Annotated in this window: 57 protein-coding genes (2 of these 57 running past the window's edge); 33 read left to right on the forward strand and 24 right to left on the reverse strand. The window is 61.0% G+C overall.

Annotation, left to right across the window (positions count from 1 at the left end; genetic code table 11):
• The 3 genes from GLP43_RS04965 to GLP43_RS04975 form a co-directional block, all read left to right on the forward strand.
• Window positions 1-536: the final stretch of an MFS transporter gene (locus GLP43_RS04965; protein WP_237278425.1), read on the forward strand. 697 nt of this gene lie to the left of the window's left edge; only the last 536 of its 1,233 coding nucleotides appear in the window; its start codon lies beyond the left edge, outside the window; it ends in the stop codon at window positions 534-536.
• A gap of 59 nt (window positions 537-595) precedes the next feature.
• On the forward strand, window positions 596-1,468 hold the full coding sequence (locus GLP43_RS04970) for a 50S ribosomal protein L11 methyltransferase (RefSeq protein ID WP_237278426.1): 873 nt from the start codon (window positions 596-598) through the stop codon (window positions 1,466-1,468).
• A 109-nt stretch (window positions 1,469-1,577) separates the two neighbouring features.
• Entirely contained in the window at window positions 1,578-1,925 is a 348-nt protein-coding gene (locus tag GLP43_RS04975) for a hypothetical protein (RefSeq protein ID WP_237278427.1), read from the forward strand.
• 133 nt (window positions 1,926-2,058) lie between these two features.
• On the opposite strand, the gene GLP43_RS04980 is transcribed toward GLP43_RS04975, so the two are convergent.
• Entirely contained in the window at window positions 2,059-2,277 is a 219-nt protein-coding gene (locus tag GLP43_RS04980) for a DUF1127 domain-containing protein (RefSeq protein ID WP_237278428.1), read from the reverse strand.
• Between the two features lie 330 nt (window positions 2,278-2,607).
• On the opposite strand from GLP43_RS04980, the gene ruvC reads away from it, so the two are divergent.
• The 16 genes from ruvC (at window position 2,608) to folD (ending at window position 18,027) form a co-directional block, all read left to right on the forward strand.
• Window positions 2,608-3,114, forward strand: coding sequence for a crossover junction endodeoxyribonuclease RuvC (ruvC, locus tag GLP43_RS04985; protein ID WP_237278429.1), 507 nt, complete (start codon window positions 2,608-2,610; stop codon window positions 3,112-3,114).
• The gene (ruvA, locus tag GLP43_RS04990; protein WP_009826107.1) at window positions 3,111-3,779 is read left to right on the forward strand and encodes a Holliday junction branch migration protein RuvA; all 669 of its coding nucleotides are present in this window, start codon (window positions 3,111-3,113) and stop codon (window positions 3,777-3,779) included. The genes ruvC and ruvA overlap by 4 nt, the downstream gene beginning before the upstream one ends.
• Before the next feature lie 49 nt (window positions 3,780-3,828).
• Window positions 3,829-4,848: a Holliday junction branch migration DNA helicase RuvB gene (gene ruvB / locus GLP43_RS04995; RefSeq protein ID WP_009826108.1), complete on the forward strand. Its 1,020-nt coding sequence runs from the start codon at window positions 3,829-3,831 to the stop codon at window positions 4,846-4,848.
• 47 nt (window positions 4,849-4,895) lie between these two features.
• On the forward strand, window positions 4,896-5,519 hold the full coding sequence (locus tag GLP43_RS05000; protein ID WP_237278430.1) for a hypothetical protein: 624 nt from the start codon (window positions 4,896-4,898) through the stop codon (window positions 5,517-5,519).
• Entirely contained in the window at window positions 5,516-5,902 is a 387-nt protein-coding gene (gene ybgC, locus GLP43_RS05005) for a tol-pal system-associated acyl-CoA thioesterase (protein WP_237278431.1), read from the forward strand. Before GLP43_RS05000 ends, ybgC begins: the two co-directional genes overlap by 4 nt.
• 132 nt (window positions 5,903-6,034) lie before the next feature.
• On the forward strand, window positions 6,035-6,730 hold the full coding sequence (tolQ, locus tag GLP43_RS05010; protein ID WP_005851646.1) for a protein TolQ: 696 nt from the start codon (window positions 6,035-6,037) through the stop codon (window positions 6,728-6,730).
• Between the two features lie 3 nt (window positions 6,731-6,733).
• Window positions 6,734-7,213 carry a protein TolR gene (tolR, locus tag GLP43_RS05015; protein ID WP_005851648.1) on the forward strand — a complete coding sequence of 160 codons (480 nt, stop codon included), beginning with the start codon at window positions 6,734-6,736 and terminating at the stop codon, window positions 7,211-7,213.
• Between the two features lie 2 nt (window positions 7,214-7,215).
• Entirely contained in the window at window positions 7,216-8,400 is a 1,185-nt protein-coding gene (locus GLP43_RS05020; protein WP_237278432.1) for an energy transducer TonB, read from the forward strand.
• The gene (tolB, locus tag GLP43_RS05025; RefSeq protein ID WP_237278433.1) at window positions 8,397-9,719 is read left to right on the forward strand and encodes a Tol-Pal system beta propeller repeat protein TolB; all 1,323 of its coding nucleotides are present in this window, start codon (window positions 8,397-8,399) and stop codon (window positions 9,717-9,719) included. Before GLP43_RS05020 ends, tolB begins: the two co-directional genes overlap by 4 nt.
• 100 nt (window positions 9,720-9,819) lie before the next feature.
• A complete protein-coding gene (gene pal / locus GLP43_RS05030) occupies window positions 9,820-10,344 on the forward strand; it encodes a peptidoglycan-associated lipoprotein Pal (protein WP_237278434.1) in 525 nt (174 codons plus the stop codon).
• 28 nt (window positions 10,345-10,372) lie between these two features.
• Entirely contained in the window at window positions 10,373-11,224 is an 852-nt protein-coding gene (gene ybgF, locus GLP43_RS05035) for a tol-pal system protein YbgF (RefSeq protein WP_237278435.1), read from the forward strand.
• 4 nt (window positions 11,225-11,228) lie between these two features.
• The gene (gene tilS, locus GLP43_RS05040) at window positions 11,229-12,488 is read left to right on the forward strand and encodes a tRNA lysidine(34) synthetase TilS (RefSeq protein WP_443069474.1); all 1,260 of its coding nucleotides are present in this window, start codon (window positions 11,229-11,231) and stop codon (window positions 12,486-12,488) included.
• A 78-nt stretch (window positions 12,489-12,566) separates the two neighbouring features.
• Window positions 12,567-14,483, forward strand: coding sequence for an ATP-dependent zinc metalloprotease FtsH (ftsH, locus tag GLP43_RS05045; protein ID WP_237278437.1), 1,917 nt, complete (start codon window positions 12,567-12,569; stop codon window positions 14,481-14,483).
• 115 nt (window positions 14,484-14,598) lie between these two features.
• A complete protein-coding gene (locus GLP43_RS05050; RefSeq protein WP_237278438.1) occupies window positions 14,599-15,180 on the forward strand; it encodes an MOSC domain-containing protein in 582 nt (193 codons plus the stop codon).
• A gap of 173 nt (window positions 15,181-15,353) precedes the next feature.
• On the forward strand, window positions 15,354-17,030 hold the full coding sequence (locus GLP43_RS05055) for a formate--tetrahydrofolate ligase (protein ID WP_237278439.1): 1,677 nt from the start codon (window positions 15,354-15,356) through the stop codon (window positions 17,028-17,030).
• A 94-nt stretch (window positions 17,031-17,124) separates the two neighbouring features.
• Window positions 17,125-18,027 carry a bifunctional methylenetetrahydrofolate dehydrogenase/methenyltetrahydrofolate cyclohydrolase FolD gene (folD, locus tag GLP43_RS05060; RefSeq protein ID WP_237278440.1) on the forward strand — a complete coding sequence of 301 codons (903 nt, stop codon included), beginning with the start codon at window positions 17,125-17,127 and terminating at the stop codon, window positions 18,025-18,027.
• Here the strand turns inward: folD and GLP43_RS05065 are convergent.
• The 15 genes from GLP43_RS05065 to GLP43_RS05135 all read right to left on the reverse strand — a co-directional run bounded on the left by GLP43_RS05065 (window position 18,024) and on the right by GLP43_RS05135 (window position 34,057).
• Window positions 18,024-18,452 carry a PaaI family thioesterase gene (locus GLP43_RS05065; RefSeq protein ID WP_237278441.1) on the reverse strand — a complete coding sequence of 143 codons (429 nt, stop codon included), beginning with the start codon at window positions 18,450-18,452 and terminating at the stop codon, window positions 18,024-18,026. The two genes, folD and GLP43_RS05065, sit on opposite strands and share 4 nt — an antisense overlap.
• Before the next feature lie 41 nt (window positions 18,453-18,493).
• Window positions 18,494-19,159: a ligase-associated DNA damage response endonuclease PdeM gene (pdeM, locus tag GLP43_RS05070; RefSeq protein ID WP_237278442.1), complete on the reverse strand. Its 666-nt coding sequence runs from the start codon at window positions 19,157-19,159 to the stop codon at window positions 18,494-18,496.
• A gap of 258 nt (window positions 19,160-19,417) precedes the next feature.
• Window positions 19,418-21,862, reverse strand: coding sequence for a ligase-associated DNA damage response DEXH box helicase (locus GLP43_RS05075; protein ID WP_237279919.1), 2,445 nt, complete (start codon window positions 21,860-21,862; stop codon window positions 19,418-19,420).
• A 102-nt stretch (window positions 21,863-21,964) separates the two neighbouring features.
• Window positions 21,965-23,272 (reverse strand): ATPase, encoded by a 1,308-nt coding sequence (locus GLP43_RS05080; RefSeq protein WP_237278443.1) that lies wholly within the window; start codon window positions 23,270-23,272, stop codon window positions 21,965-21,967.
• Window positions 23,273-23,332: 60 nt separating this feature from the next.
• A complete protein-coding gene (locus tag GLP43_RS05085) occupies window positions 23,333-23,827 on the reverse strand; it encodes a prepilin peptidase (RefSeq protein WP_037965056.1) in 495 nt (164 codons plus the stop codon).
• Between the two features lie 3 nt (window positions 23,828-23,830).
• A complete protein-coding gene (locus tag GLP43_RS05090; protein WP_037943332.1) occupies window positions 23,831-24,685 on the reverse strand; it encodes a tetratricopeptide repeat protein in 855 nt (284 codons plus the stop codon).
• Between the two features lie 28 nt (window positions 24,686-24,713).
• Window positions 24,714-25,268 (reverse strand): tetratricopeptide repeat protein, encoded by a 555-nt coding sequence (locus tag GLP43_RS05095; RefSeq protein WP_237278444.1) that lies wholly within the window; start codon window positions 25,266-25,268, stop codon window positions 24,714-24,716.
• A 56-nt stretch (window positions 25,269-25,324) separates the two neighbouring features.
• Entirely contained in the window at window positions 25,325-26,281 is a 957-nt protein-coding gene (locus GLP43_RS05100; protein ID WP_373276849.1) for a type II secretion system F family protein, read from the reverse strand.
• Window positions 26,282-26,293: 12 nt separating this feature from the next.
• Window positions 26,294-27,256 carry a type II secretion system F family protein gene (locus tag GLP43_RS05105; RefSeq protein ID WP_237278445.1) on the reverse strand — a complete coding sequence of 321 codons (963 nt, stop codon included), beginning with the start codon at window positions 27,254-27,256 and terminating at the stop codon, window positions 26,294-26,296.
• 12 nt (window positions 27,257-27,268) lie between these two features.
• Window positions 27,269-28,714, reverse strand: a complete 1,446-nt coding sequence (locus GLP43_RS05110; RefSeq protein WP_237278446.1) for a CpaF family protein — start codon at window positions 28,712-28,714, stop codon at window positions 27,269-27,271.
• A gap of 39 nt (window positions 28,715-28,753) precedes the next feature.
• Window positions 28,754-29,992 (reverse strand): AAA family ATPase, encoded by a 1,239-nt coding sequence (locus tag GLP43_RS05115; RefSeq protein ID WP_237278447.1) that lies wholly within the window; start codon window positions 29,990-29,992, stop codon window positions 28,754-28,756.
• Between the two features lie 272 nt (window positions 29,993-30,264).
• Window positions 30,265-30,969, reverse strand: a complete 705-nt coding sequence (locus GLP43_RS05120; RefSeq protein ID WP_074635842.1) for an OmpA family protein — start codon at window positions 30,967-30,969, stop codon at window positions 30,265-30,267.
• On the reverse strand, window positions 30,956-32,395 hold the full coding sequence (locus GLP43_RS05125) for a type II and III secretion system protein family protein (RefSeq protein ID WP_237278448.1): 1,440 nt from the start codon (window positions 32,393-32,395) through the stop codon (window positions 30,956-30,958). Before GLP43_RS05125 ends, GLP43_RS05120 begins: the two co-directional genes overlap by 14 nt.
• 211 nt (window positions 32,396-32,606) lie before the next feature.
• On the reverse strand, window positions 32,607-33,470 hold the full coding sequence (cpaB, locus tag GLP43_RS05130) for a Flp pilus assembly protein CpaB (RefSeq protein ID WP_237278449.1): 864 nt from the start codon (window positions 33,468-33,470) through the stop codon (window positions 32,607-32,609).
• Window positions 33,471-33,865: 395 nt separating this feature from the next.
• Window positions 33,866-34,057 (reverse strand): Flp family type IVb pilin, encoded by a 192-nt coding sequence (locus GLP43_RS05135; RefSeq protein WP_037943339.1) that lies wholly within the window; start codon window positions 34,055-34,057, stop codon window positions 33,866-33,868.
• 363 nt (window positions 34,058-34,420) lie between these two features.
• Between GLP43_RS05135 and GLP43_RS05140 the strand changes: the two genes are divergently transcribed.
• Window positions 34,421-35,224: a lytic transglycosylase domain-containing protein gene (locus GLP43_RS05140; RefSeq protein ID WP_237278450.1), complete on the forward strand. Its 804-nt coding sequence runs from the start codon at window positions 34,421-34,423 to the stop codon at window positions 35,222-35,224.
• A 77-nt stretch (window positions 35,225-35,301) separates the two neighbouring features.
• On the opposite strand, the gene GLP43_RS05145 is transcribed toward GLP43_RS05140, so the two are convergent.
• The 6 genes from GLP43_RS05145 to tldD form a co-directional block, all read right to left on the reverse strand.
• Complete coding sequence (locus GLP43_RS05145; RefSeq protein ID WP_237278451.1) at window positions 35,302-35,928, reverse strand: 3-oxoacid CoA-transferase subunit B; 627 nt, start codon at window positions 35,926-35,928, stop codon at window positions 35,302-35,304.
• Window positions 35,928-36,623, reverse strand: a complete 696-nt coding sequence (locus tag GLP43_RS05150; RefSeq protein ID WP_005851680.1) for a CoA transferase subunit A — start codon at window positions 36,621-36,623, stop codon at window positions 35,928-35,930. The genes GLP43_RS05145 and GLP43_RS05150 overlap by 1 nt, the downstream gene beginning before the upstream one ends.
• 204 nt (window positions 36,624-36,827) lie before the next feature.
• A complete protein-coding gene (locus GLP43_RS05155; protein ID WP_005851682.1) occupies window positions 36,828-37,400 on the reverse strand; it encodes a L,D-transpeptidase in 573 nt (190 codons plus the stop codon).
• A 102-nt stretch (window positions 37,401-37,502) separates the two neighbouring features.
• Window positions 37,503-40,169, reverse strand: coding sequence for a type I DNA topoisomerase (gene topA, locus GLP43_RS05160; RefSeq protein WP_237278452.1), 2,667 nt, complete (start codon window positions 40,167-40,169; stop codon window positions 37,503-37,505).
• Between the two features lie 245 nt (window positions 40,170-40,414).
• On the reverse strand, window positions 40,415-41,554 hold the full coding sequence (gene dprA, locus GLP43_RS05165; protein ID WP_237278453.1) for a DNA-processing protein DprA: 1,140 nt from the start codon (window positions 41,552-41,554) through the stop codon (window positions 40,415-40,417).
• 156 nt (window positions 41,555-41,710) lie between these two features.
• On the reverse strand, window positions 41,711-43,135 hold the full coding sequence (tldD, locus tag GLP43_RS05170) for a metalloprotease TldD (RefSeq protein ID WP_237278454.1): 1,425 nt from the start codon (window positions 43,133-43,135) through the stop codon (window positions 41,711-41,713).
• Window positions 43,136-43,314: 179 nt separating this feature from the next.
• On the opposite strand from tldD, the gene coxB reads away from it, so the two are divergent.
• The 10 genes from coxB (at window position 43,315) to GLP43_RS05220 (ending at window position 51,274) form a co-directional block, all read left to right on the forward strand.
• A complete protein-coding gene (gene coxB / locus GLP43_RS05175) occupies window positions 43,315-44,211 on the forward strand; it encodes a cytochrome c oxidase subunit II (protein WP_237278455.1) in 897 nt (298 codons plus the stop codon).
• Window positions 44,212-44,274: 63 nt separating this feature from the next.
• On the forward strand, window positions 44,275-45,210 hold the full coding sequence (cyoE, locus tag GLP43_RS05180; RefSeq protein ID WP_237278456.1) for a heme o synthase: 936 nt from the start codon (window positions 44,275-44,277) through the stop codon (window positions 45,208-45,210).
• A complete protein-coding gene (locus tag GLP43_RS05185) occupies window positions 45,210-45,386 on the forward strand; it encodes a cytochrome C oxidase assembly protein (protein ID WP_237278457.1) in 177 nt (58 codons plus the stop codon). Before cyoE ends, GLP43_RS05185 begins: the two co-directional genes overlap by 1 nt.
• Window positions 45,386-45,961, forward strand: a complete 576-nt coding sequence (locus GLP43_RS05190) for a cytochrome c oxidase assembly protein (protein ID WP_237278458.1) — start codon at window positions 45,386-45,388, stop codon at window positions 45,959-45,961. The genes GLP43_RS05185 and GLP43_RS05190 overlap by 1 nt, the downstream gene beginning before the upstream one ends.
• A 23-nt stretch (window positions 45,962-45,984) precedes the next feature.
• Window positions 45,985-46,788 carry a cytochrome c oxidase subunit 3 gene (locus GLP43_RS05195; protein WP_237278459.1) on the forward strand — a complete coding sequence of 268 codons (804 nt, stop codon included), beginning with the start codon at window positions 45,985-45,987 and terminating at the stop codon, window positions 46,786-46,788.
• A 120-nt stretch (window positions 46,789-46,908) separates the two neighbouring features.
• The gene (locus GLP43_RS05200; protein ID WP_237278460.1) at window positions 46,909-47,589 is read left to right on the forward strand and encodes an SURF1 family protein; all 681 of its coding nucleotides are present in this window, start codon (window positions 46,909-46,911) and stop codon (window positions 47,587-47,589) included.
• A 5-nt stretch (window positions 47,590-47,594) separates the two neighbouring features.
• Window positions 47,595-48,983, forward strand: coding sequence for a threonine synthase (gene thrC / locus GLP43_RS05205; RefSeq protein ID WP_237278461.1), 1,389 nt, complete (start codon window positions 47,595-47,597; stop codon window positions 48,981-48,983).
• Window positions 48,980-50,242, forward strand: a complete 1,263-nt coding sequence (locus tag GLP43_RS05210; RefSeq protein ID WP_005851699.1) for a M16 family metallopeptidase — start codon at window positions 48,980-48,982, stop codon at window positions 50,240-50,242. Before thrC ends, GLP43_RS05210 begins: the two co-directional genes overlap by 4 nt.
• Window positions 50,242-50,826, forward strand: a complete 585-nt coding sequence (locus GLP43_RS05215; protein ID WP_005851700.1) for a GNAT family N-acetyltransferase — start codon at window positions 50,242-50,244, stop codon at window positions 50,824-50,826. Before GLP43_RS05210 ends, GLP43_RS05215 begins: the two co-directional genes overlap by 1 nt.
• Window positions 50,827-50,836: 10 nt before the next feature.
• Window positions 50,837-51,274, forward strand: coding sequence for a VOC family protein (locus GLP43_RS05220; RefSeq protein ID WP_237278462.1), 438 nt, complete (start codon window positions 50,837-50,839; stop codon window positions 51,272-51,274).
• Window positions 51,275-51,332: 58 nt separating this feature from the next.
• Here GLP43_RS05220 and GLP43_RS05225 read toward each other — a convergent pair whose 3' ends face one another.
• Window positions 51,333-51,932 (reverse strand): GcrA family cell cycle regulator, encoded by a 600-nt coding sequence (locus GLP43_RS05225; protein ID WP_237278463.1) that lies wholly within the window; start codon window positions 51,930-51,932, stop codon window positions 51,333-51,335.
• 432 nt (window positions 51,933-52,364) lie between these two features.
• Here GLP43_RS05225 and GLP43_RS05230 point away from each other — a divergent pair, with 432 nt between their 5' ends.
• The 3 genes from GLP43_RS05230 to GLP43_RS05240 all read left to right on the forward strand — a co-directional run bounded on the left by GLP43_RS05230 (window position 52,365) and on the right by GLP43_RS05240 (window position 55,516).
• A complete protein-coding gene (locus tag GLP43_RS05230) occupies window positions 52,365-53,540 on the forward strand; it encodes an aspartate aminotransferase family protein (RefSeq protein ID WP_237278464.1) in 1,176 nt (391 codons plus the stop codon).
• A 75-nt stretch (window positions 53,541-53,615) separates the two neighbouring features.
• Window positions 53,616-54,521: an ornithine carbamoyltransferase gene (argF, locus tag GLP43_RS05235; protein ID WP_237278465.1), complete on the forward strand. Its 906-nt coding sequence runs from the start codon at window positions 53,616-53,618 to the stop codon at window positions 54,519-54,521.
• Window positions 54,518-55,516: a 2-dehydropantoate 2-reductase gene (locus GLP43_RS05240; protein WP_237278466.1), complete on the forward strand. Its 999-nt coding sequence runs from the start codon at window positions 54,518-54,520 to the stop codon at window positions 55,514-55,516. The genes argF and GLP43_RS05240 overlap by 4 nt, the downstream gene beginning before the upstream one ends.
• Window positions 55,517-55,541: 25 nt before the next feature.
• On the opposite strand, the gene GLP43_RS05245 is transcribed toward GLP43_RS05240, so the two are convergent.
• Window positions 55,542-56,739, reverse strand: the 3' portion of a protein-coding gene (locus GLP43_RS05245) for an inorganic phosphate transporter (RefSeq protein WP_237278467.1). 284 nt of this gene lie beyond the right edge of the window; the window shows 1,198 of its 1,482 coding nt (coding positions 285-1,482); its start codon lies beyond the right edge, outside the window; it ends in the stop codon at window positions 55,542-55,544.

Consider the following 56,739-nt stretch of genomic DNA (forward strand, 5'->3'; position numbering starts at 1 on the left):
TTTTTGCGGGCTTCATGATGGTCGAACGCTTTGGCTTTGATGTGCATGAAATCACCCTGCTCTATCTGATCAACCTGATCGCCAATATGATCTTTGCCCCGCTGATGGGCCGTGCTGTCGGCTTCTTTGGAGAGCGCCGCACGCTGAGCTTTGAATACATCGGGCTGATTATCGTGTTTCTGGCCTATGGCGGCGTCTATTATCTGGGCTGGGGCGTGGTGGTGGCCGCGACGCTTTATGTGCTGGATCACATGTTCTTTGCGCTGGCGCTCGCGCTCAAGACCTATTTCCAGAAGATCGCCGACCCTGCCGACATTGCGCCGACGGCGGCGGTGGCCTTTACCATCAACCACATCGCGGCGGTGTTCCTGCCTGTGGGGCTGGGGTTGCTGTGGCTGATCTCGCCCGCGGCGGTGTTTTTCCTTGCGGCGGGGATGGCGCTGGTGTCGCTGTTGCTGTCGCTGATGATCCCGCGCCATCCCGTGCCGGGCCACGAGACGATCTTTTCCAATCCGCTGCCGGCCCCGGCCGAGTAGCATCCCCTGACATAGCCGGACGTCGCGCGGCGATATCGGCGATCCTGACGGAGTTTCCCATGCCAACATTCACAGCTTTGACGACCCTTGAAGGACGCAAGCCCGCCTATGCATTGGGCGATGCGATGGAACGGCTGGTGCCGGAACCCACCGGTGTCGGCGTTTTCGAGATGGAAGACGGCTCGGGCCTGTGGGAAGTCGGTGGCTATTTCGAGGAAAGCCCGGATGAGACAGCGCTGGCGGTGCTGGCGGCCTCTATGGGGGCGAAGGAATTTGTCGTGTCAGAGCTGCCGGAAACCGACTGGGTCGCCCATGTGCGCCGCGAGCTGTCGCCGGTCGAGGCGGGCCGGTTCTTTGTTTACGGTAGCCATGACGCTGACAAGGTCCCCGAAGGTTGCGAGCCGCTGTTGATCGAGGCGGCGATGGCCTTTGGAACGGGGCACCATGGCACGACGTTGGGCTGCCTGCGTGCGTTGGACCGGCTGGCGAACGGCGGCAAGGTCGGGCAGAACGTGGCGGATATCGGCTGCGGCACGGCGGTTCTGGCCATGGCGGCGGCACGGATCTGGCCGAACCCGGTGTTGGCCAGCGATATTGATGAGGTCGCAGTGGACGTGGCCCGCGCCAATGCGGCCGCGAATAATCTGACCGACCGTCTGATCTGCGTCGAAGCGGCGGGGTTTGACCATCCCGAACTGGCATCGCGCGCGCCCTTCGATCTGGTATTCGCCAATATCCTGAAAGGGCCGCTGGTCGCACTTGCCCCCGATATGGCCGAGGCGCTGGCCCCCGAGGGCTATGCGATTCTATCTGGCATTTTAAATGAACAGGCGGATGACGTGATCGAGGTTTATGCGCAATCTGGCATCAATCTGATCAACCGAGAGGTGATTGGTGACTGGACAACGCTGACTGTCCAGAAAAAGCCATAATCTTTGTCACTTTTCGCCATGAACAAGGTCGAAATGCAGAGAATTTGACACATTCTTGCTTTATTGTGGCCTTGCGAGAGGTGGGGGCCTTTAGCAACTAGAGGCTGCCATGGTTGATGCTCGTCAACAATTTGGGACACGCGTAAAGAGTTTAGAGAGTAAGAATATCAAGCTCGCTCGGGGCTATTACACCACCATCCGCGCCGACGGGCTGGTTGTCGCGCGGCCGACGCGGCGCAGCCTGCGGGTTCCGACCAAATTACTGGTCGCGTTGGTGGTCCTGTTCGTCTGCTTCAAAGGGTTCGTTCTGGCGGCGATTGGCCCCACGGCTTATGACAGCAGGCTGGACACATTGGCGCAGGGCACCGTGATCGAACAGGCAGGGGCTTGGGTTTTGCAGGTCGATCCGGTGACGCAAACGCTTGCCCGTAAGCTGGGGCCGGTTTTTCGCGGATAGGGACGCTGCGGAACGGTGGCCTGCACCGTCATATTTCACTGTCGTAGAATAAATGAAGCCACGCAGATCATTCAGATGTGCGTGGCTTGTGCTTTGGGTTGGCAGCCCCTTGGGCGCTATGAAACATCGACCCTTAGCGGATGAAGTGGTTCATCGCGACGCGTTCGATGTCGCCACGGACCAGACCGATATCGTCGAGTTCACGGTCGGACAGCGCGGACAGGGCGTTGCGTGTGACACGTGCGTCGTTCCATTTGATGATGCTGCCGACAACGTCGCCAAGTTGGGCGAAAAAGCGGTTAACAGCGGCGGCGGTGCCGTAGGTGGTTGGGGTAGTATAGTAAACAGCCATTGGAGCCATCCTTGAATAAAGAAAAGCCGGATTATCCGGCGGTGCGCTGTGCAATTAGGCAGATTGAAAACACTTCACAACACCCACCGGCGCATGTGTGTTCTGCGTTTGCTGCATAGCAGCATTTGGCGGTTTAGCGCCTATGCATAAGGGGTTTGCCGCCACTGACGCGGGGGTCGTTTTCAGTGTCTTGAGCGTCGCAACCCGCCCCGAAATCCACCTTCCAGGTTGAATTGTGACTTTTGTGTGGCGCGGTGCAAAAACCTTGGTGGATGTTCGCGTTTCGTGCTACTGCCTTGGAAAAAGAAAATTCGTGAGGATAATGGGCATATGATACGGGTAATCGGCATTGATCCGGGCTTGCGCAATATGGGCTGGGGCGTCATCGACGTGGCCGGCAGCCGCATCACCCATGTGGCGAACGGCATTTGTCAGTCCGAGGGGGTCGATCTTGCCACGCGCCTTTTGTCGCTCCATGCGCAGTTGACGCGCATTATGGTGACCTATCGACCCGATGCCGCGGCGGTGGAACAGACTTTTGTGAACAAGGACGGTGCCGGGACGCTCAAGCTGGGGCAGGCGCGGGGGATCGCGATGCTGGTGCCTGCGCAGGCGGGGCTGGCGGTTGGTGAATATGCGCCCAATACGGTCAAGAAAACGGTTGTTGGCGTCGGCCACGCGGATAAGGGGCAGGTGCTTCATATGGTACGCATGCAATTGCCGGGGGCAGAGATTGCCGGCCCCGATGCCGCGGATGCGTTGGCGATCGCGATCTGTCACGCGCATCACGGGGGGGCGTCGACCTTGGCGCAGGCCGTCGCAAGGGCAAGCGCATGATTGGCAAGATCACAGGACGTATTGATTATCGCGCGCCGGACCATTTGCTGATCGACGTGCGTGGCGTTGGCTATCTGGTCTATTGCTCAGACCGGACGATGGCCGCGCTGCCCGGCGTGGGCGAGGTTGTGGCGCTTTTCACCGATCTGGTGGTGCGCGAAGACCTTATGCAGCTTTTCGGCTTTCAGACGTTGGCGGAAAAGGAATGGCACCGGTTGCTGACCTCTGTTCAGGGGGTGGGGGCCAAGGCATCGCTCGCCATTCTGGGCGCGCTTGGGCCAGATGGTGTCAGCCGCGCCATCGCGCTTGGCGACTGGAACGCGGTCAAAGTGGCCAAGGGCGTCGGTCCCAAAATTGCGCAGCGCGTGGTGCTGGACCTCAAGGATAAGGCTCCGGGGGTGATGGCGATGACCGGTTCGCTGGCCGAAGCGCATGGCGAGGTCGAAGCCGCAGCAGAGGTGATCGAAACCGCCGCCCCCAAACGCCGCCCCGTGGCTCCGCCGAACCAGTCCGCGCAGGCAGAGGCGCTGTCGGCGCTTGGCAACCTCGGCTATGGTCCGGGCGATGCGGCAGGGGCCGTGGCGCAAGCCGCCGGAGAGATGCCAGAGGCCGAGACACCGCAGCTGATCCGCGCGGCGTTGAAACTGCTTGCCCCCAAAGGATAGGATGCGCATAGCCGCATGGCCGTCCGTATGAACCTTGCTTGGATATTTGATGATCGACAGTGACCCAACTTTGCGGCCGGACCCGCAGCCCGGTGATATAGACCGCGCCCTGCGCCCGCAGATGCTGGATGAATTCGTCGGTCAGGCCGAGGCGCGGGCCAACCTCAAGGTGTTCATCCAATCCGCTAAGCAGCGGGGCGAGGCGATGGATCACACGCTGTTCCACGGCCCGCCCGGATTGGGGAAGACCACGCTGGCGCAGATTATGGCGCGCGAGCTTGGGGTCGGGTTCCGCATGACCTCTGGCCCTGTGCTGGCCAAGGCCGGCGATCTGGCGGCGATCCTGACCAACCTCGAAGCCCGCGACGTGTTGTTCATCGACGAAATCCACCGTCTGAACCCAGCGGTGGAAGAGGTTCTGTATCCCGCGTTGGAGGACTTTGAACTGGATCTGGTGATCGGCGAAGGCCCCGCCGCGCGCACCGTGCGGATCGAGCTGCAGCCCTTCACGCTGGTGGGCGCGACAACGCGCATGGGGCTGTTGACCACGCCGCTGCGCGACCGTTTCGGCATCCCGACGCGTTTGCAGTTCTATACCGAGGATGAGTTGTTCATCATCGTCGATCGCAATGCCCGCAAGCTGGGGGCCCCCGCCGATGAGGGGGGCGCACGCGAGATCGCCAAACGCGCTCGTGGCACCCCGCGTATCGCGGGCCGTCTGCTGCGCCGCGTTGTGGATTTCGCCGTGGTCGAAGGCGACGGCCGCGTGACCCGCGCGCTGGCGGATATGGCGCTGACCCGTCTTGGCGTCGACAAGCTGGGGCTGGACGGGGCCGACCGCCGCTATCTGCGTCTGATCGCCGAGAATTATCAGGGTGGACCGGTCGGGATCGAAACCATGTCGGCGGCGCTGTCAGAATCCCGTGATGCGCTGGAAGAGGTGATCGAGCCTTATCTGCTGCAACAAGGGCTGATCCAGCGCACGCCGCGGGGACGGATGTTGGCGCAGAAAGCCTGGACGCATCTGGGGATGGCTCCGCCCAAACCCCAAAGCGATTTGTTTGGCTGAGGGCAGGGATGCCTTCGGCGAGGATTTAAGACCATTTGGAAGTTGAGATGACACCACAAGAGATCGAAGCGCTGTTTACCCGAAGCGACGACAGCTATGCCTTTGCCCGTTGGGGCCGCCCTCTGGCTCCTGTGGTTTTTGGCGTGGATGATGCGACGCTGACCGTGGTCAAAAGCGCGATCGAGGCGGTCTGTCAGTTGGCGGGGCACAGCATGTCAGAGACTGACCCCGAACTTGGCAGCAATCTGATGATGTTCCTTTTCAAGGATTGGGCAGAGCTGTTGGAGGTGCCCGATCTGGACCGTCTGGTGCCTGATCTTGGCCCGTTGGTGAAAAAGCTGGATGCGGCGGGGGCCAATCAGTATCGTCTGTTCCGCTTTGACGAGACAGGCGCCATCAAGGCATGTTTCGTCTTTCTGCGCATGGACGAGCAACTGAGCGCGATGCCCGCTCAGGCCCTAGCACTGGGGCAGATCGTGCAGTCTTTCTTGTTATGGTCTGATACTGCGTTCCGCGAGGTGTCGCCACTGGCGCTGCACGAGGGAGCGACGATCCTGAAGCCAGAGGTGGCGGCGCTGTTGCGTGCGGCCTATGACCCCGTGATGCCTGTAGCAGCGCAGGACCCGTCCCATGCCTTGCGTTTGTTCGCGCGGGTGGGGGCGGCGCAATGACCCATCGTCTGCCGATCCGCGTTTACTATGAAGACACCGATATGGCGGGGATCGTCTATTACGCGAATTACCTGCGCTATATCGAACGGGCGCGCAGTGACTGGGTGCGCGAGATGGGCATCGACCAGCTGGCCATGAAGGCCGAAGGCGTGGTCTTTGCCGTGCGGCGGGTCGAGGCGGATTACATTCAGCCTGCGGTATTCGACGATATGCTTGATGTAGAGACATGGGCCACGTCGATCACGCCGGCCCGCATGGAGATGCAGCAAGAGGTCAAACGCGGCGATACGGTCCTGTTTCGGGCGGTGGTTACGATTGTTTGTATCGCGGCGTCAGGCAAACCCTGCCGATTGCCAGCGAAACTTCGCTCAATCCCCGTCTAGCAGGCGGATTGGCCCCATAATCCTAGCAATAGATATTGCACTCGGCTAAGCTTGTGCCAAATAGCGCCTTGGAAAACAGGGCCGTTGAGGCAGATGAAGCCCCTTTTGGGCGCAACAAAAAGAGCAGAACCGATGGAAGCAGAAACGCTGGCGGCGGCAAGCGAGATTGATTTCTCGCTCTTGGGTCTATTTCTCCGCGCAACGATTACCGTAAAACTCGTGATGATCATGCTGATCGTCGCGTCCTTCTGGTCTTGGTCGATCATCATTCAAAAGATGATCCAGTACCGCCACGCCAAAGCCGAGGCAGAGCGGTTTGACCAAGCATTCTGGTCGGGCGAGCCACTGGACGGGTTGTATGACACGATCGGGCCGGATCCGGATGGGGCCGCAGAAAAGATTTTCGCCGCCGGTATGACGGAATGGCGTCGGTCGCATCGTGAGGATGGCGGGCTGATCCCCGGTGCCACCGCGCGGATCGACCGCAGCATGGATGTGGCGATTGCCAAAGAGGCAGAGCGTCTGCAAAAGGGCTTGCCCGTGCTGGCGACCACCGGGTCTACCGCGCCATTCATCGGTCTGTTCGGGACCGTGTTCGGGATCATGAACTCTTTCATCGAGATTGCGGCCCAGCAAAACACCAGCCTTGTCGTCGTCGCCCCCGGTATTGCCGAGGCGCTTCTGGCCACAGGTATCGGCCTTTTGGCGGCTATTCCCGCGGTTATCTTCTATAACAAGCTGAGCGCGGATTCAGACCGTATTTTGGGCGGCTACGAAGCCTTTGCCGATGAATTCGCCACCATCCTCAGCCGTCAGCTGGATAGCTGAGCCATGGCAGGTGGGGTGATGAAAAAGCAGGGCGGGGGTGGCCGTGGTCGCCGTCGCGGTCGTGCGCAGCCGATGGCAGAGATCAACATCACGCCCTTCGTTGACGTGATGCTGGTGCTCTTGATCATCTTTATGGTCGCGGCACCTTTGCTGACGGTTGGCGTGCCGGTTGAGTTGCCGAAAACAGCGGCCACCGCCCTGCCGTCCGAGCAGGAGGAGCCGTTGACCGTGACCGTTCTGGCGGACGGGTCCGTGCAGATCCAGAAGACAGAGACCGGGCGTGATGATCTGGTTGCCAAGCTGCGTGCCATTTCGGCGGAGCGTGCGAGCGATCGCGTGTTCCTGCGTGCGGATGGGGCCGTGCCCTATGCCTCGATCATGGAAGTCATGGGGGCGCTGAACGCAGGTGGCTTTAGCAACATTGGTCTGGTGACTGAAACCGGCGGGCCGAAGTTGGACGGCACAGGCGCGTCAGGCGGGTAACCATGCACAAGGGGCAGTACATCTCTGGCGCGGGTCACTTGGGGCTCATCGGCTGGCTGTTGCTGGGGAATATCTTTACCTCGCACAGCGACCCTGTGGAGATGCAGGAAGTGTCGGTGATCTCTGCCGCGCAATATGACGAGATGGTCGCCGCAGCGCAATCCGCGCAGGCGGAGGCCGCGGCGCAGCCCGAGCCTGCCCCTGAACCGGAACCCGCCCCCGAACCAGAACCGACCCCTGAGCCTGCGCCGGAGCCCGAGCCCGCCCCGGAACCGGAGCCTGTGCCAGAGCCCGAACCCATCGCACCGCCCCCCTCGGAGGACGTGAGCGATCAGGCCCCCGAGCTGCCCGAGCCGCCTGCCGATGTCGCCGTTCTGACGCCAGAGGAAGCACCCGTCGCCGTGCCGCGCCCTGTAGAGCGTGTGGCCCCCGAACCTGTAGAGGCCCCGGATCCCGAGGCGCGCACCGATGATGTGCTGCGCGAGGCCGCGACACCGGATGCGCCGGCAGAGAAGGTCGTGGAAGAGGCACAGGAAGCCACCGCCCCCGAAGAAGCCACAACGCAGATTGTGACCGAAGCAACGGAAGCGCCCAAAGCGTCGCCGACCCAATCCGCACGCCCTCCGGCCCGCCGCCCTACACCGCCTGCGCCGCAGGTGGCAGAGGCACCCGTGGAGACGCCGAAACCCGAAGCGCCAAAGCCCGCCACACCAAAGCCCGCCACACCGAAGCCGGAAACACCCAAGCCAGAGGCCCCCAAGCCGACGCCCGAACCGACAACGGATAAGGACGCCGTGGCAGCCGCCCTCGCCGAGGCCATGGGAGAGACCGACGCGCCTGCGACTCCGGCGGCCCCCTCTGGCCCGCCATTGTCAGCTGGCGAGAAAGAATCGCTGCGCGTGGCAGTATCGTCGTGCTGGAACGTGGGGTCTCTTTCCTCCGAGGCATTGCGCACTACTGTAGTGGTGAGTGTCGCAATGAACCAAGATGGCACGCCACAGACCAATTCGATCAAGATGACCAGCAGTTCGGGCGGATCACAGGGGGCTGCCAATCAGGCGTTCGAGGCCGCACGGCGGGCAATTATCCGCTGCGGCGCGCGCGGGTATCAGCTTCCTGTAGAAAAATTCGGTCAATGGCAGAATATTGAGATGACCTTTAATCCTGAAAGGATGCGCATCAAATGATTGTACGAATTCTGAGCCTCTGTCTCGCGCTTATCGGCGGTGTTGCCTCGGTCGCGCAGGCGCAGGATGGACCATTGCGGATCGAGATTACCGAAGGTGTGATTGAACCCTTGCCCTTTGCCGTGCCCAGTTTTCAGCCCGAAAGCGGGGACGCGGGGCAGATGGCGGTCGATCTAGCGCGGGTCGTGTCCGAAGATCTTGTCGGCTCCGGTTTGTTCCGCGAAGTGCCGGCAAGCGCCTATATCTCGAACGTGAGCGATTTTAATGCGCCGATCCAATATGCTGACTGGAAGGCGATCAACGCGCAGGCGCTGATCACCGGTGCCGTCAGCGTGTCGGGCAATACGCTGAACGTGAAGTTCCGTCTGTACGACGTGTTCTCGGGGGCCGAGCTGGGGTCGGGCTTGCAGTTTGCGGGCACGGTCGATGGCTGGCGTCGCATGGCGCATAAGGTGGCGGATGCCGTCTATTCGCGTATCACGGGCGAAGGTGGTTATTTCGACAGCCGCGTCGTCTATGTCTCTGAGACGGGGCCCAAGGACGACCGCGCGAAACGGCTGGCTGTGATGGATTACGATGGGGCCAATGTGCGCTATCTGACCGACAGCTCGTCCATCGTGCTGGCGCCGCGGTTCTCGCCCTCGGGGGATCGTATCCTCTACACCAGCTACGAAAGCGGCTTCCCGCGGATCTATGTGCTCGACATCGGGTCGGTGCAGCGTCGCGTGCTGGAAAGCGCCGAAGGCACCATGAGCTTTGCGCCGCGGTTCTCTCCGTCCGGCAATACGGTTGTCTATTCGCTGACCCAAGGCGGGAATACTGATATCTACACGATGGATATCAACACCGGCCAGTCGACACGGCTGACCAACACACCTGCGATCGAAACTGCGCCCAGCTATTCGCCAGACGGCAGCCGGATCGTTTTTGAGAGCGACCGTTCGGGGTCGCAGCAGCTGTATATCATGCCAGCAACAGGCGGCGAGGCGACGCGGATCTCGTTTGGCGAAGGGCGGTATGGCACGCCGGTCTGGTCGCCGCGCGGCGATCTGGTGGCCTTTACCAAGCAGAACAAGGGCCGGTTCCACATCGGCGTGATGCGGCTGGACGGATCGGAAGAACGTCTGCTGACCGCGTCGTTCCTGGATGAAGGCCCCACATGGGCCCCAAACGGCCGCGTCATCATGTTCGCACGGGAAACCCAAGGGGCAGGCGGGGCATCGTCGCTCTATTCCGTCGATATCTCGGGCCGGAACCTCAAGCCTGTGCGCACCCAAGAGGGCGGATCGGACCCGTCTTGGTCGCCGCTTCAGAAGTAAACAACAGCCATAGTGCCTTGGTGTTTCCCAATACCAAGGCACTATGGTAACACCGACACAACAGACACACCAAAATGCTATCGTCAAAAAGGCACAGTCCATGAACCGCATTCTCACCGCAACTCTATTGATCGCAGCCCTGGCCGTATCGGCCTGTACCAACCCTGACCGCTTTGGCGCGGACGGCATGAACAACGGTGCCGCGAATGGCGCAGGTCTGAACGGGGGCATTATCCCCGGCAGCGCGAACGACCCGGCCTCCACCGCGTATTTCCAAGAAGCCGTTGGTGACCGCGTGTTGTTCTTGGTGGACCAATCCAACCTGACCCCCGAAGGCCAAGCGACATTGGACGGTCAGGCGGCATGGTTGAACACCAACACCGACTATCAAGCCGTGATCGAAGGTCACGCGGACGAGCAGGGCACACGGGAATATAACCTTGCGCTTGGCGCACGCCGTGCCAATGCCGCGCGCGAATATTTGATCTCGCGCGGGATCGCCGCCAGCCGTCTTCGCGTTGTAAGCTATGGTAAGGAACGCCCGATCGAAGTCTGTTCGAGCGAGGCATGCTATGCCAAGAACCGTCGGGCCGTGACCGTACTTGCGGGCGGTCTGACCAGCTAAGTCGTCTACGTTAGGTTAGGATTTTAATATGCGGTTTGCTTTGATTGTAGCGCTTGGACTGGCCTTTGGGCCGGTCGCGGCGCAGGCGCAGGATGCGCAGACTTTGGCGGATGTGCGTCAGGAGCTGACGGTACTGAACGTCGAGGTGCAAAAGCTGCGCCGGGAACTGTCCACCACGGGCGGCGCGAGCGTTGCCGTGACCGGTGGGTCGGTGCTCGAACGCGTCAATGCAATGGAAAGCGAACTGCAGCGCCTGACCTCTAAAACCGAAGAGCTGGAAAACCGGATCAACCGCGTGGTCACCGATGGGACCAACCGGATCGGTGATCTGGAATTCCGGCTCGTGGAGCTTGAAGGCGGCGATGTGGGCAGCCTCGGCCAGACCTCTACCCTTGGCGGGGGCGAGATGCCCGCGACCATGGCACCCGCCACGCCCGTGCCCGCACCAGCGGACCCATTGGCCAATACCTCTACCCCCACCAATACCGCAGAACTTGCGGTGGGTGAAAAAATAGATTTCGAGCGGGCGAAGGCGGCGCTCGCTGACGGTGACTTTCGCAGCGCCGCAGACCAGTTTGCGACCTTCAATCAGACCTACCCGGGCGGACCGCTAGGCCCCGAAGCCGACCTGCGGCGCGGCGACGCGCTGGACGGCCTGGGGGATACCCGCGAAGCGGCACGCGCCTATCTGGCAAGCTTTAGCGCCGATCCCGCGGGGCCTGTCGCGGCAGAAGCACTGTACCAGCTTGGCAGCTCTTTGGGGGCCTTGGGCCAAACCCAAGAAGCCTGCGTGACCTTGGGCGAAGTCGCATCGCGCTTCCCCACAAGCCCCTTCGTCGCGCAGGCACAATCCGAACGCAGCGTGCTTGCCTGCCAGTGATCCGATGACCGACCCGCTGGCGCAGAGCATCGCCGCCAGCTTTGACCCCGCGCCGCCGCCCGTATTGGGTGTGGCGGTGTCGGGGGGCGGCGACTCTGTCGCGCTTTTACATCTTCTGAAAGACTATGCCCGCAGCCGCGGGATCGCGCTGCACGCAGCGACCGTGGATCACGGCTTGCGACCCGAGGCCGCCCGCGAAGCCGCGATGGTCGCCGGCCAGTGTCGCGCGCTTGGCGTTCCGCATGACACGTTGAGATGGACGGGCTGGGATCACAGCGGCAATTTGCAGAACGAGGCCCGCAAGGCGCGTTACCGGTTGTTGGCGGATTGGGCACGGGGGCAGGGCATTGGCGCTGTCTGCATTGGGCATACCGCCGAAGATCTGGCAGAGACTTTCGTGATGCGTTTGGGGCGCCGGGCAGGGGTCGACGGGCTATCCGCCATGCCTGCGATTTTCGACCGTCACGGCATGCGTTGGCACAGGCCCTTGCTCAACGCCCGACGCGCCGACCTGCGCGCGCATCTGACGCGTCGCGGGGTGACTTGGGTCGACGACCCCAGCAACGAGGATGACAGCTTTGCGCGGGTGCGCATCCGCAAGGCGCTGGCGGTGCTGACCGATCTGGGCGTTGATTCTGCCGCCCTTGCCGATGTCTCGCGCCACCTTGCCGACGCCCGTACCGCGCTTGACGCGCAGATGTTTGCCGCCGCGCGCGCCCATGCCCACGTTCAATGCGGTGCCGTGGCGATTGACTGGCAGGCGCTGTGTGGCCTCCCGAAAGAGACACGCCGCCGATTGCTGACCCATACGATCGCTTGGATCAACGGTGCCACCTACGCCCCACGCAGCAGCGCCGTGGCAGAGGTGCTGACAGCGCTTGATGCTGCCGGTGCCGCGACCGTGCAGGGGTGTGAGCTGCGTCTGAAACGCGATAAACTGTGGATTTACAGAGAGTTGCAGGCGGTGCGAGCGGTTGATGCGCCCGTCGGCGCACTCTGGGACGGCCGCTGGCGTCTGGAACCTTGCGGCGATACGCCTGCGTCCAACACGCAAATGGCAATTCGTGCCTTGGGTGCTGAGGGGCTGCGCAGCTTTGCTGATTGGCGCGATTTGGGCGTGCCGCGCGGCGTGTTGCTGTCCTCTCCGGCGGTGTGGCAGGGCGCGGAACTGGTCGCTGCCCCCCTTGTCGGTCGGTCGCAAAACTGGCAAGCAGTGCTCGAACGCGGCGAAGATGCCTTTTTCGCCGCACATATGACGCATTGAACATGCGCCGATCGTGTCTATCTTACACGCATTGGGCGCTGTGTTTGGTGCCGTCCCCCGGATGTAGGAGACTTTCCTTTGGGTAATATGCGCAATCTCGCCTTTTGGGTTGTATTGATGCTTTTGGTTTTGGCGCTGTTCAATCTGTTCAGCGGCTCGACTGGCGGGCTGCAAAGCCGTGAAATCAGCTATTCCGAATTTGTGACCGCTGTCGAAGCAGGGGACGTGCGCAACGTCACGCTTGATGGTGAACAGGTCCGTTTCCGTCGTGCCGATGGCAGTGACTATGTCACGATCCGGCCCGAAGACGCCGAGGTCACCAGCCTGCTGATGTCCAAGGACATCCCTGTGCGCGCTGAGCCCCAGCAGCAATCCGGTTTCCAGACCTTCCTGATGTCGCTGTTGCCCATCCTTCTGCTGATCGGTGTATGGATCTATTTCATGAATCGCATGCAGGGCGGTGGCAAAGGCGGGGCGATGGGGTTCGGCAAGTCCAAGGCCAAGATGCTGACCGAAAAACACGGTCGTGTGACGTTTGACGACGTGGCGGGCATCGACGAGGCGAAGGAAGAACTGGAAGAGATCGTCGAATTCCTGCGCAACCCGCAAAAGTTCAGCCGTTTGGGCGGCAAGATCCCCAAAGGCGCGCTGCTTGAGGGCCCTCCCGGTACGGGTAAAACACTGCTGGCGCGTGCGATTGCTGGCGAGGCGGGTGTGCCGTTCTTCACCATCTCGGGCTCCGACTTTGTAGAGATGTTCGTTGGTGTGGGTGCCAGCCGCGTGCGCGATATGTTCGAACAGGCCAAGAAAAACGCGCCCTGCATTGTGTTCATTGATGAGATTGACGCCGTGGGCCGGTCCCGTGGCGCGGGCTATGGTGGTGGCAACGACGAGCGTGAACAGACGTTGAACCAACTGCTGGTCGAGATGGACGGCTTTGAGGCGAACGAAGGCGTGATCATCATCGCCGCGACCAACCGCAAAGACGTGCTGGACCCTGCCTTGCTGCGTCCGGGCCGCTTTGACCGTCAGGTTACCGTGGGCAATCCCGACATCAAAGGCCGCGAGAAAATCCTTGGGGTGCATGCGCGCAAGACACCGCTTGGCCCTGACGTAGACCTGCGCATTATCGCGCGCGGTACGCCCGGTTTCTCGGGTGCGGATCTGGCGAACCTCGTGAACGAGGCCGCGCTGACCGCCGCACGCGTGGGCCGTCGCTTTGTCGCGATGATGGATTTCGAGGCCGCGAAAGACAAGATCATGATGGGTGCCGAGCGCCGGTCGATGGTGTTGACGCAGGACCAGAAGGAAAAGACCGCCTACCACGAAGCCGGTCACGCCATCGTCGGGATCAAGCTGCCGAAATGCGACCCTGTCTATAAGGCCACGATCATTCCGCGCGGCGGTGCCTTGGGTATGGTGATGAGCCTGCCCGAAATGGACAAGCTGCAGATGTTCAAGGACGAAGCCGAGCAAAAGATCGCCATGACCATGGCGGGCAAAGCGGCTGAGATCTTCAAATATGGCGCTGAAACCGTGTCGTCGGGCCCGATGGGCGATATCATGCAGGCCAGCCAGTTGGCGCGTGGCATGGTGATGCGCATGGGCATGTCCGACAAGGTCGGCAACATCGACTATTCGGAAGCGGCTGCTGGGTACCAAGCCAACGGCGGCGCGGGCGGGTTCAGCGTGTCTGCGGCCACGAAAGAGCTGATCGAATCCGAAGTGAAGCGCATCATCGACGAAGGCTACGACCGCGCCTTCAAAATGATCACCGACCACGAGGAAGAATTCGAACGTCTGGCCCAAGGTCTGCTGGAGTATGAGACCCTCACCGGCGAAGAGATCAAACGCGTCATGGAAGGCAAACCGCCCCAAGATCCGGACGGCGAAGACACCAGTGGCACGGACAAGCCAAGCCTGACCGCGATCCCCAAGGCCAAAGGCAAAAAGACGCCTCCGCCAAGCGGGATGGAGCCAGAGCCAAGCGTCTGACGCCTAGGCGTTGATCACCAGAATACGAAAGCAAAGGCCCTGCACCCGCGGGGCCTTTTCTTTTGCCGCGGCTTTGCGCAGGTTACGGACAACGCAGCGCGAAAGGATGCCGGTCATGCCGACGATGAAAGAAACCGATTTTACCGCAACGATCACATGGCTTGGTGTGGTGCCCAAGCTGGCCAAGGGCATCAGCGCCGAACCCCGGAGCGAAGCTTTCGCCAGCTACGCCGGTTTCGAGGATGACGTGCACGCGGGGCTGACCCGCGCGTCCTGTGTGCGGGTCACGAACCTCTATCCCAAGGGCACCGAGATCCGGAACGTGCGCCAGCTGTCGATCCTGTCTGCGGAAGAAATGGCCCTGATCGCGTCCGACATGGGCATGGAGACACTGGACCCCATGCATCTTGGCACGTCGATGGTGATCAAGGGCATCCCCGATTTCACCCATGTGCCGCCCAATGCGCGGCTGCAGGCTGCCTCGGGTGCGACGATCACGATTGATACCGAAAACCGCCCCTGCGTATTGCCCGGTCGCGAGATCGAACAAGACAGCCCCGGCCACGGTCCCAAGTTCAAGGCCGCGGCCGAGAACCGTCGCGGGGTGACCGCCTGGATCGAACGCGAGGGGCTACTGCGCGTCGGTGATACGCTGCGCCTGTTCATCCCCGACCAGCCAGCGTGGCAGCACGGCTAGGCCCAATGGGGCGCGGGGTCACAGCGACCCGCCATGCTCAAATCAGCGACACACCCGCCGGATCGCCGCATCAAGCGCCGGATATGTCGGAATTGCCCCCTCTGCCCATGCCCTCACAGGCGTATTGAGGACATAAGAAACATAGAACGCCGACGGCGCATCAGGGAGGACATATGACCTTTAAATCCGACATCCAAATCGCACGCGAAGCCAGCAAACGCCCCATTCAGGAGATCGGGCAAAAGCTGGGCATCAGCAGCGATGATCTGCTGCCCTACGGCCATGACAAGGCGAAGGTGTCGCAAAAGTTCATCAACTCGGTGCAGGACCGTCCCGATGGCAAGCTGATCCTCGTCACCGCGATCAACCCCACCCCCGCGGGCGAGGGGAAAACCACGACCACCGTCGGTCTGGGCGACGGGTTGAACCGCATCGGCAAGAATGCCGCCGTCTGTATCCGCGAGGCGTCCCTTGGTCCGAACTTCGGCATGAAGGGCGGGGCCGCGGGGGGCGGCTATGCGCAGATCGTCCCGATGGAAGAGATGAACCTGCATTTCACCGGTGACTTCCACGCCATCACCTCGGCGCATAACCTGCTCAGCGCGATGATCGATAACCACATCTATTGGGGCAACGCGCTAGAGATCGACCTGCGGCGCGTCGTCTGGCGCCGCGTCGTCGACATGAACGACCGCGCCCTGCGCCAGATCACGGCGTCCTTGGGCGGTGTGTCGAACGGTTTCCCCCGCGAGGCCGGGTTCGACATCACCGTCGCATCCGAAGTCATGGCGATCCTTTGTCTGGCCAAAGACCTGAACGACCTGCAAAAACGTCTTGGCGACATGATCGTCGCCTATACCCGCGAGCGTAAGCCGATCTATGCGCGCGATATCAAAGCGGATGGCGCGATGACCGTGCTGCTCAAAGACGCGATGCAGCCGAACCTTGTACAGACGCTGGAAAACAACCCCGCTTTCGTGCATGGCGGGCCTTTCGCCAATATTGCGCATGGCTGCAACTCTGTCATCGCGACCACCACCGCGCTGAAGCTGGCGGATTATGTGGTCACCGAGGCGGGCTTTGGTGCCGATCTGGGGGCCGAGAAGTTCCTCAACATCAAATGCCGCAAGGCGGGGCTTGCACCGTCCTGCGTCGTGGTCGTGGCCACGGTGCGCGCGATGAAGATGAACGGCGGCGTGGCCAAGGCCGATCTGGGCGCTGAAAACGTCGACGCCGTGCAGGCCGGTTGCCCCAACCTTGGCCGCCATATCGAGAACCTGAAATCCTTTGGCGTGCCCGTCGTCGTCGCGATCAACCATTTCGTCACCGACACCGACGCAGAGGTGCAGGCGGTCAAAGACTATGTCGCCTCGCAAGGGGCCGAGGCCGTGCTGTCACGCCACTGGGAATTGGGCAGCGCTGGCTCTGCCGAACTTGCCGAGAAAGTGGTCGAGACGATCGATAAGGGCCAGGCGGAATTCGCCACGCTCTACCCCGACGCGATGCCACTGGCCGATAAGATCAACACCATCGCCACAAAGATCTATCGCGCGGATGGGGCGGTGATGGACCAGAAGATCCTCAACCAGTTGAAAGACTGGGAAGAGCAGGGATATGGCGATCTGCCGGTCTGTATGGCCAAAACGCAATACAGCTTTACCACCGATCCCGAAGCCCGCGGCGCGCCAACCGGCTTTACCATCCCCGTGCGCGAGGTGCGCCTGTCTGCCGGCGCGGGCTTTGTCGTGGCCATCTGCGGTGAGATTATGACCATGCCGGGCCTGCCACGGGTGCCTTCTGCCGAAAATATTCGTCTCAATGACATCGGCGATGTTGAAGGTCTGTTCTAAGCGCGTATGAACAGGGCGCGGAGGGTCGCCCCTTCGCGCCTTCGCCTGCTGTGGCAGGTGATACCAGCGCCACAACAGACAAAGGACGGTCCCCATGACAGCGACGATCATCGACGGCAAGGCATTTGCAGCACAGGTGCGGGGGCAGGTCGCCCAGCACGTCACGCGGCTGAAGGACGATCACGGGATCACGCCGGGGCTGGCCGTGGTGCTGGTCGGGGCCGATCCTGCCTCCGAGGTTTATGTCAAATCCAAGGGCAAGATGACCAACGAAGTGGGCATGAAATCGGTCGAACACCGGCTGGCGGAGTCCACATCAGAGGCGGAGCTTCTGACCCTGATCGACACGCTGAACAACGATGACACGATCCACGGTATCCTCGTACAGCTCCCCTTGCCCGATCACCTCAACGAAGACCTTGTGATCAGCGCGATTGATCCGGCCAAGGATGTCGACGGGTTTCATATCTCGAACGTCGGTCTGTTGGGCACGGGGCAGAAATCCATGGTGCCTTGCACGCCGCTTGGCTGTCTGATGATGCTGCGCGACCACCACGGCACCCTGTCGGGGATGGATGCAGTCGTGATCGGGCGCAGCAATATCGTCGGCAAACCTATGGCCCAGCTTCTGCTCAACGACAGCTGCACCGTGACCATCGCACATTCGCGGACCAAAGACCTTGCCGCAGTCGTGCGCCGCGCTGATATCGTGATCGCTGCCGTGGGCCGCCCCGAGATGGTGCCGGGCGACTGGATCAAACCGGGGGCTACAATCATCGACGTGGGCATCAACCGTCTCGACGCGCCAGAGCGCGGTGAAGGCAAGACCCGTTTGGTCGGGGATGTGGATTTTGACAGCTGCGCCAAGGTGGCCGGTGCGATCACCCCGGTGCCGGGGGGCGTAGGCCCGATGACGATCGCCTGCCTGCTGGCTAATACGGTTACGGCCTGCTGCCGTGCCAATGACCTGCCCGAACCCGAAGGGCTGACGGCCTAGTCCACCGTCGCTGGCACCGGCACCATCGTGCCCTGAAGCAAGGCGATCAGCACCTGCTGGTCGCCGGTTTGGGCAAAGACCTCGGCCGTGACCACACAAAGCCGCTTGCCCGGTTTCACCACCTTGCCAATCGCGATCAGCCGGTCTCCTCGGGCGGGGGCCAGCAGGTTGATCTTGATCTCTGCGGTGACGACTTCGGACTCCAAGGGCAGTGTCGTCAGCGCGGCATAGCCCGCAGCGCTGTCCCCGATAGAGAACGTCAGCCCCGCGTGGCCAAACCCCTGCTGCTGGCGCGTGCCGGGCAGGATCGGTGCCTCGATCCGGATGAGCCCCTTCGACACATCGCTGAGCTCAGCGCCGAGGGTCTGCATCATCGATTGTGCGTCAAAGCTGTCGCGGATGCGGGCGATTTCTTGAGGGGTCATAGGGGCTCTTTCAACATGGATAGCCGGCCCCTTGGCTGCGATTAGCGCGGCAGGGGGATCGCGGTGGGCTGCGGTCCGGTAAGTATGGCGCAGGCCTGCGGACCCATCAATGCCTGTAGCACCGGCGCGTCACTGTACAACCCGCCGGTATAGGTGCCAAAGGCAGGCATGATCAGCCGTCGGTCGTCATAGAGGAAGGCCGGACGCGTCACCGACCGCCCGCGCAGCCGCAGCCGTGCCTTGGGGTGATAATGCCCCGAAACCTCGGCCTGCGCGCCTGCCTGCGCGATATGCCGGAACTGCAAGGGGCCGATCACAAGCTCGGCCAGATGCTGCCCCCCCAGTTCGACGGGGCCGGGGTCGTGGTTGCCCTCTACCCACAGCCACTGCCGCCCCGCCTGTAACTGCGCAAGCGTCAGCTGCGCTGGCTCGGGCAGGGCGTGGGCCGCGTGCAGATCGTCGAAACTGTCGCCCAGACACATCACGACGCGCGCGGGCACACGGTCAAGCGCCGCCGCAAGCCGGGTCAACGTGTCCATCGTCTCGTAAGGGGGAAGCGCCGTGCCGCCGCGCCGCGCAATCCGTTCGGCTTTGCCAAGATGCAGGTCGGACACGCAGAGCAGCCCGTGATCTGCCCACCACAAAGCGCCAGAGCCAAGCGCCGTCAGCCGCGCGCCGCAAAAGTCGAAGTCATACCCGATGTTCATGCTGCGTTCATCACCAAGTTTGTCCGCGGGCGCAAGGGGCGCTGGCCGATGGACGCGCCTATGGCGGGGCGCAGGAGTATTTGAAAAAGGGTGAAGCGGAAGACGCCCCCGCCTGATCCCGAGGGGTGTGGGGGCGTCTTCACCCTTTGCGGTCATCGGCTCTCCAGCCTGTACCGCGGGGTGACCATGGCGCGAAATACCTAAGCGAAAGTTAATTCACCCTTTCAAAAATACTCAGCTGCGCAGCGATTGCCACGTCTAGCGCCGTTTGAGGGGGATATTATCCGGCGCGGGTGTGATCTGTGCGAGGCCGGAGGCTTCCATCAACCGCGCGGATTCCTCGGCCAGCAGACGCTCTTCCGCCTGCCCCTTAACCGGCACACGGCCCATTTCAAGAAACAGCGGTGCGGACAGCGGGCTGACGCGGTCGAGGATACGGTGGTCTATCCGGCCCTTGATACGATGCAGCATTTCCTCGATCCGGCCAAAGTCGACCAGCCCGCGCAGGGCCTCTTCGCGGGTGATGTCGAGCAGGAGGTGATCGGGCTCGTATTTCTGCAAAGTGTCATACAGGATATCGGAGCTGAAGGTCGCCTGCCGGCCAGACTTACGGGCTTGGGGGGTGTTCCGTTCGATCAGCCCCGCGATCGTGGCGGCGGCGCGAAACGTGCGTTTCATCACCGCATTGCCGGCCAGCCAATGGTCCAACCCGTCATGCAGGGCTGTGGCATCAACGAGCGGGGCGGGGTCATCGACCGGATCCAGCCCCCAGATCAGGGTGGCATAATCGGTGGCGACGAAGCCCAGGGGGTTAAGGCCCAGTTCCTCCATCCGTTTTGTCAGCAGCAGCCCGAGCGTTTGCTGCGCGTTGCGACCGGCGAAGCCGTAGAAGACCGTTTGGGCGCGGCCCTCATGGGGGAAGCTTTCGATCAGCAGTCGGCCCGGTTGCGGCAGTTGGCTGACTTCGCGTTGCAGGGTCAGCCATTCAGCCGTGTGGCGCGGCAGCTCGGGCCAGCTGTCTTGGGTGAACATGCGTTGCACGCGGGCGGAGAGCTGGGTCGAGGTGGCGAATTTGGTGCCCATGAACGTGGCGACGCGTGGTTTCTTGGCGACGGAACGGCTGACCTCTACGGTCATTTCCCGCAGCCCTTCGTATTTGACGATCTGGCCGCCGATCAGAAAGGTGTCGCCCGCGCTGAGCGAGGCGGCGAAACCTTCCTCGATCTCGCCCAAAGGGGCACCGCCGCGGTTGCGTTTCATGCGGACTTTCAGCGTGTCCGTATCCTGAATGGTACCGATGTTCATACGGATACGCTGGCTGCTGCGAGGGTCGCGCAGGTGCCATTTGCCGTTGGTACACATCAGACGTTGCCATCTGTCGTAGGCGCGCAGCGCGTAGCCGCCTGTGGCACAGAAATCAAGGCAGGCGTCAAAGGCGGCGCGGCTGAGGCTGGCATAGGCCCCGGCAGAGGTCACCTCGGCATACATCGCATCGGCGTCGAAGGGGCCGGCGCAGGCGGTGATCAGGATATGCTGGCATAATACATCGCGTGGGCCGGGGCCGCGTGGGTCGCCGTCAAGCTCTCCGGCCAATACGGCGTCGAGGGCGGCGACACATTCGACCACCTCGAACCGGTTTGCGGGCACCAGCAGCGCTTTGGAGGGCGCGTTATAGCGGTGGTTGGCCCGCCCGATGCGCTGGACCAGTCGTTTGACATTCTTCGGCGCACCGATCTGGATCACGAGATCGACATCGCCCCAGTCGATCCCCAGATCGAGGCTGCCGGTACAGACAATCGCGCGCAGATCACCGCGCACCATCGCGGCTTCGACCCGTTCGCGTTGCTGCCGATCGAGCGACCCGTGGTGGATGCCGATGGGCAGGCTATCTTCGTTGGCGAGCCAGAGATTGTGAAAGAAAACCTCGGCCTGGGCGCGGGTGTTGTGGAAGATCAGGGTGGTTTTATGCTGGCGTACCTGGTCGAGCACCGCCGGAATCGCATAGGCAGCCCCATTGCCGGACCACGGCGGGGCCGCGTCCGTGCGCAGCATCCGGATGTCGGGCGGCGGGCCGGGATCGGCCAGCAGGATCGGGCAGGGGTCGGGGTGGCGTGCCATAAAGTGGGCGATGGCTGCGGGGTCTTCGACGGTGGCTGACAGGCCCACCCGTTTCAGCCCCGGGCACAGACGTTGCAGCCGCGCCAGCGCCAGCATCAGCTGGTCGCCCCGTTTGCTGTCGGCCAGCGCGTGGATCTCGTCGATCACGACACGTTTGAGCCCTTTGAACATGCGCGGCGCATCCTCGTAGGAGGTCAGCAGCGCAAGGCTTTCGGGGGTGGTCAGCAGGATATGGGGCGGGTCGGCGCGTTGCCGGCGTTTGCGCGTTTGCGAGGTGTCGCCGGTGCGGTCCTCAATCCGGATGGGGAGGCTCATTTCGGTCACCGGGGTGGTGAGGTTGCGCTTGATATCCGCGGCCAGCGCCTTGAGCGGCGAGATATAGAGCGTGTGCATGCCGTCGTGATCGCCTTCGGCCAGATCGACAAGCGTGGGCAGAAAACCAGACAGCGTCTTGCCGCCCCCCGTCGGCGCGATCAACAGCAGCGCGGGCGCGTCGGCGCGTTCCAGCATGTCTTGCTGGTGGGGGTGGATGGACCAGCCTTTGGTCGCGAACCAGTCGGAGAATTTCGGGGGCAGGGTCTGCATGGATTGCAAGATAGGCTGTTTGCACGCGGGGGCCAGCCCCCGCACCCCCGGAGTTTATCTGGCAAAATGAAGCGGATGCCCGCGCCGGTTTCGCGCGCGGTGCTACCTGACGATGGTTTCATCCTCGACGAACATATTGGCCCAAGCGCGGTCGATCAAATCAGGGCGCATCTGATGCGGGATACCTTCGAAATCGCAGATAGAGATCATCTGGTCGATCAGGAAGATCGGCTGATAGTTGGCGAACACATTGTTGATCGTGGGGTATTTTGTTTTCAGCAAATGGATCAGCGTCGCCTCGTCCAGTTTGACGTTTCGCTTCTTTGCGACCATGGCAAAGATCTTGAGGAAGTTTTCCTGATTGGGTCCGTCGATCTTGATCTTGAAGAAGATCCGGCGCAGGGCGGCCTGGTCGAAGATCTCATTGGGGTGGAAGTTGGTGGAGAAGACCACCAGCGTGTCGAAGGGAACTTCGAACTTCTCGCCGGATTGCAGGGCGAGGATGTCCTTGTTTTCTTCCAGCGGCACGATCCAGCGGTTGACCAGCGCCTGTGGCGATTCTGCCTGTCGGCCAAGGTCGTCGACGATGAAGATGCCGCCGGTGGATTTCAGCTGCAGCGGGGCTTGATAGGTCCGTGCGGTGGGGTTGTAGACCAGATCAAGCATATCGAGCGTCAGCTCGCCCCCGGTGATCACTGTGGGGCGTTCGCATTTGACATAGCGGGTGTCAAAGCGCGTCACCCGGCGCAGGGATGTCGGGTCTTGTTTTTCTTCGGAAATGGCGGTGTGCACGATGGGGTCATAGACCGTGATCACCTGACCGGCGTATTCAATCGCGCGGGGGACATAGATCCGGTCGCCAAGCGCATCGCGAATGCCGTTGGAGATGCTTGATTTGCCATTGCCGGGGGGGCCGTACATCAGGATGGAGCGACCGGCCGTCACGGCTGGGCCAAGGTTGCCGATCAGCTCGGACGGGAGCACCAGATGGCCCATTGCCGCTTCGAGCTTTGCGCGGGTGATTTGCATGTTGCGCACGGACTGGCGTTTGATCTGTTCGCGGTAGACATCAAGCGGCACGGGCATCGGCCCGAAGTATTCCGATTGCGCCAAGGCATCCAGCGCGCGGGCCTTGCCCAGATCGGTCAGCTGGTAGCCCATTTCATTGCCGTTATTCGCGTTGAGCGTGCCCGTCGCTTCGAGAAGGCGTTGTTCGCGCGCGAGATCCACCAGTTCCTGCGTGACCTGAAGCGGCAGGCAGATCGCCGCTGCGAGCTCGCTGACCATGGTGACGTTCTTGCGGAACATCGTTTTGATCATGATGTCGCGCATCATCACCACGGGCAGCTTCATCTCTTGGATGGTGCGCGGCGGAGGAGGGGCCATGACGGCGCTGGTTTGCATATTCATGAAGGCTTCTTTCATGGGAAACGGGCGTGCCCCAAGGCGTAGCGGTTGAATATGGCGAAATCAGGCCCCGAAGTAGGCGCCGAGCATTAAATATGCGGCAAGTACAGTTCCAAGGGCGAGGCCCATGGGGAACTTCTTGGCTTCGTGCCAGCTGACCCATTGCGGGGCAAGCTTGCGCAGGGGGGAATATTTGGCGGCACGGTGAATGATATAGGCGGCAACCAGGGTCGCCATGAACAGCGCCATGACAAAGCGCACATCCCCGAGCGCGATAAAGGGCGTGGCGGCGGCGATAAACTTCGCATCCCCCGCGCCCATCAACCCGCCTGCGTTCATGAAGATGCCCACCACAAGCGCCACCACCATCGCCAGCAGGTGCCAGAGGTAGCTGTCAAAGGGCAGGGCAATCGGGCCGATCAGCACAAACACGGCGGCCAATGCGATCACCGTGACATTGGTGATCCGCATAAAGGCCAGATCGGTGTAGATCGTATAGGCGCAAAGGGGCAGCGCGAAGGGGAGGAACCACAGCGCTGCGTAGCTGGTGATCTCCACGCGTTAGCCTGCGTTTTCCAGCGCGCGCAGCGACCGAACGGCGGCCTCGAAGTGCTGCGGGTGGGTGCTGATGGCGTCGCGCAGCAGCCCTTTACCGGTTTCAACGTCGCCCTTCTTGATCGCGGAGAGGGCAAGGGTGTGCAGTAGTTGCGCGCGCTCGGTCTGGTCCATCTCGATCGGGGGGAGGCTGTATTCACGTTGTGCGCCACGGGCGAGGATCAGGTTGTTCTTGGCGGTAAACAGCGTCGAATCCTGTTTCACGGCCTCGCCGAAAAGGCGTTCGGCAGCCTGATAGTCGCCGCGCGTCAGTTTAGAGTAGCCCCAGTTGTTCATGACCGAACCGGGCTTGGTGGTCAGACCAATGGCGATCTCGTAAAAACTGTCGGCCTTGTCCCATTCCTGCTTGCTGTCAGCGACGATCGCCTCAAGCCGGTAGCGGTTGTAGGTTTCATGGGTGGGCGGGACGGAATCCAGCGTCTTTTCCGCCTTGGCCCAATCGCCCGCGCGGATCAGCGCGTCGGCGTAATCAACCTTGTCATCGGCGGTGGCATCTTTGGAAGCGGCAACTTTGCCCCAGACAGAGGCGGCCTCTTGGTTGCGCTTGGCGCGGATCAGGGATTTGCCCAAGCTGCGCTGGATGTCGATGCGGTCGGGGTTTTCCTGCGCGGTGCGGGTGAAATAGCTGACCGCCTCGTTCGGGTCGGCCACTGTCAGCATCACATCGTTGAGGTTGCTTTCATCCACGACGTTCACGTCCTGGAAGGCGCGGGTGACGGTATCCTCGCCGGATTTCTTGCCGCAGCCTGCTACTGCGACGACGCCTGCAATGCAGGCGGCCAATAGGATAGGGTGGCGCATTTTTGCGTCCTTTTACTGCTCTGCCTCGTTATGATGCTGGCCGAACCAGATAGTCGCCCGAGCCGCGCCGCACCAATTTATAACTGTCTTCTTGATCCGGGATCGTAACAGAGTTTTCCGATTTTGCGAGTGCTAAGCGCAAATTGTCACGGATTGCGTCACTTTCGCCATTATCGAGCGCATAGGCCTTGCGAAAGGTCAGCTGGGCTTCGGCGAGTTTGCCGCGCTCCATCAACACAACGCCGAGATTATTCCAGACCTCGGGATGGGCTGCGTCCTTTTCTACAGCGTCGCGCAGCAGCTTTTCCGCCTGACCCAATCGCCCCAGCCCAAGGTTGGCGCTGCCCAGTCCCGACAGGATTTCGGCGTCCAACTGGGAGGCGAGCGCGGCACGGTTGAAGGCGCGGATGGCCAGTTCGTATTCACCCGCGCGCATGAGACGGTGGGCGACCTCTACCCCGTCTTCGGCGTCCTTGCGGGTGTTGACACCGGGGGCAAAGGGGTTGTCAGGGCTGGCGCGCTTGCCCCCAAACGCGGAAAGACCGCCTGCAGAGCAAGCGGCCAATCCAGCGATCAGGGTCATACTAAGCGCGAGCCTAAAGGGTAACGCGCGCTTGGGAATGTGGATCATGCAGAGCCTTACTGACCTAGTTTGGTAATGTTCATCACCGATGGCGCGACCAGAATGATCAGCAGCGGAGGAACGGTCAGCATCATTGTGGCAAGTGTCATCTTGGTTGGCAACTTGTTTGCGGCTTCTTCCGCGCGCATCACGCGTTTGTCGCGCATCTCGGCGGCATAGACCCGCAGCGCGTCGGCGATGGATGTCCCGAAGGCGGCGGATTGTACCAGCACCGTCACAAAGGACGACACATCTTGCACGCCGCAGCGTTCGCCCATGGCGTTCAGCACGCTGACCTTGTCTTTACCGGCCTTCATCTCATAGGCGACGATTTCGAACTCTTCCGCCAGCGCAGGGTAGGAGGCGCGCAATTCGCGGGCCACGCGGACGATACATTGATCAAGCGACTGGCCGGCTTCGACGCAGACGAGCATCATGTCCAGCGCATCGGGGAAACCGCGTGTGATCTCCTCTTTCCGCTCGGCGACGCGGCGGGTCACCCAATAGCGGGGCAGGAAATATCCGATGCCGCCGGGGCCCACGGTATACAGCATCATCTTGTTGGTGGTCATGCCTTCGCCGCCGCCAAGGAAGTTGATGTAGACGGTGCCGATCACAAGCCCGGCAATACCAAGCGCCATCTGGGCGAAGTGAAAGAACCGTACCGCATCGCGCGAGCTATAGCCCGCCTGACGGAGCAGCAGCGCCTTGGCGCTTAGCTCTTCCACGTCTTCGGGTTCAAGGAACTTGGCGAATTTTTGCAGCTTCTCGTTGCGGTCCGACTGGCGCAGGCGCTGTTGCTTGCCTGCATCGGCAGCCTCGGTCTGGCTACGTTTGAGCTTGGCCAAAGGGTCTTCGGGCTGGCGCAGGATCATGACAAGCGTTGCGCCCACCATGGTCAGGCCCAATGCGCCCAGAATGGCGATCCAGCCCATGGGGCCAAGTGCGGTGTCGAGTGAGTTGAGGAAATTCACAGTGAGGCCCCCTTAGACTTTGATATCGGTCAGCTTGCGCATGACGATGAGGTTAAGCGACAGGAACAGGACAACCGCGATACAGCCGGGGATGAACAGCGGATGGGTCATGACTTCGTCATAGTAATGCGGGTCACCGAGTTTGATCACGATCAGCGCGACAACGGGGAAGGCTGACAGAAACTTGCCCGACCATTTCGCTTCAGCCGTGATGGCGCGCACGCGGCGGAACAGACGGAAGCGGGCGCGAATGACTTTGGCCAGCCCTGCAAGGATTTCGGCAAGGTTACCGCCCGATTGCTGCTGGATGGTCACAGCCACGGCGAGGAAGCGCAAATCCTGCATATCAAGCCGTTCGGCCATATCCTTCAGCGCCTCGCCAATGTCGCGGCCATAGGCGGTTTCATCGGCGATCACGCCGAATTCCGACGCCAGCGGGTCCTGGATTTCCTTGGACACGATAGAGATCGCGCTGGTGAAAGGGTGGCCCACGCGCAGCGACCGCACCATAAGTTCCACCGCGTCAGGCAGCTGCTCTTCGATCATGTCCATACGCTTTTTCGCTTTGGACGAGATCCAGAAAAATACGGCCCCGACACCGATCCCGACAGAGATCAGGATACGCACGGGCACTTCGGTATTGGTGCCGATGGTCAGCCCCAGAAAGGCGACGACCGAGAGGCCGGCCATGATCATGATCAGCTGTTTCGGCGCAAAGGCGATCGCGGCCTTTTGTGCTTTCTCGGCGAGCAGGGAATAGACCGGAATGGATTTGTTATCCATGTGCTGCTGCATTTCCTTGCGCAGCTTGTCCAGAACCTCTTCGCGGCCCGCGCCTTTTTCCAGCATTTCAAGCCGGCGGTTGACCTTGCTGTTGAGGCTGATGGATTTACCGAAAGCGACCAGATACAGCCCTTCGACCAGCACAAGGACACCGACGAAGATCAGGCCATAGATAATGGGTTCTGCACTCATGATTGATAATCCTTACTTGACCACAACGGGTTCATAGATCGACGATGGCAGGTCATAGCCCCACATCTTGAAACGTTCAGAGAAGTGGCTGCGCACGCCGGTGCCGGTGAAGTGGCCGATGATCTTGTTTTCGGGCGTCAGGCCGACGCGCTGGAAACGGAAGATTTCCTGCATAGAGATCACGTCGCCCTCCATGCCAGTGATTTCGGTGATCGAGGTCATGCGGCGCGACCCGTCCTGCAAGCGCGACGCCTGTACGATCAGGTTCACAGCCGACGAAATCTGGCTGCGGACCGCTTTGAGCGGCATTTCGATACCGGCCATGGCGATCATGTTTTCCAGACGGCTGACACCATCGCGGGCAGAGTTGGCGTGGATCGTGGTCATCGACCCATCGTGGCCGGTGTTCATGGCTTGCAGCATGTCGATCACTTCCTCGCCGCGCGTCTCGCCGACGATGATCCGGTCAGGACGCATCCGCAGGGCGTTTTTCAGACAGTCGCGCGGGGATACCTCGCCCTTGCCTTCAACGTTGGGCGGGCGGCTTTCCATGCGGCCCACGTGGGTCTGTTGCAGCTGAAGTTCGGCGGTGTCTTCGATAGTCAGGATACGTTCATCGTTGGCAATAAACGATGACAGCGCGTTCAGCGTGGTGGTTTTACCAGAGCCCGTACCGCCCGAGACGATGATATTCAGACGGGTGGCCACGGCGGCTTGCAGATAGGCGGCCATCTCTTCCGAGAAGGCCCCAAAGCTTACCAGATCATCAATGCCCAGTTTGTCTTTCTTAAACTTACGAATGGAGACAAGGCTGCCGTCCACGGCAATCGGCGGGACCATAGCGTTGAAACGCGAGCCGTCTTTCAAGCGCGCATCGACATAAGGGTTGCTTTCATCGACGCGACGGCCAACGGCGGAAACGATCTTGTCGATGATCCGCAGCAAGTGCTTTTCGTCTTTGAAGGTCACGTCGGTCAGCTGCAGTTTACCCGCGCGTTCAACAAAGATCTGTTGCGGGCCATTAACCAGAATATCGTTGACGCTGTCGTCTTTCAGCAGCGTTTCCAGCGGGCCAAGTCCAGTCACCTCGTCATACAGTTCCGAGTTCAGTTGAACGCGATCCTCGCGGTTCAACACGATGGATTTCTCGGCCAGAATCTCGGTCGAGATTTCGTTGATCTCGCTGCGCAGATCCTGTTCCGAGGCGTGTTCAAGGGCGGCGAGGTTCAGGTTCTCAAGCAGGGCACGGTGCAGCTCGAGCTTGATGTCGCTCATGCGTTGCTTGCGCTTCACGTCGCGATCCTGCGGGGCGGCGGTTGCGGCCTGGGCCACGCGGCGCATGCTGGAAGGCTTGGGCGCGACCGCTTCTTCGGGCTGTTGCTGGGGCGCGGGAGCTTTCGCCTTTGGGGCGGGGGTGGCTACGGCAACGTCACCTGGCTTTTTATACTTCGAGAACATCTGAATACTCTTTCTAAATTATCTGGCGCTTGGGCCGGATCAGGCGGCTTTGGCTTCGTCAGCCTTGAGGTCGTGGATAGAAGACGCGAGCTTTGCGATCTCGCGGCGTAGCGGGTTTTTGGCGGCAGTATTGGCGAGCGGCAGACCGTGGTCGTTGGCCTGCGTCACCTGCTTGCCGCCATCAGGCAGCTGCACGTCGATGGAAATACCAAGGCTTTCTGCCATCCGTTTGACCCGCGCTTTGGCGTTAAGGTCGGTAAATTTCGGCGCGCGGTTCATGACATAGCGCAGCTTTTCGACCGGCAGCTCTTCGGATTGCAGCGCGCGTTTGAAACGCAGGGCGTTTTGGGCGCAGCGCATATCCAGTTCGAGCATGGCAAAATAGACATGCGCATTGCTCAGCACGGTTTCGGTCCATTGCACCAGCGTCGACGGCATATCGACAACAACGTAGTCGAACTGGTTGCGCGCCATATCCAGAATCCGCGTCACATCTTCCGAGGTGATCAGATCAAGCGGCAGCATGTCAGCGGGGGCGGTCAGCACCTGAAGCGTGTCTTCATAGGTCAGTAACGCCTGACCAAAGCTTTCCTCGTCCATCTCGTCTGTCTCGATCAGCATGTCATAGACAACTTCGCGGCGCGGCAGGTCCAGATAGGTCGCCACGGCCCCGAACTGCAGATCGAGATCCAGCAGGCAGACCTTTGGCGGGTTCTTTTTGTCGGAGGTCGCCAGTTCCCACGCCAGATTAACGGCCATGCTGGTCGCACCGGTGCCACCGGCCAACCCATGTACCACGATCACAGCGCCGTCTTTATCGGCACCGGGTTTCAGCTTGGGCCCTGCCTCGACGTGTTCGGCTGTGGGCTCGGGCCCTGCGCGCAGACGTTCGATGGTCGCCGCCAATTCGCCTTCGGGCAGCGGGTAGGGGACGAATTCATCCGCACCCTGACGCAACAGGGAATGGAGCGAGGCCGGAGACATGTCTTCGGCGATCAGGATTACTTTGATATGACGGGATTTCGCCTGCGAGATGATTTCGGACATCATCGGCAGGTTCTCTTCGTCCTCGGAATCAAGCGCGAGTGCAATCAGCTCGAGCGTCGCCGCTTCGGGCTGGCTGAAAAAAGCGAGGCTTTCAGAAAAGCCGAGATCACCCCAGGCTTCGCCCAAAGCTGATTCCATATCCTCGATCAGCAGGTCAAAGTTCTGTACATCACGGCTGACAGTGCAGGCGATGATCTGTGGTGCGTCAATCTGTGGCATACTGCTGCTCATACCTAAACTTCCCCTTCTACTCTTTGGGGCGCGGCAAGGGCTGATCGGGCGTCGCCCTGTTCTCTGCCTTGCGGTCCCCTGCGTCAGACCACGGTGGCCGGGCGCAACTGTCCTATTGCAGTGAATATCCCTGCCAAGTTGGGCAAGATTGGGGCTAAATAGTTTCTATTGTTTGGTCTTTTGAAACGATCCGCAGTGATTTGCCGTATTGAAACGCAAAAGGCCCGACCGTCAGCGACGATCAGGCCCTTCTCGAGGTATCTGTTATCCGGTTATTCCGTCGCTGTACCAGTAGCAGCGGCACCGCCCGTTAGCTGAGTCGGTGGCACGGCGCTGGCAACGTAATCGCGATAGATGATCTGCGCGTATTTGCCGTCCAGAACGGTGGGATGACGCCCGACAAAGCCGCTGACTTCGGTCACTGTGCGACGGTTCGCCCGTGCACGGCCCTGTGTCACGATCAACGGCTGTGTTTCGCCAAAGGAAACAACGGCCTCAAGACGGCTGCGGCTGATGCCTTGTGTTGACAGATACGCAACAACGGATTGTGCTCGGCGCAGACCCAACGCTTTGTTGTAGCTGTTTGATCCGACGGCATCGGTATGGCCATACACGCGGAAGCGGACCTCGGGGAACTGGCGGATCCATCCCGCTTGGCGCCGCAGCACAGCCTGCGCGGCCCCGTCCAGCTGGGCCGAGTTAAAGGCAAAGGTCACCGTGGATTCGACTTCGCCGGCAAAGCGGTTGGCCAGATCGAAGGTGTACTGGCGTTCGCCTGTCATCACCAAACGGTTGTTCAGCGTGGCGTTTCCAAAGGTGCCTAGATCGGTCAGGGATCCTGCTTCGCGGTGGAACTGGGTGTAGACCGGATCAGGGCTGCTGGCACAGCCTGCCACGGTCATCGCCAATGCGGCGCATAACCCGGTGATTTTGCCTGTCGAAGGGATCGCTGATGTCATCTGATCAATCCAATACATAGCCATATGACCCGCTAAAGTCCTGCTTGGCAACCTCGCCAGCCGCCCCTTTGGTGGGCGCTGTGCTGCCTTTGGACGTGCGACCTGACAGGAACAATTCGCTTTCCGTGGGCGGTTTGATCCGGTCGGTGGGCAGGGCCAATGCCTCGCCACGGGTGGGGGTCACGAGGTGGGCGGTGATGATGATCACCAGCTCGGACTGGCTGCGCTGATAGTTCGCGCTGCGGAACAACGCGCCCAATACAGGCACATCGCCGATCCAGGGCAACTGGCTGGAGTTATCGGTAAAATCGTCGGTCAGCAGGCCCGCGATCGCAAAGCTTTCGCCGTCGCGCATTTCAACCGTGGTCGAGGTTTCGCGGCGGGTGAAGGCCGAGATGTCGAAACCATTGCCCAAGGACACGCTGTTGCTGGCGTCAATCGCCGACACAGCGGCTTTGAGTTCGAGGTTGATCAGGTCTTTATCCACGACACGGGGGATAAAGCTCATCTCTACGCCGAAGGGTTTGTACTGCACCGAAATCTGGTCGCCGGTCTGGGCGACAGGCACGGGGTATTCGCCACCGGCAAGGAACGTCGCCTCTTGCCCGGACAGCGCGACGAGGTTCGGTTCGGCAAGGAAGCGTACGGCACCCTTCTGCTCTAGGGCTTCAAGCAGCAGCCCGACTTGGGTGGACCCTGCGTTAAAGCCGAACAGTAACGCGCCTGCGTTGCTGTTGGACGCAGGTGTCGTGCCGCCAAGAGAGTTTGCAATCGCGGCCGATGTGTTCGTTGTATTTGTGCCGCCGTTGATCGCAAGATCGTTGCCCACCAACCCGTTCAACGCGAGCGACGCGCTCAGGGATTTGGAGACAGATCGGCTCATCTCGGCAAAGCGGACTTTCATCATCACCTGCTGGATGCCACCGACGCTCATCAGGTTGGAGACGCGTTCTGGCGCGTAGCGTTCGGCCAGATCAAGGGCGCGCTGCAGGCGTTGGGTCGATGACACGATGCCCGATAGGACGATACCGTCGTTGGCCGTGCGCACTTCGATCTTTTCGCCGGGCAGGATCTGCCGCAGGCGTTCTTTGAATTCAGAGACATCCGCCGCAACGCGCACATCCACGTTGGTGATCAGCTGACCGGCCGCATCCAGCAGGGTCAGCGTGGTCAGGCCAGGGGATTTGCCCAGCACATAGATGGTGCGATCGGAGAGGGATGAAATATCGGCGATCCCCGGGTTGGCGATGCTAAGCTCGGCAAAGGGGATGTCGCTTTCAACCACAACCGCGCGGTTCATCGGGACTTCCAACACACGGTTGGTGCCCTTCTTGACCACGCGGAGCGTGTTGGCCTGCGCGTCGATCGGCGCAGTCAATGCAAATGGCATCGCGCCAATGGTCAGTCCCAATAGGGCTGCTTTAATAAACTTATCGATTTTCATGTGACCTGCCTTTGTGATCACGCCTCAAAATAGGGTCTTTGCGCCCGCCGTTTGCGACACTGTGCGGTCCTTTGCGTTTTTTTGCAAGAATCAATGACAGGGGGGGGCGGGTATATGTGGATTAACAGCAACATATCCGAAATGGCAAAACGCCGCGCAAAGTGATGCGCGGCGTTGCTGAGGTCCGTATTTGCCCTGCCTGACAAGCAGATCAGTTGGTGCAGGGGATCGGGATTTCGACCACTTCGGCACCACGGCGGGTCCGGATGGTGCAGACTTTTTCGGTAGTCGTTTCGACTTTGATCGTCTCTTCTGTCAGGCCCAGCAAGCGGCGCTGGTCGACTTCGATCTCGGCGGCGACGGTGTCATCCTCTGCCCCGACGAGCGAGAGGGACAAGTCACCCGTCGATTGCGCCTGTGCCAATGCGGCAACTTGATAGGGCTGAACTGCTACAGTCACAGTATTCGCAATGGCCGCTTCGCTGCGTTCACCGCCGGCGCTTTGGTCGATCGCGATGATCTTGACGCCTGCCTCGATCAGTTTGGTCACGTCTCCGGTGTCGGCGCGGTCGTTGCCGCCTCGGTTGATGCGGCCGGTCCAGTAGACATCGACACGGTCACCGGGGCGCAGGAAGCCCGAGACGCCGCTTGATACATCGACGCGGATCGCGAAAGCACGGCTGCCCCGTTCCAGCTGCGAGGTGAGGCCGGTATCGGCACCGGGTTCGGTCACCTTCACCGCCATAATGGCTTCGTCTTTTTCCATCGCACGCAGCACGACACGCAGGTCATCGCTGTTTTCGGGGAAAAGCGCTGCGTCTTCGATAAACGTGCCTTCGGGGATCGCATTTTCAGGCCAGTTCACCTGCCGCACATCTTCGCGGGTCAGGCGCTGCCCGTACTTCAGCGGCCCGTTGGCCACATATACACCAACCGTTGGCACAATCTGTGCCAAAGCCTCTTGGGCCTGTTGGTTGGCGCGTTGATATTCACTGATGCGGCCCTTTGCTAGATACACAGCACCACCTGCCAAAGCGATACCGGCGAGCAGGACCAGTCCAAAAACCATCCGCATGTTACTTACCTCTCTTGAGTGTGTGCCGGTCCCAGGACACGGCGCGAAACTTATACCAATGGATAGGCGGTGATTGTGTTCAGACTATGGATAATCCGCGACCAAGCTGGGTCATTATGGGGGGCTTGGGTTAGATGTCGCCCGGCGTCTGGGTCATCACCCTGTCTGCTAGATCCACAGTTCCGGAAGTCATGCTGACGACAATGAGAACCGCCAGAGATACCACCGCCGCGCATAAAACAACCCAGTCAACTGTGACCGCACCGCTTGGGCTTCGCCAGAATTTGATAAGCTTCGAGAGCATTGTTTTGCCTTGCGTGATGAAGGTCTAAAAAAACTGGCCGCATTCTGTCGAGCAGAATGCGGCCAGCGAAATTTCGTGGTGTGACGAACGCTTAGCCGCCGATGCTGCCAGGGTTTTGTGTCCCCATGTAGGAGTTGGTTTTCGATGTCAGGTTGGAAGCGCCTGTTTCGATCGAGGAGTAAGCTGCGACGGCCAGGCCAACGACGGCGGCGGTCAGAACAACCCAGTCAACAGTCACAGCGCCGGATTCGTCGTTTTTGAAGTTCTTGATAAAGTTCATCATGGTATGTCCCTCCAAGGATCATAAAGTTTTCAATCTCAACCCTGTCGTCCGTTCCGATGCTTCTCTCTCACTTCCGCATCTGGCTGACTTGGTATGAGCCTATATAGCCTTGTGAATGGGGCACGAATTTGGCGGCAATTGTGACATTTCGTTTTTCAGGGCCGGTTTTTGGCGGAATTGCTGTAGCCTGCTGATACGAAACAATTTTACCTCTTCATTTTTTGTTATCTTTGATGGGAAGCGGGGCAGGATTGCATCAATTATGGCGAAATCGCCATGTTCCCTGCCTTGTTTGGTTGGTCTGGTGGCGCTTTCCGTGCGAGATTGCTGAAAAAGAGCATTAAATAATCAGTGCAGGCAGCGATGTTTCGACGAATAACCGTATCTTTGATGGTGGGGATGCTGGCGGCCTCGGCTGTCTGGGCAGACGCGCCCAAGCCGTTTCCGAAGTTCGAAGCAAAACGTGTGAAGCCGCCCAAACCGGGCAGTACCAATCGGATCAATGTCTTTATCGAACCCACGGCCGACGACGTACCCGAAGTGGTCGCGACCGAATCCGGTGCCATCGTGCCAGCGTCACCGGGGCAATATGATTGGTTCTGGGATCGTGTCTCTCCGGCGGTCGAGAAAACCGGCCCGGGCCGGCTGGAGGCCGCGATGGTCACACTGGCAACGGCGAGCAGCAAAATCCCCGCGCCACGCATGCAACAGATGCAAGAGATCGCCAAGGCCAACGGGATCGACATCCTCCGCTCTACCATCGGGACACAGGTGTCACCTGCGCTTGTGCTCGCGGTGATCACGGTTGAATCCGCGGGACGGCCCGATGCCATCAGCGGGGCAGGGGCGCAGGGGTTGATGCAGCTGATGCCTGATACAGCGTCCCGCTTTGGGGTGACCGATAGTATGGTCCCGACGCAGAATATCGCGGGCGGCGTAAAATATCTTGATTGGCTGATGGGCGAATTTGACCGCGACCCGATATTGGTGCTGGCGGGCTATAACGCGGGTGAAGGGTCCGTGCGCAAACACGCAGGCGTGCCGCCTTTTGCCGAAACCCGTGACTATGTGCCCAAGGTGCTGGCCGCTTTTCAGGTCGCCAAGGGCCTGTGCCAGACGCCGCCCGAGCTGATCTCGGACGGATGCGTCTTTGCGGCGATGAACTGACACCAGCCCGGGGCCGGAGGTAAAAAAGGGCGCGACCATTGCTGGCAGCGCCCCTTGTCGTTCATCGTGTCAGCAGATTAGACGATTGTCGCTTCGGTCGCGGCGCGCAGTTCGTCTTCGGTGACGCCATCGGCGCATTCAACGATCTTCAGCCCGCCTTCAACGACATCAAGCACACCCAAATTGGTGATGATGCGGTCAACGACGTTCTTGCCGGTCAGCGGCAGGGTACATTCTTTCAGCACCTTGCTGTCGCCATGCTTGCTGGCGTGGTCCATGACCACCACAACGCGGCCCACACCCGCGACCAGATCCATCGCGCCGCCCATGCCTTTGACCAGCTTGCCGGGGATCATCCAGTTGGCGAGGTCGCCGTTTTCAGCCACTTCCATCGCGCCCAGAATGGCCATGGCGATCTTGCCGCCGCGGATCATCCCGAAGGAGGTCGAGCTGTCGAAATACGAGGTGCGGTCCAGCTCGGTGATGGTCTGCTTGCCTGCGTTGATCAGGTCGGCGTCTTCCTCGCCGTCGATGGGGAAAGCCCCCATGCCCAACATGCCGTTTTCCGACTGCAACGTCACATCCATCCCGTCGGGGATGTAGTTGGACACCAGCGTCGGAATCCCGATGCCTAGGTTCACATACCAACCGTCTTGCAGTTCCTGCGCGGCGCGTGCCGCCATTTGATTGCGATCCCAAGCCATTATGCAGTCCTCACTGTGCGCTGTTCGATGCGTTTCTCGTGATCACCCTGAATGATGCGGTGCACATAAATGCCGGGCAAGTGGATCGCGTCGCCGCCAAGGCTGCCACGGGGGACGATCTCTTCGACCTCGGCGATGCAGATCTTGCCACACATGGCCGCTGGCGGGTTGAAGTTGCGCGCCGTCTTGCGGAACACGAGGTTCCCGGTGTCATCCGCTTTCCACGCTTTGACAATGGCCAGATCAGCAACGATGCCGCGCTCAAGGATATAGGTCTCGCCGTCGAAATCCTTGTGCTCTTTGCCTTCGGCGATCACAGTGCCAACGCCGGTTTTGGTATAGAAACCGGGAATGCCCGCACCACCCGCACGCATACGTTCGGCCAAGGTGCCTTGCGGATTGAATTCCAGCTCAAGCTCGCCGCCGAGGTACTGGCGCATGAATTCCTTGTTCTCGCCGACGTAAGAGCTGATCATTTTCTTGACCTGCTTGGTCTGCAACAAGATCCCGATGCCGAAATCATCTACGCCCGCATTGTTCGAGGCGAAGGTCAAATCCTTGGTGCCCGCGTCCCGGATCGCGTTCAGCAGCAGTTCGGGAATACCGCAAAGGCCAAAGCCCCCCGCTGCGATCAGCATGCCATCGTGCAGCACGCCTTCCAGCGCCTCGGCAGCGCTTCCATAGATTTTCTTCATTCCGGCTCCTTTCAAGAGAGGCTCACGGCCCTGTCGTTTTATATTTATACGACTTCTATGACGCGGCGTAACGAACGTGTCAAACCGCCGAGGCTAATGTCAGCGATACCAGTGGAGCTTGCCGGAAAATTTGGGGGAATGCGTGCCCACCCTGCGTCGGGTGGGCAGCTGTCGTCGCAGGGTCAGTGCACCCCGCGGCGGGGTTCAGACGATGCGTACCTGCGTGCCGATGGGGGCAATCTGGTACAGCGCTTCGATCATGTGGTTGTAAAGCCCGATGCACCCGTCAGAGCTTTGCCGCCCGATTTTGCGCGTATCATGGGTGCCGTGGATCAGATAGGCGGGCCAGCTGAGGTACATCGCATGGGTGCCAAGCGGGTTGTCCGGACCGGGCGGCATATACTTCAGATCGGGGTCGCGTTCGATCATGCTGGGGGTCGGTGTCCAATCGGGCCCGACACGTTTGCGCACAATGCGGGTGTAGCCGCGTTTGGTCAGCTCGTCGCTGCGGGGCACGGAGGTCGGGTAAATCTTGTAGGTCTCGCCATCGCCGCCCCAATAATGCAGCGCCCGCGAAGAGGTATCAGCCACGATCGCGGCTTTGCCCAATGTATCAAAGTGGTCCTGCCAGTTCTGGCTGGAAAAACCGTTGGTATTGTGACGTACCGGTGCTGCGATCTCTGGCACTGGCGTCTGTGCACGCAGCAGGGCCGGCGTGAAAAGCGCCGCGCCCGCTGTCAGGATCAACCCGCGTCTTGAGAATGTCTGCTCTGCCATCTTTATGTCCTTCTACCGTGGCGATTGTCACAGGTAAAAGCAGCAAGGGCAGGGCGGGGCAACTCACATATTCATCAAATGACATATATGTGAGTTGCACTTTCATTCTTCTGGTGCGGACGCTGCCTTTGCGGGTGCCTTTTTGGCTGCTGGTTTCTTTGCGGGGGCCTTCTTGGCAGCCGTTTTCTTGGCCGGAGCCTTTTTCGCAGCGGTTTTCTTTGCTGCGGGCTTCTTGGTTGCGGCTTTGCGCTTGGCAGGGGATTTCGCCAGCTTTTCCTCGATCAACTCAACCGCACGTTCCATGGTCAGATCGGCAGGCTCGACCTCTTTGGGGATGGTGGCGTTGACCTTTTCCCACTTCACATAAGGCCCGTATTTGCCTTCCATGATGTTGACCTCGCCGCCCAGATCGGGGTGTTCGCCCATCTCGCGGATCGGTTTTGCCGCTTTGCCACGTCCGCCACGGCTGGCGACTTTCTCGGCCAGAAGCTGCACGGCGCGGTTCATGCCAACGGTGAACACCTCGTCCAAACCTTCAAGGTTGGCATTGGTACCGCCGCGGTTCGACGTGCTGTCGGCGTGTTTGATATAGGGGCCGTAGCGCCCGATATTTGCCCAGACCATCACCCCATCTTCCGGATGCGGGCCGATCTCACGCGGTAGCGACAGCAGCATGACAGCGCGTTCCAGCTCCAGCTCTTCGGCGGGCCAGTCCTTGGGCACCGATTGACGCGGCGGTTTTTTGTTCTCTTCGGTGACGGGGCCGCGCTGCACATAAGGGCCGAAGCGCCCTTTGAACACGCGAATCTCGTCGCCCATATCCTCGCCCAGCAGTTTGCCATCGGGCGGAATAGCCGAGGCTTCGGCCTCGGGGTCGGGCGGGCCGAAGGGGCGAGTATAGCGGCATTCAGGGTAGTTCGAACAGCCGATAAACGCGCCGCCGGACCGTGCGGTGCGCATGGACAGACGCCCGATCTCGCAGTTGGGGCACAAGCGCGGATCGCTGCCATCCTCATTGGGCGGGAAGAGATGCGGCTCGAGTACCTCGTTGATCTTCTCCAGCACCTCGGTGATGCGCAGATCGGCGGTCTCAGCAATCGCTGCCGAAAAATCCTGCCAGAACCGGCCCAGCACATCCTTATAGTCGGCATCCGCCGCGCTCACCTTATCAAGCTGGTTTTCCAGATCGGCGGTGAAATCATAGCCCACATATTTGCGGAAGTAATTCTCGAGGAAGGCCGTCACCAAACGGCCCTTATCCTCGGGGAACAGACGGTTACCTTCCTTGCGAACGTATTCGCGGTCCTGAATGGTGGTGACAACGCTGGCGTAGGTCGACGGGCGCCCGATTCCCAGCTCTTCCATGCGCTTGACCAATGTCGCTTCAGTGTAGCGGGGGGGCGGCTGGGTAAAGTGCTGCTCTGGCGTGACGGCGCGTTTGTCCATCTTGTCGCCTTGGGTGATCTGCGGCAGGCGCTTGTCATCCTCGTCCACGACATCATCGCGGCCTTCTTCATAGACGCGCAGGAAGCCGTCGAATTTCACCACCTGGCCGGTGGCGCGCAGCCCGACCTGTTCGTCCTTGCTGCCGATCTCTACCGTGGTGCGTTCCAGACGGGCACTTTCCATCTGGCAGGCCAGCGTGCGCTTCCAGATCAAGTCGTAAAGCTTGCGTTGATCCGGTTCGGTCAGTTTCAGCGCGTCGGCATCTTTGGTCATGTCGGTCGGGCGCACACATTCGTGCGCTTCTTGCGCGTTCTTGGCCTTGTTCTTGTAGATCCGCGGCTCGGACGGGACATACTCCGCCCCGAACCGGTCTGAAATCGCATCCCGTGCCATCGTGATCGCCTCGGGGGCCATGTCGATGCCGTCGGTCCGCATATAGGTGATGTGGCCGGCTTCATAGAGACGCTGCGCGGTGCTCATGGTCTGGCGTGCACCCATGCCGAACTTGCGGCTGGCTTCCTGCTGCAGGGTTGACGTCATGAACGGGGCCGAGGGGTTGCGGCTCGCGGGTTTCGCTTCGACGCTGGTGACCGTCAGCTCGCGGCTGGTGATCGCCTGTACCGCCATCTCGGCCTGGGTTTCATTGCCAAGATCAAAACGATCGAGCTTCTTGCCAGCCAAAGTCACAAGACGCGTTTCGAATTCCTGCCCGCGCGGCGTGGCAACCAGCGCCTTGACGCTCCAGTATTCGCGGTTGCGGAAGGCCTCGATCTCCATCTCGCGCTCGACGATCAGCCGCAAGGTGACCGACTGTACCCGCCCCGCTGATTTTGCGCCGGGCAATTTGCGCCAAAGGACGGGCGACAGGTTGAAGCCCACCAGATAATCCAGCGCGCGGCGTGCCAGATAGGCCTCGACCAGTGGCATATCGACCTGACGCGGGTTGGCCATTGCCTCGGTCACGGCTTTCTTGGTGATCTGGTTGAACACCACGCGGCTGACCGGCGTGTCTTTCTTGATCGACTTGCGTTTGGTCAGCGCCTCTTGCAGGTGCCAGCTGATCGCTTCGCCTTCGCGGTCAGGGTCAGTCGCGAGGATCAATGCGTTGTCGTCTTTCAGCGCATCCGCGATGGCTTTGACGTGTTTCTTGCTTGCTGCGGCGACTTCCCAAGTCATGTCGAACCCGTTGTCCGGGTCGACCGATCCGTCCTTGGGTGGCAGGTCGCGGACGTGGCCGTAGGACGCAAGCACGGTGTAATCACTGCCGAGATACGAGTTGATCGTTTTAGCTTTGGCAGGTGATTCGACGACGACAACTGGCATAAAATTCGGCACCTTGGATCAAATTAATTCGCGTGACTTATGCTGTGACATGTGGCGTGAAGCGAAGTTTGTCAATCCGCAGAACAGCGCGCCCCCTTTGATACACGGGCTACAAAGCGCCTTTTTGGGGGTGTTTTACGGTGTGATCGGGCCGGGGTTCCGGCTTCCAGATGGTCTAAATCCCGGGGGCGCTTTGGAGGTTTTCCAAAGCGGGGGCTGGCCCCCGATCTGCGGCCGCGCCACGCTCAGTCCGCTCGGGATACGAGCCCGCCTGCATGGCGCAGGATATGCCCGTTCAGCTCAAGCTCGACCAGAACAGGTGTGGCGATCCCCGGTGCGACTGCCAGATCGCGCAGCAGCTGGTCTTCGGCAACGGGGCTGGGGCCAAGGCGTGACAATATATCGGTGTGCAGCGCCGCAATGTCACGCCGGGGCGCGGGGGCGGCTGCTTGGGAAATGGGCGGGCTGGCGGCGGGAGTCTTTGCCGGCCCCAGTTGATCCATCACATCTGCGGCATTGCGCACCAGCGCCGCCCCGTCACGGATCAGCATGTTGCAGCCCGCGGCACGGGCATCGAAGGGGTGGCCGGGCACGGCAAGCACCTCTCGCCCCTGATCCAGCGCGTCACGGGCGGTAATCAGGCTGCCGGATTTCGCCGCCGCTTCGACCACGACCGTGGCGCGGCTTAGCCCTGCGATGATCCTGTTGCGGCTGGGGAAATGCCGCGCCATCGGTTGCAGCCCCATTGGTTGCTCCGAAATGCGCAACCCTTGGGCCGCGATATCCTGGGCGAGCGTCGTATTCTCGACCGGATAGATCACATCGACGCCCCCCGCTTGCACCGCGATTGTGCCGGTGTCGAGCGTGGCCAGATGCGCCGCGGCATCAATCCCCCGCGCCAATCCCGAGACGACCGTAAACCCGGCCTCACCCAAACCGGATGCCAAGGCGCGGGCCATGCGCGTCCCGAGCGATGAGGCGTTTCGCGCGCCCACGATCGACACCATAGGGCGGTGCAGCAGCTCGATATCTCCGATTGCCCATAAAAATGGGGGGGCGTCGTCAAGCTCTGCCAGATGAGGGGGGTAGGCTGCGCAATCATGGGCAATCAAGCGCGCGTTCGCGGCCTTTGCCGCGCGCAGTTCTGCGTGCACGACATTCTCGGGGCAGATGCGATAGTCTTTCACACCTGCGGCGCGGGCGACGTCGGGCAATGCCTCAAGTGCGACGCGCGCGGTGCCGTATTCGCGCAGCATGCGGTAATAAGTGACAACGCCGACACGGCGCGAGCGCAACAGACGAAGCCGCGCAAAGCTGTCGTCTTCCAAGGTGGGTGGGACCAAGGGGGGCGTGGAAGAGGAAGGAGCGTTTTTCCTGTCAGTCATCCCGCGTCTCCGTCCGTTGCATCACCAGCTTTAGGCAAAGCTGCTTAACGAAACGTGAACGAGGTAGGATAAAGTTGACCGGACTAGCGTCGCTGGCAGTTCATGCCGTATCGGACCACCGGTGCACCCTATTGCGCCCCGGTGATCCTTTGTTGCCTAGCCAGCAGCAGCACCGCCGACGGTCAGGCCGCCGATCATCAATGTCGGCTGTCCAACGCCCACGGGCACCCATTGGCCCGCCTTGCCGCAGTTGCCCATGCCCGGATCCAGCGCGGGATCGTTGCCGATGGCGCGGATCTGTTGCAGCGCCGTGGCCCCGTCTCCGATCAGCGTAGCCCCTTTGACGGGGTCGCCGACCACGCCATTGCGCACACGGTAGGCTTCGGTGCAGGAGAAAACGAACTTGCCGTTGGTGATATCCACCTGCCCGCCGCCAAAACCGACCGCATAGATGCCGTCCTTGAGGTCCGCGACGATATCCCCGGGGGCCACGTCGCCGCCCAGCATATAGGTGTTGGTCATGCGCGGCATCGGGGTGTGGGCATAGGATTCGCGGCGGCCATTGCCGGTAGGAGCGACGCCCATCAGCCGGGCGTTCTGCCGGTCCTGCATATAGCCTACCAGCACACCGTCCTCGATCAGCACATTCTTGGCCGAGGGCGTGCCCTCGTCATCAACAGAGATAGAACCGCGCCGGTCGGGGAGGGTGCCATCATCCAGCACCGTCACGCCTTTGGCGGCGATGCGTTGGCCCATGAGGCCGGCAAAGGCGCTTGAACCCTTGCGGTTGAAATCCCCTTCCAATCCGTGACCGATGGCCTCGTGCAGCAGGATGCCGGGCCAGCCGGGGCCAAGCACAACATCCATGACGCCGGCAGGCGCGGGCACGGCACGCAGGTTGACGCAGGCGATGCGCAAGGCTTCGCGCGTTTTGGCCTGCCAGTCGGCGGGGTCCAGCAGCCCGTCCAGCCCGACACGCCCGCCGCCACCGGCGGTCCCGCTTTCGCGGCGGCCATCCTGTTCGACGATGACCGACACGTTCACCCGCGTCATCGGGCGCACATCGCGGACAGAGGTGCCTTCTGGGCGCAGAATCTCGACCTCCTGGATAGAGGCAGAGATAGAGGCCGAAACCTGCACGACACGCGCATCAAGGCTTCGGGCGAAATCGTCGATCTCGCGCAGGGTATCGACCTTGACGGGAAAGGCCGCGCCCGCGATCGGATCTTCGTCGGTATAGAGCTTTTGATTGGTCGCGGCAGGCGCATCCGCCCATGTGCCGCCCCCCGCACCCACGGCCAGCCGAGCCGTCTCGCTTGCGCGGCGCAGGGCGGCTTCGGTGATCTCGGTCGAGTGGGCATAGCCCGACACATCGCCGCGCACCGCCCGCAGGCCAAAGCCTTCGGAGGCATCGTAGCTTGCCGTTTTCAGCCGCCCGTCGTCAAACACCAACCCTTCAGACCGCCGGCGTTCGAAAAACAGTTCCCCGTCGTCGGCACCTGCCACAGCGTCGCGCAGGATGGACAGCGCGGCGTCACGGTCAAGCTGCGCCTCAAAGGGGTTGAAAGGCGGCTGGCTCATAAAAATGTTCCCTGAATCGTGTCATAAAAATCGCTTCGCGTCCGTTTGACGCAAGCAGAAGTCTTTATCTTGAAGTTAGAATATGATTGTAAGCGTACAGATTACAACGGGACAGCCGCCTCCAATTGCGGGGTGCTGCTGGGATTCGCTTATCAATGGTCACAAGATCAGGACGACATATGAAACATCTTCTCTCTTTTTCGGGTCTCATGGCCGCTTTTTCCGCCGTGCCAGCAATGGCGCAGGAAAACCTTCGCATCGACGGGCTGGAAATCATTGGTGAGCCGGTAGACGGCAAGATGGGCTTTCAGCCAGCCGTCACCCGTGTGGCGCAAGACATCCACGATCTGGACCACCTGATCCTGATCATCATCACCTTGATCACCATCTTCGTGACCGGTCTGATCCTTTGGGTGGCGTTCCGCTACAACCGCAAACGCAACCCGGTTGCTGCGTCCTTCACGCACCACACACCTGTTGAAATCCTCTGGACCGTCGCGCCGATCGTGATTCTGGTGCTGATCGGGGCCTATTCGCTGCCGATCCTGTTCCGTCAGCAGGAAATCCCGCAGGCTGACCTGACCATCAAGGCGACCGGCAACCAGTGGTACTGGTCCTATGAATATGTCGACGAGGGCTTTGGCTTTGACAGCTATATGATCGGTGCACCGGCTGTTGGCGGCGAAAACCGCAAAACACCCGAAGTCGTCGCACAGCTTGAGGCCGCCGGCTATACCGAACAGCAGTTCCTGCTGGCGACAGATACCGCCGTTGTGATCCCTGTCGGTCAAACGATCGTTGTTCAGGTCACCGGTTCCGACGTTATCCACTCTTGGGCGATGCCTGCCTTCGGTGTGAAACAGGACGCCGTACCTGGCCGTCTGGCGGAAACATGGTTCACCGCCGAGAAAGAAGGCGTGTACTTTGGCCAGTGCTCCGAATTGTGCGGCAACGCCCACGCCTACATGCCGATTACTGTGAAAGTCGTCTCGGAAGAGGCCTATGCTCAGTGGCTTGGCAACGCGAAAGAAGAGTATGCGGGCATCCCGCAGACTCTGACCGTTGCGTCCAAGTAAGGCACAATTGCTGATGCGGGGTGCGCGACGCGCGCCCCGGGTTCCTTTTGTATGAGAGATCGCATGACAGATACCAGCACGACACCTGCGGGCGAGTATGAGGCGCAGTTCGGCGATTATTTCGCCCTGATGAAGCCGCGCGTCATGCAGTTGGTGGTATTTACCGCACTTGTTGGCATGCTCGCCGCGCCCGAACCTGTGCACCCCGTGATCGGCTTTGCCTCGATCCTGTTTGTCGCCATCGGGGCAGGGGCTTCGGGTGCGCTTAACATGTGGTGGGACGCCGACATCGACGCGATCATGCGCCGGACGCAAGGCCGCCCGATCCCGTCGGGGCGCGTCCAACCGGGCGAAGCACTGGCGATCGGTGTGGCGCTGTCGGGCATGTCTGTCGTCATGCTGGGGCTGGCGGCCAACCTGCTGGCCGCGGGCATGCTGCTGTTCACGATCCTCTTCTACTCCGTTTTCTATTCCATGTGGCTTAAGCGTGCGACGCCGCAGAACATCGTGATCGGTGGCGCTGCGGGGGCGTTCCCGCCCGTGATCGGCTGGATCATCGCCACCGGCAGCTTCTCGGTCGAGGCATGGTTGATGTTCGCGCTGATCTTCATGTGGACGCCGCCGCACTTCTGGGCCTTGGCGCTGTTCATGCGCAATGACTATGACGACGCGAAGGTGCCGATGCTGACCGTGACCCACGGCCGCCGCTCCACCCGTCGTCACATTCTGGCCTATACTGTTTTGCTTGTCATTCTGGCGGTCGGCACGGGCTTCACGTCGATCGGCGGGCCAATCTATCTGGCGACCGCGGGCGTGCTGAACCTGATGTTCCTGATCGGGGCCTTCCGCATCTGGCAGCGTGATGAAGACGACAGCGAAGCCGATGATTTCCGCGTTGAACGCAAGTTCTTCCGCCTGTCGCTATGGTATCTCTTCTTGCACTTCGGTGCCATTCTGCTTGAGGCCACCCTGCGGGGCTACGGTTTGGGAGGCTGGTAATGGGTATTCGCGCTGAACACGAGATTCACACACGCCGCCGCGGGCGCAACCTTGGCGTCGGTCTGCTGCTGGCCGCCTTTGTCGTGCTGGTCATGGCTCTGACCTTTGTCAAAATCACCAACATCGATTTCAATGATCTACCCGGTGGCGCGCTGCAAACACAGGAGAGCAACTGATGGCCCTGTCCGGACCCGCGAAGACTGTGGTGCAAACCGTCTCTGTCGTCATCCTGATGGGCGGGCTGGCTTGGGCATCGGTGCCGTTCTACGATTGGTTCTGCCGGGTCACCGGCTTTGGCGGAACGCCGGGGCAGGTCGCGGGGGCCGAGGGCGACGTGCTGGATCAGACGATCAAGGTGCGTTTCGACGGCAGCTTGAACGAAGATATGCCGTGGGAATTCAAACCCGTCGTCAACGAGATGGAGCTGCGCATCGGCGAGACCGGGCTGGCCTTCTACGAGGCCTATAACCCCACCGATCACCCCGTCGCGGGGCAGGCGTCTTACAACGTGACGCCCTATGCCGCCGGGGCCTTCTTTGAAAAGATCGAGTGTTTCTGCTTTACTGAACAGGTGCTGGCCCCCGGTGAGCGTGTTCAGATGCCTGTCAGCTTCTTTGTTGACCCCGAAATCGTCGAAGACCGTGATGCCAAGTATGTACATACGATCACACTGTCTTATACGTTCTATGAAATTGACCTGCCCGAGGACTATGAAGCCCCCGATCAGGACAGCGAGACAAACCTGAATTAAGAAAAAGGTGAGGGACTGAACCAATGGCCCATGAAAAGAACCATGACTATCACATTCTGCCGCCGTCCACATGGCCATTGCTCAGCTCCATCGCCGGCTGTGTCATGCTGGTTGGTGGTGTCTTCTGGATGCACGATGTAACCCCCTTCGTCTTCTTGGGTGGTCTGGTTGCTGTGCTGTACTGCATGTTCGGATGGTGGTCCGAGGTTGTTGCTGAAAGCCACGTCGGCGATCACACCAACGTCGTGCGCATCGGTCTGCGCTATGGCTTCATCCTGTTCATCATGTCCGAAGTGATGTTCTTTGTGGCGTGGTTCTGGACCTTCTTCAAAGAAGCCCTGTACCCGATGGATGAGTTCCCGGGCTCCACATACGTGCAGCCGGATATCATCCCCGTTGACGCTTTCCACCTGCCGCTGATCAACACGCTGATCCTGCTGCTGTCGGGCTGTGCAGTCACATGGGCGCACCACGCGCTGGTACATGAAAACAACCGCAAAGACCTGATCGCCGGCCTGTCCATCGCGATTGTTCTGGGCATGCTGTTCACCGCGTTCCAGGCCTATGAATATTATGAACTGCTGGCCCATGACGACTGGACCTTCGGCGGCGACCTGTTCTTCTCCAGCTTCTTCATGGCGACAGGCTTCCACGGTTTCCACGTTGTGATCGGCACGATCTTCCTTGCGGTCTGCCTGTTCCGCGCGCTGAAAGGCCACTTTACCCAAGAGCAGCACGTCGGCTTCGAAGCCGCTGCCTGGTACTGGCACTTTGTTGATGTGGTCTGGCTGTTCCTCTTCTTCGCCGTCTACATGTGGGGCATCTAAGCCCGCAGTCGGCTTGCAAACCGGGCCGCAATCACTAAAAGCAACAGGCGCGCGAGGGGGACCTTGCGCGCCTTTGCATTGCCGCCACCCGTCCACGGGTGCCAACCTCAAGAGAGCTTTATGCGTCGTACGCTATTCCTGCTGATTGTCGGCCTTGGCGGGGCTGCTATCCTGATCTGGCTGGGCGTTTGGCAGATCCAGCGGCTGGCGTGGAAAGAGGCGATCATCGCCGACATCAACACCCGCATCGCCGCCGCCCCCGTCGACCTGCCCCCTACCGTCAACGCCGAGGATGACGCCTACTTGCCCGTCGCGGTGACCGGCTCCTTCGACGCAGGCGAGGTGCATGTGCTTGTGTCCCAGAAAGACATCGGCGCAGGCTACCGCGTCATCGCGCCTTTCACGCTAGAGGATGGTCGCCGCATCATGGTTGACCGCGGCTTTGTCCTCACGACGGACAAGGACGAACCCCGCGCTTTGGGTCCCGCGACGGTGACGGGCAACCTGCAATGGCCGCGCGAAACCGATAGCTTCACCCCAGAGGCCGACCTGAGGGGCAACATCTGGTTCGCCCGCGATGTGCCGGATATGGCGCAAACGCTTGGCACCGAACCCGTTCTTCTGGTTTCGCGCAGCAGCACGCCTCAGCCAGCGGGGATCAGCCCGTTGCCCGTCGATACCGCCCGTATTCCCAACGACCACTTGCAATATGCCATCACTTGGTTCTCTCTTGCCGCGATCTGGCTTGGGATGAGCCTGTTCTTCTTGCGCCGCCGCCGCGCGCCCAAAACCGAAAGCTGACCCTTATGCGTTATGTCTCCACCCGTGGTTCCGCCCCCGTTTTGTCGTTCGAAGAGGCGCTGCTGACCGGCCTCGCCCGTGACGGCGGCCTGTATGTGCCTGAAACGATCCCGACGCTTGGCGCCGATGAGCTGCGCGAGATGGCCACGATGTCCTACGAGGATGTCGCTTTTCGTGTGATGAAACCCTTTGTCGGCGACACATTCAGCGACGAGGAATTCAAGGCGCTTATCGCCAAGGCCTATGCGGGCTTCAACCACAAGGTGCGCGCGCCGCTGGTGCAGCTTGAACAGGGGCATTTCCTGCTTGAACTGTTCCACGGTCCCACGCTGGCGTTCAAAGATTTTGCGATGCAGTTGATCGGCCACATGTTCCAGGCCGTTCTGTCGCGCAAGGGTGAACGGGTCACCATCGTCGGTGCGACCTCGGGCGATACCGGATCGGCCGCGATCGAAGCCTTCCGCGGGCTGGATAACGTCGATGTCTTTATCCTCTTTCCCCACGGCCGCGTGTCCGAAGTGCAGCGCCGCCAGATGACCACACCATCGGAAAGCAACGTGCACGCGCTGGCGCTGGACGGTGACTTCGACGACTGTCAGGCGCGTCTGAAAGACATGTTCAACGACCACGCTTTCCGCGACGGGGTGCAACTGGCAGGCGTCAACAGCATCAACTGGGGCCGCGTGCTGGCGCAGGTGGTCTATTACTTCACCGCAGGGCTCGCTATGGGCGCGCTGGACCGCAAGGTCAGCTTTACCGTTCCCACGGGAAACTTCGGCGATATCTTCGCGGGCTACATCGCGCGCGAAATGGGACTGCCGATTGCCGATCTGGTGGTTGCGACGAACCAGAATGACATCCTGCATCGCTGCCTGACCACCGGCGGCTACCACAAGGGCGAGGTCCATGCCTCTATCAGCCCATCGATGGATATTCAGGTCAGCTCCAACTTTGAACGCGCCTTGTATTTCGCCTACGGCCAAGACAGCGACGCGATCAATGCGCTGATGGGCGATCTGGCGAAAGGCGGGTTCGACGTGGGCGACAATGCCCTGCGCGACCTGCAAAACACCTATAAATCCGGCCGCGTGTCCGAACAGGAAACCAGCGAGACGATCAAGACCTTCTACGCCGACACGAACGAACTTCTGTGCCCACATTCTGCCATCGGGGTGCGCGTGGGGGCGGCCTTGCGTGATCCGGCGACGCCGATGATCACGCTGGCCACCGCGCATCCGGCCAAATTCCCCGACGCGGTCGAAGCCGCCACAGGCCAGCGCCCGCCGCTGCCCGACCACATGGCCGATCTGTTCGACCGCGAAGAACGCGTGACCCGCGTGCCGAACGACCTTGAGGCGCTCAAGGATATTATCAAAGGGGGCATCGCTTCGTGAGCTTGCAACAACACCGCCTCTCCAACGGCTTTCGTATCGTAACCGAACATATGCCGGGGCTTGCATCGGCATCTATCGGGGTCTGGGTTTCGGCGGGCGCGCGGCATGAGACGGCCACGCAAAACGGTATCGCGCATTTCCTTGAGCATATGGCGTTCAAGGGCACGGCCAAGCGCACGTCGTTGCAAATCGCCGAAGCGATCGAGGATGTCGGCGGCTATATCAACGCCTATACCTCGCGCGAGGTGACGGCATACTATGTGCGCGTGCTGGAAAATGACGTATCGCTGGGGCTGGATGTGATCGCGGATATCTTGCGCAATCCGGTCCTTGATAATGGCGAGATCGAGGTAGAGCGCGGCGTGATCCTGCAAGAGATCGGTCAGGCGCTGGATACGCCGGATGATGTGATCTTTGACTGGTTGCAGGAAAAGGCATACCCCAACCAACCCATCGGGCGCACCATTCTGGGCCCGTCCGAACGCGTGTCGAACTTCAGCCGCGAAGATTTGTCGGGGTTTATCAGCCAGCACTACGGCCCCGACCAGATGATCCTCGCCGCCGCAGGGGCGGTGGACCATGACGAGATCGTGCGCCTTGCTGAACAGCTGTTCGGCGATATGCCGCCCAAGCCGCTGTTCGACGTGGATGCTGCCAAGTTCAGCGGCGGTGAAGTGCGCCAGTTGAAACCGCTTGAGCAAGCGCATTTTGCCCTCGGGTTCGAAGCGCCCGGCTACCGCGCCGATGATATCTATGTCGCGCAAATCTATGCCTCTGCGCTCGGGGGCGGCATGTCGAGCCGCCTGTTCCAAGAGGTCCGCGAGAACCGCGGACTGTGTTATACGATCTTTGCGCAGGCGGGGGCCTATGCCGACACAGGCATGATGACGATCTATGCTGGCACCAGCGGCGAACAGCTGCCCGAACTGGCTGGCATCACCATTGACGAGATGAAGCGCGCCGCCTCCGACATGTCCCCGGCAGAGGTCGCGCGGGCACGGGCGCAGATGAAGGCTGGCTTGCTGATGGGGCTGGAAAGCCCGTCGAACCGCGCGGAACGTCTGGCGCGTCTGATCCAGATCTGGGACCGCGTCCCGCCGCTGGAAGAGACCATCGCGCAGATTGACGCGGTCACTACAGGCGACGTGCGCGACTTTGCCCAGAATATCGCCGCCAGCGCCCCTGCGGCATTGGCGCTATATGGTCCCGTAGATGGTGCCCCCACATTGGAAGAGCTGCAGGAGCGTCGCGCTGCCTGATGCAATTGCTGAAACGAAAGCTTGCCATTGAAACCGAAAGGCTGACGTTGCGCCCACCGGTGCATGCTGACTTCCGCCCCTGGGCCACCCTGCGGTCGGACAGCATCACCTACCTCACCCCGTGGGAGCCGTCTTGGGCACCGGACCACCTGTCGCGCAAAGCGTTTACCAATCGGGTCTACTGGGCCAATCGGTCGGTCTCTGCGGGGACGGCACTGCCGCTGTTCCTGATCCGCCGCAAGGATAACATGCTGATCGGGGCGATCACGCTGGATAACATCCGTCGCGGTCCGGCGCAGGCGGGCACCTTGGGGTATTGGACCGGCGAACAATTCGCACGCCGTGGCTATATGCGCGAAGCGATCGAGGCGACGGTGCACCACGCCTTCACCCGTCTGGACATCAGCCGCGTAGAGGCCGCTTGCCTGCCCGAAAACATCGCCTCGCGCGGGTTGCTGGAAAAGACCGGTTTTAAATACGAAGGCGTCGCGCAAAGCTATTTGCAAATCGACGGGCGCTGGCGGACCCATGTGCTTTATGCGCAGCTGCGCGGGGACCGTCGGGGCAAGACCGCGGCGGGGTAGGAGGGGACCTATGATCGCCTATGTCACTGTCGGGGCCGACGACCTTGCACATGCCAAACGCTTCTATACCGCTTTCCTGCCAGCCTTGGGCTATGCGTTAACCGAAGGTCCCGAGGGCTTGAGCTTTGTGTTGCCAAAGGCAGCGGGGCAGTCTGTCGCCCTGCCGGATTTCTACGTCAAACCGACCTATAATGGCGCGCCGGCTTCTGCTGGCAACGGGTCCATGATCGCATTCGAGGCACCCACTCAGGCACAGGTGCGCGTGTTGCACGCCGCAGCGCTGGCCGCGGGCGGCAGCGATGAGGGCCAGCCGGGGTTTCGCGCCACCTATGGCCCGCGCTTCTACGTCAGCTACCTGCGCGACCCCCAAGGCAACAAGATCGCGTTGTTCTGTGACAATCCGGCAGAGCCGGGCAGGGATGATCCACCCACTGCGCCGACGCGTTGATATGAAAAAGGCCAGACATCGCTGCCTGGCCTTTCGTTACTCTGATGTCCGCAGCGGCTTAGCGGCGGCGGTCGCGCCGCGCGCTCATCGGTTGGAAGGCGACGCCGACGTGGGCCTCGCAATAGGGCTTGCCCTGCTGTACGGGCAGACCGCAGAACCAGAAATCATCCGTTGCAGGGTCACCGACGGGCCATTTGCAGGTCCGCTCTGTCAGGTCCATCAGGCCGATCTTCTTCGACTTTTTCTCGACCTCACTCACCTTGGCAAGCGCCTCGGGGCTGATCTCGTTCGCGGAGGGCTGGGGTGGCAGCGGCTGACCGGCGGGAATGATCTTGGCGCGCGCGGGCAGGTTGGGGCGGACTGCTGGAACGGCCTCTACTGCTTCGGGTTCGGCGGCTTCGGGGGCGGGTTCAGCCTTGGGCTTGGCGGCTGCGGCGGGTTTCGCGGCAGGCTTGGCCTTGGTTTCTGGTTTGGCAGCAGCGGCAGGGGCGGCGGCGGGCGCTGCGGTTGCGGTCCGGTTGGACAGCCCCAGACGATGCACCTTGCCGATCACGGCGTTGCGGGTCACACCGCCCAACTCCTTTGCAATCTGGCTTGCGGATTGGCCCTCGCCCCACATTTTCTTCAGGATCTCTACGCGGTCATCGGTCCAAGACATTTGGCGTCCTTAGCTAACAAGCGGCCCTTCTCAGGACCGCCGTGGAAAAATCTCAAGCCCCTATACTAATCACTGACAGCTTGGGTGCAAGGCGCGAACGGGCGATTGGGGCGGCAGCAGCGGCAAACGCTCCCTTAAAACCACAGCAAAGTGGCAACGGCAGCGCTCCTGCCACAGTTTGCGGCCATTGCGCGCCAATTTTTGCTTTGCAAGCCGCGAAAAGCTGCTTATGCAAACGGCATGATCAACCGTTCGACATCCTCTTTGCGACGACGCCAAGACTAATTGGCGACACCGGCCCCTGACACGGGGGGCACGGCATTGATCTTTTGCGACATAAATTGCGTCGCACCCCTTCAAATCTTATTGACCCTCTCCGTCACACATGGCCTTTTGTGCCTTTGATGCGGCCAACCCATAAGGATGATCCTGATGATCCCATCTGTTCTGCCGACCTATTCACGCGCCCCCCTGAGCTTTGTCAAAGGCGAAGGGTCCTGGTTGATTGAACAAGACGGCCGCCGATTTCTGGATCTGGGCGCAGGCATTGCGGTGAACGCGCTTGGCCATGCGCACCCCGCGCTGGTGGCGGCGCTGACCGAACAGGCGGGGCAGCTTTGGCATACCTCGAACCTCTACGAGATCCCCCAGCAACAGGAACTGGCCGACCGGCTGGTCGCGCTCAGCTTTGCCGATACGGTGTTTTTCACCAACTCCGGCACCGAGGCATGCGAACTGGCGGTCAAGATGGCGCGCAAGTATTTCTACGACAAGGGCCAGCCCGACCGGACCGAGATCATCACTTTCTCGGGCTCGTTCCACGGGCGGTCATCTGCCGGGATCGCGGCGGCAGGATCCGAGAAAATGACCAAAGGCTTCGGCCCGCTGCTCCCCGGTTTCAAACATATCGAATTTGGCGATATGGAGGCGCTTGGCGCGGCGATCACCGATACCACAGCCGCCATCATGATCGAACCGGTGCAGGGCGAAGGCGGCATCCGTCCCGTGCCGGATGCTGACCTCAAACAGATGCGCGCGCTGTGCGAAACACACGGGCTGCTGTTGATCTTTGACGAGGTGCAATGCGGCGTGGGCCGCACCGGTAAGATGTTCGCCCATGAATGGGCGGGCGTCACCCCCGATATCATGATGGTCGCCAAAGGCATCGGCGGCGGTTTCCCCCTGGGCGCCGTGCTGGCCACTCAGAACGCGGCCTCTGGCATGACGGCGGGCACCCACGGGTCGACCTACGGCGGCAACCCGCTGGGCTGTGCCGTGGGCAATGCTGTGGTCAATATCATCGGCACAGACGCTTTTCTTGACGATGTGAACCGCAAAGCCGGCCTGATGCGCCAAAAGCTCGAAGGGTTGGTCGCCAGCCACCCTGACGTGTTCGAAAGCGTGCGCGGCAGCGGGCTGATGTTGGGGCTGAAATGCAAAGCCACCAACAGCGATGTCGTCGCCGCGGGCTACCGTCACGAGGTCATCACAGTACCGGCGGCGGATAACGTGATCCGCCTGCTGCCCCCTCTCAATATCACCGATGAAGACATCGCCGAGGCCGTCTCCCGCCTTGATCATGCCGCCAGCAGCCTTGCTGCCAGCTAACCTTCATTTTGCCCTATAAACTCCGGGGGGCCGGGGGGCTGGCCCCCCAACTCCCTAAAATTAAAAGAATACCCTATGAAACATTTTCTCGACATTCACCAAACCGATCCGGCTGACCTGCGCAGCATCATCGACAATGCCGCCACGATGAAAGCGTCCCGTCTGGGCCGCCCCCGTGGTGCGCCGGATGATGAACAGCCGCTCAAGGATCACATGGTTGCGCTGATCTTTGAAAAGCCCTCGACACGGACGCGGGTCAGCTTTGACGTGGGCGTGCGCCAGATGGGCGGGCAAACGATGGTGCTGTCCGGCGCAGATATGCAGCTCGGCCACGGCGAGACCATCGCCGACACGGCACGCGTGCTCAGCCGCTATGTCGATCTGATCATGATCCGCACCTTCGAAGAGGCGACCCTGCTGGAGATGGCGGAATATGCCTCTGTCCCGGTGATCAACGGGCTGACCAACCGGACGCACCCTTGCCAGATCATGGCCGACATCATGACCTTCGAAGAGCATAACGGCCCCATCAAGGGCAAAAAGGTGGTCTGGTCCGGTGACGGTAATAACGTCTTTGCCAGCTTCGCCCATGCAGCCAAAGCCTTTGATTTCGAACTTGTGTTTACCGGCCCGCAGACGCTGGACCCCGAGGCCGCGCTGAATGGCCTTTACACAACCGAGCGTGACCCGAACAAAGCGGTAGAGGGCGCGGATCTGGTCGTGACAGACACATGGGTGTCGATGCATGACCCGCAATCGGCGCGCGAACGTCGGCACAACCAGCTGCGCGGCTATCAGGTGAATGACGCGCTGATGGCCAAAGCAAAGCCCGACGCGCTGTTTATGCACTGCCTGCCCGCGCACCGCGATGACGAGGTGACAAGCTCCGTTATGGACGGCCCAAGCTCGGTCATTTTTGACGAGGCTGAAAACCGGCTGCACGCGCAAAAGTCGGTCATGCGCTGGTGCTTGGGGAAATGAGCGACCGGCGGCCCATCGTTGTCGCGGGTGCGGGGGCGATCGGCTGCTTTGTGGGTGGCATGCTTGCCGCCCACGGTCGCGATGTCACGCTGTTGGTCCGTCCCCGCGTGGCAGAGCAGATCCGCAAGCATGGTCTGCGGCTGACGGGTTTTGACGGGCTCGACCAACAGGTGCCTGCCGCAAGCCTGACCCTGTCACAGGACCCTGCCTGTCTTGCCGGGGCGGGGATCGTGCTGGTCACGGTCAAGACCGACGACACCGCCGACATCGCGCGGCTGGTGGCGCAGCACACGCCGGCGCTGTCGACCATTGTTAGCCTGCAAAACGGCCTCGACGCGGTCGAGATCCTGCGCGAGGCCTTGCCGCTGCATGATGTACGCGGGGGCATGGTGCCTTTTAACGTCGTCCCCCATGGCGACGGGCGGTATCACCGCGCGACCAGCGGGGATATCTTCGTCGAAACGGGCCGGATGCCATTGGCGGGCTATCTGTCCGTGCCGGGGTTGCAGGTCACGGGGACGGGGGCGATCATCGGCGTTCAATGGGGCAAGCTGCTGCTTAACCTGAACAACGCGCTGAACGCCCTGTCAGGGCTGACCTTGCAGGAACAACTGCTTGACCGGCGCTGGCGACGCGTGATGGCCGCCCAGATGGCCGAGGCGCTTGCCGTGCTAAAGGCTCATGGCATCCACCCTGCATCCTCCACGCCATTGCCCGCACAGCTGATCCCTTGGGTGCTGCGCCTGCCGACGCCGCTGTTCACGCGTGTCGCGGCCAAGATGCTGACGATTGACCCGATGGCGCGGACCTCGATGTCCTATGACCTGGAAGCGGGTAAACCGACCGAGATCGACGCGCTTCAGGGCCGGATCATCGCGATGGGGGCGCAGGAAGGCGTCGCCACGCCGCTTTGTCAGCGGGTCTCTGATCTGGTGAAAGAGGCGCAGGCGCGCGGTCCGGGGTTGCCCGATATGGACCCCTCGGACCTCCGCTAAGCGGCAAAGCCATTCGCCACAGCGCTTAGTTGACCAGCGCGTTCAGCCCCAGAAAGATCATCGCTGACATGGTTGCGGCCGCAGGGACGGTGATGACCCAGGCCGCGACGATGGTCATGAAGTGCGACCGGCGCACGAGTTTGCGGCGGCGGCGTTCCTCTACCGCGATGCGTTTGACCTGACCGGCTTTGGCTCCGGGGCGACGCAGGCGGCGCTCCATATGCCATTCGCGGTAGAAGCCTACGCCAAAAACGCCCCCCACAGCGATATGGGTGGAGCTCACGGGCAGGCCCAGCCACGAGGCGATGATCACGGTGATCGCTGCAGAGAGGGCGACGCAATAGGCGCGCATCGGGTTCAGCTTGGTGATCTGGCTGCCCACCATGCGGATCAGTTTCGGCCCGAAAAGGAACAGCCCGAAGGAAATGCCGAAGGCCCCGATCACCATCACCCACATGGGGATAGAGACTTTGGCCTCGAACCCGCCGAACTCCGAGGCGTGGACGATCGCGGCAAGGGGCCCAACCGCGTTGGCGACATCATTGGCCCCATGCGCAAAGCTGAGCAGCGCTGCGGAAAAGACCAGCGGCAGGCCGAACAATACTTTGACGGATTTGTTGCGGTTCTCCATCCCGACCGACGCGCGGCGGATGGCGGGGTAGGAAATGGCATAGGCCAGCACGCCACAAGCCAAACCGATCAGCAGGGCAGAACCCATGTTGATCTCGACGATCTTTTTGAGCCCCTTGAGTGCCAGATAGGTGGCAAAGACACCGGACATGACGCCAATCAGGATCGGCACCCAGCGACGCGAGGCTGCGATTTTGTCCTCTTGGTAAAGGATTTGTGACTTGATCAGCGCGAGGAACATCGCCGCGACAGCGCCGCCCAAGACGGGCGAGATGATCCAGCTAAGGGCGATCATACTCATCGAAGGCCAGTTGACCGCCGCCATCCCCGCAGCCGCGATGCCGGCCCCCATGACGCCGCCCACGACCGAGTGTGTGGTCGATACCGGTGCGCCCACCCATGTCGCCAGATTGACCCACAGTGCCGACGAGATCAGCGCGGCCATCATCGCCCAGATGAACACTTGGGAATCTGCGACCGACGCGGGGTCAATGATCCCTTTCGAGATGGTCGATACCACGTCGCCGCCAGCCAGAAGGGCACCGGCACTTTCGCAAATGGCAGCGATGATGATCGCGCTGCCCATGCTCAGC

The organism is Sulfitobacter sp. M39 (assembly GCF_021735935.1).
In the GTDB taxonomy this organism is placed as follows: domain Bacteria; phylum Pseudomonadota; class Alphaproteobacteria; order Rhodobacterales; family Rhodobacteraceae; genus Sulfitobacter.

Coding starts and splice junctions, on each gene's coding strand:
- GLP43_RS04970 (WP_237278426.1), top strand. CDS start 596: ATGCCAACATTCACAGCTTTGACGACCCTTGAAGGACGCAAGCCCGCC.
- GLP43_RS04975 (WP_237278427.1), top strand. CDS start 1,578: ATGGTTGATGCTCGTCAACAATTTGGGACACGCGTAAAGAGTTTAGAG.
- GLP43_RS04980 (WP_237278428.1), bottom strand. CDS start 2,277: ATGGCTGTTTACTATACTACCCCAACCACCTACGGCACCGCCGCCGCT.
- ruvC (WP_237278429.1), top strand. CDS start 2,608: ATGATACGGGTAATCGGCATTGATCCGGGCTTGCGCAATATGGGCTGG.
- ruvA (WP_009826107.1), top strand. CDS start 3,111: ATGATTGGCAAGATCACAGGACGTATTGATTATCGCGCGCCGGACCAT.
- ruvB (WP_009826108.1), top strand. CDS start 3,829: ATGATCGACAGTGACCCAACTTTGCGGCCGGACCCGCAGCCCGGTGAT.
- GLP43_RS05000 (WP_237278430.1), top strand. CDS start 4,896: ATGACACCACAAGAGATCGAAGCGCTGTTTACCCGAAGCGACGACAGC.
- ybgC (WP_237278431.1), top strand. CDS start 5,516: ATGACCCATCGTCTGCCGATCCGCGTTTACTATGAAGACACCGATATG.
- tolQ (WP_005851646.1), top strand. CDS start 6,035: ATGGAAGCAGAAACGCTGGCGGCGGCAAGCGAGATTGATTTCTCGCTC.
- tolR (WP_005851648.1), top strand. CDS start 6,734: ATGGCAGGTGGGGTGATGAAAAAGCAGGGCGGGGGTGGCCGTGGTCGC.
- GLP43_RS05020 (WP_237278432.1), top strand. CDS start 7,216: ATGCACAAGGGGCAGTACATCTCTGGCGCGGGTCACTTGGGGCTCATC.
- tolB (WP_237278433.1), top strand. CDS start 8,397: ATGATTGTACGAATTCTGAGCCTCTGTCTCGCGCTTATCGGCGGTGTT.
- pal (WP_237278434.1), top strand. CDS start 9,820: ATGAACCGCATTCTCACCGCAACTCTATTGATCGCAGCCCTGGCCGTA.
- ybgF (WP_237278435.1), top strand. CDS start 10,373: ATGCGGTTTGCTTTGATTGTAGCGCTTGGACTGGCCTTTGGGCCGGTC.
- tilS (WP_443069474.1), top strand. CDS start 11,229: ATGACCGACCCGCTGGCGCAGAGCATCGCCGCCAGCTTTGACCCCGCG.
- GLP43_RS05050 (WP_237278438.1), top strand. CDS start 14,599: ATGCCGACGATGAAAGAAACCGATTTTACCGCAACGATCACATGGCTT.
- GLP43_RS05055 (WP_237278439.1), top strand. CDS start 15,354: ATGACCTTTAAATCCGACATCCAAATCGCACGCGAAGCCAGCAAACGC.
- folD (WP_237278440.1), top strand. CDS start 17,125: ATGACAGCGACGATCATCGACGGCAAGGCATTTGCAGCACAGGTGCGG.
- GLP43_RS05065 (WP_237278441.1), bottom strand. CDS start 18,452: ATGACCCCTCAAGAAATCGCCCGCATCCGCGACAGCTTTGACGCACAA.
- pdeM (WP_237278442.1), bottom strand. CDS start 19,159: ATGAACATCGGGTATGACTTCGACTTTTGCGGCGCGCGGCTGACGGCG.
- GLP43_RS05075 (WP_237279919.1), bottom strand. CDS start 21,862: ATGCAGACCCTGCCCCCGAAATTCTCCGACTGGTTCGCGACCAAAGGC.
- GLP43_RS05080 (WP_237278443.1), bottom strand. CDS start 23,272: ATGAATATGCAAACCAGCGCCGTCATGGCCCCTCCTCCGCCGCGCACC.
- GLP43_RS05090 (WP_037943332.1), bottom strand. CDS start 24,685: ATGCGCCACCCTATCCTATTGGCCGCCTGCATTGCAGGCGTCGTCGCA.
- GLP43_RS05095 (WP_237278444.1), bottom strand. CDS start 25,268: ATGACCCTGATCGCTGGATTGGCCGCTTGCTCTGCAGGCGGTCTTTCC.
- GLP43_RS05105 (WP_237278445.1), bottom strand. CDS start 27,256: ATGAGTGCAGAACCCATTATCTATGGCCTGATCTTCGTCGGTGTCCTT.
- GLP43_RS05110 (WP_237278446.1), bottom strand. CDS start 28,714: ATGTTCTCGAAGTATAAAAAGCCAGGTGACGTTGCCGTAGCCACCCCC.
- GLP43_RS05115 (WP_237278447.1), bottom strand. CDS start 29,992: ATGAGCAGCAGTATGCCACAGATTGACGCACCACAGATCATCGCCTGC.
- GLP43_RS05120 (WP_074635842.1), bottom strand. CDS start 30,969: ATGTATTGGATTGATCAGATGACATCAGCGATCCCTTCGACAGGCAAA.
- GLP43_RS05125 (WP_237278448.1), bottom strand. CDS start 32,395: ATGAAAATCGATAAGTTTATTAAAGCAGCCCTATTGGGACTGACCATT.
- cpaB (WP_237278449.1), bottom strand. CDS start 33,470: ATGCGGATGGTTTTTGGACTGGTCCTGCTCGCCGGTATCGCTTTGGCA.
- GLP43_RS05135 (WP_037943339.1), bottom strand. CDS start 34,057: ATGATGAACTTTATCAAGAACTTCAAAAACGACGAATCCGGCGCTGTG.
- GLP43_RS05140 (WP_237278450.1), top strand. CDS start 34,421: ATGTTTCGACGAATAACCGTATCTTTGATGGTGGGGATGCTGGCGGCC.
- GLP43_RS05145 (WP_237278451.1), bottom strand. CDS start 35,928: ATGGCTTGGGATCGCAATCAAATGGCGGCACGCGCCGCGCAGGAACTG.
- GLP43_RS05150 (WP_005851680.1), bottom strand. CDS start 36,623: ATGAAGAAAATCTATGGAAGCGCTGCCGAGGCGCTGGAAGGCGTGCTG.
- GLP43_RS05155 (WP_005851682.1), bottom strand. CDS start 37,400: ATGGCAGAGCAGACATTCTCAAGACGCGGGTTGATCCTGACAGCGGGC.
- topA (WP_237278452.1), bottom strand. CDS start 40,169: ATGCCAGTTGTCGTCGTCGAATCACCTGCCAAAGCTAAAACGATCAAC.
- dprA (WP_237278453.1), bottom strand. CDS start 41,554: ATGACTGACAGGAAAAACGCTCCTTCCTCTTCCACGCCCCCCTTGGTC.
- tldD (WP_237278454.1), bottom strand. CDS start 43,135: ATGAGCCAGCCGCCTTTCAACCCCTTTGAGGCGCAGCTTGACCGTGAC.
- coxB (WP_237278455.1), top strand. CDS start 43,315: ATGAAACATCTTCTCTCTTTTTCGGGTCTCATGGCCGCTTTTTCCGCC.
- cyoE (WP_237278456.1), top strand. CDS start 44,275: ATGACAGATACCAGCACGACACCTGCGGGCGAGTATGAGGCGCAGTTC.
- GLP43_RS05185 (WP_237278457.1), top strand. CDS start 45,210: ATGGGTATTCGCGCTGAACACGAGATTCACACACGCCGCCGCGGGCGC.
- GLP43_RS05190 (WP_237278458.1), top strand. CDS start 45,386: ATGGCCCTGTCCGGACCCGCGAAGACTGTGGTGCAAACCGTCTCTGTC.
- GLP43_RS05195 (WP_237278459.1), top strand. CDS start 45,985: ATGGCCCATGAAAAGAACCATGACTATCACATTCTGCCGCCGTCCACA.
- GLP43_RS05200 (WP_237278460.1), top strand. CDS start 46,909: ATGCGTCGTACGCTATTCCTGCTGATTGTCGGCCTTGGCGGGGCTGCT.
- thrC (WP_237278461.1), top strand. CDS start 47,595: ATGCGTTATGTCTCCACCCGTGGTTCCGCCCCCGTTTTGTCGTTCGAA.
- GLP43_RS05215 (WP_005851700.1), top strand. CDS start 50,242: ATGCAATTGCTGAAACGAAAGCTTGCCATTGAAACCGAAAGGCTGACG.
- GLP43_RS05220 (WP_237278462.1), top strand. CDS start 50,837: ATGATCGCCTATGTCACTGTCGGGGCCGACGACCTTGCACATGCCAAA.
- GLP43_RS05225 (WP_237278463.1), bottom strand. CDS start 51,932: ATGTCTTGGACCGATGACCGCGTAGAGATCCTGAAGAAAATGTGGGGC.
- GLP43_RS05230 (WP_237278464.1), top strand. CDS start 52,365: ATGATCCCATCTGTTCTGCCGACCTATTCACGCGCCCCCCTGAGCTTT.
- argF (WP_237278465.1), top strand. CDS start 53,616: ATGAAACATTTTCTCGACATTCACCAAACCGATCCGGCTGACCTGCGC.
- GLP43_RS05240 (WP_237278466.1), top strand. CDS start 54,518: ATGAGCGACCGGCGGCCCATCGTTGTCGCGGGTGCGGGGGCGATCGGC.